Annotated in this window: 27 protein-coding genes and 1 pseudogene; 20 read left to right on the top strand and 8 right to left on the bottom strand. The window is 70.5% G+C overall.

Going from position 1 to position 43805, the window contains the following annotated elements; genetic code table 11:
* Together E4099_RS33950 and E4099_RS03325 are read left to right on the top strand one after the other, a co-directional pair.
* Nucleotides 1–2749: pseudogene (locus E4099_RS33950) on the top strand (hypothetical protein); the annotation flags it as partial.
* Between the two features lie 159 nt (nt 2750–2908).
* Nucleotides 2909–3892 carry a bifunctional riboflavin kinase/FAD synthetase gene (locus E4099_RS03325; protein ID WP_135337383.1) on the top strand — a complete coding sequence of 328 codons (984 nt, stop codon included), beginning with the start codon at nt 2909–2911 and terminating at the stop codon, nt 3890–3892.
* Between the two features lie 147 nt (nt 3893–4039).
* Here the strand turns inward: E4099_RS03325 and E4099_RS03320 are convergent, their stop codons facing one another.
* The 3 genes from E4099_RS03320 to eccE form a co-directional block, all read right to left on the bottom strand.
* Nucleotides 4040–7564 carry an SCO5717 family growth-regulating ATPase gene (locus tag E4099_RS03320; RefSeq protein WP_245244565.1) on the bottom strand — a complete coding sequence of 1175 codons (3525 nt, stop codon included), beginning with the start codon at nt 7562–7564 and terminating at the stop codon, nt 4040–4042.
* Between the two features lie 280 nt (nt 7565–7844).
* Nucleotides 7845–8714 (bottom strand): hypothetical protein, encoded by an 870-nt coding sequence (locus E4099_RS03315; RefSeq protein WP_245244564.1) that lies wholly within the window; start codon nt 8712–8714, stop codon nt 7845–7847.
* Entirely contained in the window at nt 8714–9976 is a 1263-nt protein-coding gene (gene eccE, locus E4099_RS03310; protein WP_135337382.1) for a type VII secretion protein EccE, read from the bottom strand. The genes E4099_RS03315 and eccE overlap by 1 nt, the downstream gene beginning before the upstream one ends.
* Nucleotides 9977–10285: 309 nt before the next feature.
* Between eccE and eccB the strand changes: the two genes are divergently transcribed.
* The 8 genes from eccB to E4099_RS03270 all read left to right on the top strand — a co-directional run bounded on the left by eccB (nt 10286) and on the right by E4099_RS03270 (nt 22190).
* Nucleotides 10286–11836, top strand: a complete 1551-nt coding sequence (gene eccB / locus E4099_RS03305) for a type VII secretion protein EccB (protein ID WP_135337381.1) — start codon at nt 10286–10288, stop codon at nt 11834–11836.
* A 111-nt stretch (nt 11837–11947) separates the two neighbouring features.
* Nucleotides 11948–13333, top strand: a complete 1386-nt coding sequence (mycP, locus tag E4099_RS03300) for a type VII secretion-associated serine protease mycosin (RefSeq protein ID WP_425348246.1) — start codon at nt 11948–11950, stop codon at nt 13331–13333.
* A 119-nt stretch (nt 13334–13452) separates the two neighbouring features.
* Nucleotides 13453–13929: a hypothetical protein gene (locus E4099_RS03295; protein WP_209446509.1), complete on the top strand. Its 477-nt coding sequence runs from the start codon at nt 13453–13455 to the stop codon at nt 13927–13929.
* A gap of 1842 nt (nt 13930–15771) precedes the next feature.
* On the top strand, nt 15772–17004 hold the full coding sequence (mycP, locus tag E4099_RS03290) for a type VII secretion-associated serine protease mycosin (RefSeq protein ID WP_135337379.1): 1233 nt from the start codon (nt 15772–15774) through the stop codon (nt 17002–17004).
* 439 nt (nt 17005–17443) lie between these two features.
* Nucleotides 17444–17929: a hypothetical protein gene (locus E4099_RS03285; RefSeq protein ID WP_135337378.1), complete on the top strand. Its 486-nt coding sequence runs from the start codon at nt 17444–17446 to the stop codon at nt 17927–17929.
* 2086 nt (nt 17930–20015) lie between these two features.
* Nucleotides 20016–21194, top strand: a complete 1179-nt coding sequence (locus E4099_RS03280; protein WP_245244562.1) for a S8 family serine peptidase — start codon at nt 20016–20018, stop codon at nt 21192–21194.
* A gap of 204 nt (nt 21195–21398) precedes the next feature.
* Nucleotides 21399–21794, top strand: coding sequence for a WXG100 family type VII secretion target (locus E4099_RS03275; RefSeq protein ID WP_135337376.1), 396 nt, complete (start codon nt 21399–21401; stop codon nt 21792–21794).
* A gap of 87 nt (nt 21795–21881) precedes the next feature.
* A complete protein-coding gene (locus tag E4099_RS03270) occupies nt 21882–22190 on the top strand; it encodes a WXG100 family type VII secretion target (RefSeq protein ID WP_135337375.1) in 309 nt (102 codons plus the stop codon).
* 720 nt (nt 22191–22910) lie between these two features.
* Here E4099_RS03270 and E4099_RS03265 read toward each other — a convergent pair.
* The 4 genes from E4099_RS03265 to eccCa form a co-directional block, all read right to left on the bottom strand.
* Nucleotides 22911–23135, bottom strand: coding sequence for a hypothetical protein (locus E4099_RS03265; protein WP_135337374.1), 225 nt, complete (start codon nt 23133–23135; stop codon nt 22911–22913).
* A 62-nt stretch (nt 23136–23197) separates the two neighbouring features.
* Nucleotides 23198–25366: a hypothetical protein gene (locus E4099_RS03260; RefSeq protein WP_135337373.1), complete on the bottom strand. Its 2169-nt coding sequence runs from the start codon at nt 25364–25366 to the stop codon at nt 23198–23200.
* A 9-nt stretch (nt 25367–25375) separates the two neighbouring features.
* Complete coding sequence (locus E4099_RS03255; protein WP_135337372.1) at nt 25376–25837, bottom strand: hypothetical protein; 462 nt, start codon at nt 25835–25837, stop codon at nt 25376–25378.
* A 245-nt stretch (nt 25838–26082) separates the two neighbouring features.
* Complete coding sequence (eccCa, locus tag E4099_RS03250) at nt 26083–30039, bottom strand: type VII secretion protein EccCa (protein ID WP_135337371.1); 3957 nt, start codon at nt 30037–30039, stop codon at nt 26083–26085.
* Nucleotides 30040–30215: 176 nt separating this feature from the next.
* On the opposite strand from eccCa, the gene eccD reads away from it, so the two are divergent.
* The 7 genes from eccD (at nt 30216) to E4099_RS03215 (ending at nt 38765) form a co-directional block, all read left to right on the top strand.
* Complete coding sequence (gene eccD / locus E4099_RS03245) at nt 30216–31673, top strand: type VII secretion integral membrane protein EccD (RefSeq protein ID WP_135337370.1); 1458 nt, start codon at nt 30216–30218, stop codon at nt 31671–31673.
* Between the two features lie 23 nt (nt 31674–31696).
* On the top strand, nt 31697–33031 hold the full coding sequence (locus E4099_RS03240; RefSeq protein WP_135337369.1) for an outer membrane protein assembly factor BamB family protein: 1335 nt from the start codon (nt 31697–31699) through the stop codon (nt 33029–33031).
* 226 nt (nt 33032–33257) lie between these two features.
* Nucleotides 33258–33545 carry a 30S ribosomal protein S15 gene (gene rpsO / locus E4099_RS03235; RefSeq protein ID WP_135337368.1) on the top strand — a complete coding sequence of 96 codons (288 nt, stop codon included), beginning with the start codon at nt 33258–33260 and terminating at the stop codon, nt 33543–33545.
* 386 nt (nt 33546–33931) lie between these two features.
* Nucleotides 33932–36148 carry a polyribonucleotide nucleotidyltransferase gene (locus E4099_RS03230; RefSeq protein WP_135337367.1) on the top strand — a complete coding sequence of 739 codons (2217 nt, stop codon included), beginning with the start codon at nt 33932–33934 and terminating at the stop codon, nt 36146–36148.
* Nucleotides 36145–37524, top strand: coding sequence for a M16 family metallopeptidase (locus E4099_RS03225; RefSeq protein WP_135337366.1), 1380 nt, complete (start codon nt 36145–36147; stop codon nt 37522–37524). Before E4099_RS03230 ends, E4099_RS03225 begins: the two co-directional genes overlap by 4 nt.
* An 18-nt stretch (nt 37525–37542) precedes the next feature.
* The gene (gene dapB / locus E4099_RS03220) at nt 37543–38295 is read left to right on the top strand and encodes a 4-hydroxy-tetrahydrodipicolinate reductase (protein ID WP_135337365.1); all 753 of its coding nucleotides are present in this window, start codon (nt 37543–37545) and stop codon (nt 38293–38295) included.
* A 5-nt stretch (nt 38296–38300) separates the two neighbouring features.
* The gene (locus E4099_RS03215) at nt 38301–38765 is read left to right on the top strand and encodes a tetratricopeptide repeat protein (RefSeq protein ID WP_135337364.1); all 465 of its coding nucleotides are present in this window, start codon (nt 38301–38303) and stop codon (nt 38763–38765) included.
* A gap of 35 nt (nt 38766–38800) precedes the next feature.
* Here the strand turns inward: E4099_RS03215 and E4099_RS03210 are convergent, their stop codons facing one another.
* Complete coding sequence (locus E4099_RS03210) at nt 38801–39376, bottom strand: hypothetical protein (RefSeq protein WP_135337363.1); 576 nt, start codon at nt 39374–39376, stop codon at nt 38801–38803.
* Between the two features lie 340 nt (nt 39377–39716).
* On the opposite strand from E4099_RS03210, the gene thyX reads away from it, so the two are divergent.
* The 3 genes from thyX to E4099_RS03195 all read left to right on the top strand — a co-directional run bounded on the left by thyX (nt 39717) and on the right by E4099_RS03195 (nt 43358).
* Entirely contained in the window at nt 39717–40460 is a 744-nt protein-coding gene (gene thyX / locus E4099_RS03205; protein WP_135337362.1) for an FAD-dependent thymidylate synthase, read from the top strand.
* 211 nt (nt 40461–40671) lie between these two features.
* Nucleotides 40672–41571 carry a 4-hydroxy-tetrahydrodipicolinate synthase gene (gene dapA / locus E4099_RS03200; protein ID WP_135337361.1) on the top strand — a complete coding sequence of 300 codons (900 nt, stop codon included), beginning with the start codon at nt 40672–40674 and terminating at the stop codon, nt 41569–41571.
* Nucleotides 41572–41672: 101 nt separating this feature from the next.
* Nucleotides 41673–43358, top strand: a complete 1686-nt coding sequence (locus E4099_RS03195; RefSeq protein WP_135337360.1) for a ribonuclease J — start codon at nt 41673–41675, stop codon at nt 43356–43358.
* Nucleotides 43359–43805: the final 447 nt, after the last annotated feature.

Genomic DNA, 43805 nt, shown 5'->3' with positions numbered 1-43805 from the left:
GGGCGGCCGGGCGCCGGAGGACGGGCCGGGTGGGGTTCCCGGAGCGCCCCCGGAGCCCCCGGACCGCTGGGAGATCTTCGCCGCCTATCTGGACCTGGCGTGTCTGCGCATCGCGATCCGGCTGTCCGCCGCCGAGAATCCGCCCCCGCGCCCCCGTGCCGTCCGCCGGCTGGCGGCCAGGGCGGCGGGGCGGGTGCACGAGGCGGCGCGGCGCTGCCTGGGGCCGGGCCAGGGTGAACTGGACCGCGAGTCCTTCGAGGAGGTCTTCCCCTGGCGCACCGGCTGGGCGTCGGCCGTCCTCACCGAGGGTCTGCTGGTGCCCGCGGGGTGCGGATACCGCTTCGCCCACGAGGAGTTGGCGGACTGGCTCCAGGGCCTCCACCTGGATCTGGACGCGGCGCTGTACGCCTTGGTCCACCGCCGGTTCCAGGAGGCGGGGGAGGGACCCGGGCGTGCGCCGGCGGACGAGCCGGGCGCGGTCCCCTCCTGGGCGGCACCGGCCGACCAGGATGGCGCGGTGGTCGAGTCCGTTCCCTCCGATGCCGCCGCCACCGGCGTGGGGCCCGCGGCCCGTCCTCGTTCGCTGCCGGTGCCCCGGCACCGGATCGGCCCGGTGCTCCAGGCGCTGCTGCTGCTCGGCAGGCGGCGGGGGCCGGACGAACTCGCCCGGTATCTGGCGGATCTGGTGGCGGTGGCGGACCGCTCGGCCGCCCCGGTCCGCACCGGCCCCCCACGGGAGCGCGGACAGCGCGCCGAGGCGGCCTGGTGGGCGGCCCATCTCCTCGGTGAGGTGCTGCTCCGGGTACCGGACGCCACCCCGTACCTTCCGGTGCTGACCGAGCTCGCCGAGCGGATCACGGCACGGGCCGTGGAGCGCGGGGGCTTCTGCTCCGGGGGCCGCCGTACCGACCCTCCGGCGGATCGCGCCATGGACGGGACGGTGCCGGGCTCCCCGTCCGACGGAGCCCCGTCTCCGGCCCCGTACGCGGCGCTCGACGCCGCGAGGGTGCCGTCCCCGCGCCGGGTGCCGACCCCCGACCGGGGGAAGGCGGCGGCGCCGGGCGGCTACGGTGCCGGCGGGGGACCGGACCGCCGTGACGAGCAGGCGGCGATGCCGGGCGACCCGGGTGCCGAACGCCCCGGGTGGGGGTCGGCCGGTGCCCGGTCCGGGGCCTCGGCCGGCCTGGGCACCCTCGGGCCGCTGGCCGCCCTGGGCGAGTTCGGCCCCTGGTTCTGGCTGCGGCTGCCCCTGGCCACCGCCGACCGCCTGGAGCTGCTGCGCTGCCTGATCTTCGCGGACCAGCCCCCTCCGCCGCGGCCGGCGACAACCCCCGCACCCGGCACCGGGTCTCCGCCCCGTCCGTCCGAGAGCGCCTGCCCGCCGGACCGCTTTCTGGCGGCCGTCGGTGCCCTGCTCAGCGCCGAGCCCGGCACCGTACAGCCCTTGCTGTGCGGCTGGTTCGACGATGAGCGCCCTCTTCCGCGGCCCGCCGCGGCACCCACCCCGCAGCCACGGGCCACGGTGGCCGCCGCCGCACAGGCCCTGCTCTACACGCACCGCCGTCGAGCGCTGGACGAGTTGACCGAGGCGCTGGCGGACACGGCCCACCCGCGGGCCGCCGAGTTGCTGGGGGCACTCGCCGAGGAGGAGCCCGCCGCCCTGTGCCGGGCGGTGGACCGCTGGGCGCACGGCGAGCGCCCCGAGCGGTGGACGGCGGCGGTGACCTACGGGCGGCTCGCGGCGGAGTCGGCGCGCACCGAGGACGACCACCGCCTGCTCCGCCGCGCCGCGCTGGCCCTGCTCGACCGGCCCACCGACGGTTCCCCGCACGGGGCCGCGCTCGGCCTGCTCGTCCGCGATCCGGTGACACGCGGCGCGTATCTGCCGCGCGCACTGGAGCACTTCGCGGCCGGTGATCCGCAACTGCCGCCGCAGGCCCTGGTCCCGGCCCTGGACACCCATGCCGACGCGGTCCTGGAGGCGTTCCGGGAGCGCGTGCGGGAGCCGGGCCCGGCGACCGGCGAGGTGCTGCGGGTGCTCGCGGAGCTGACCGATCCGGAACTGGCCACTCGCGCCGCCCGACTGGTGCGCGAGTTGGTCGAACGGCGGGCGCACGGGGCGCGGTACGCCGCCGGGTTCGTCGACCGCCGGCTCGAGCAGGGGCCCGCCGCCCGGGCCGTGCTCTTCCCGCTGGTCCTGGAGATGCTGCGGGCACACCCGCCCCAGGTGCGGCGGGCCTTGGCACCGGTGCTGGCCTCTCCCGGTACCCCCGCCTCCCGCCCGCTCCGCGCCGAACTCCTGGAGGTGCTGCTGGAGCGGGAGCGGTACGGCTCCGCCGGGCAGCCGGAGACCGGCTGCGGCAACGCCGCGGTCCTGGAGGCCCTGCTGCGCGCCGCGGCCGAGGGCGCGGCGGCCCGCGGCGAGGCACGCACCCGGGAACTGGTGCACCGCACCGCCATGCTCCTGGCGCGCACCCCGGAGGGCGCGGCCTGCTTCGACCGCCGGCTGGTGCGGCTGGCCCGCGAGGTGCCCGGCTTCGCCCGGCTGGTGCGCGGCTGGCTGGAGTCGGCGCCGGAGGAGTGGGCGACGGTGCCGGGCCCGGCCGCCCGGCGCGAGTGCGAGCTGCTGGCGCGCAACGGCTCCGTGGGACCGCGGGAGCGCGTGGTCGAGGCAGGCGTGCCGCTGTGCCGGCTCGACGGCCCGCGGATCGAGGAGTGGTCGGCCGACGCGCACCCGGCCCACGGCTGATCGGGGGCCGGTCTCGGGCAGGGAGCCGCGGCGGTGGTCGGCGAGTGAGACATGCGTCGCAGTGCCGCTGGGCTGGCCGATGCTGGGCATCACGCTCGGGCATGGCAGTCTTAGACCTGCGAAGTCGACAGACAAGAGTTCGGGCGAGGAGCGGGCACAGTGCAGCGCTGGCGTGGCTTGGAGGACATCCCCGAGGACTGGGGGCGCAGCGTCGTCACCATCGGCTCCTACGACGGGGTGCACCGTGGGCACCAGCTGATCATCGGCCGCACCGTGGCACGTGCGCGAGAGCTCGGCGTGCCCGCGGTGGTGGTCACCTTCGACCCCCACCCCAGTGAGGTGGTGCGCCCCGGCAGCCATCCGCCGCTGCTGTCCCCGCACCACCGGCGCGCGGAGCTGATGGCCGAGCTGGGCGTGGACGCGATGCTGATCCTGCCCTTCACCACCGAGTTCTCGCAGCTCACCCCCGGCGACTTCGTCGTCAAGGTGCTGGTCGACAAGCTGCGGGCACGGCTCGTGGTGGAGGGCCCCAACTTCCGTTTCGGGCACCGGGCCGCCGGAGACGTCGCCTTCCTGCGGGAGCTGGGCGCCACCTACGACTACGAGGTCGAGGTCATCGACCTGTGCGAGCGCGGGACGGCGGGCGGCGGCGAGCCGTTCTCCTCCACCCTGGCCCGCAGGCTGGTCGCGGCGGGCGACGTCGAGGGCGCGATGGAGGTGCTGGGCCGTCCGCACCGTGTCGAGGGCCTGGTGGTCCGGGGCGCCCAGCGCGGCCGGGAGCTCGGCTATCCGACCGCGAACGTCGAGACCGTGCCGCACACCGCGGTCCCCGTCGACGGCGTGTACGCGGGGTGGCTGACCGCGGCCGGCGAGCGGATGCCGGCGGCGATCTCGGTGGGCACCAACCCGCAGTTCGACGGCACCGAGCGGACGGTGGAGGCGTATGCCATCGACCGCGTCGGGCTCGACCTCTACGGCCTCCATGTGGAGGTGGACTTCCTGGCGTATCTGCGCGGCCAGGAGAAGTTCGACTCCATCGAGGCGCTGCTGGAGCGGATGGCGATCGATGTGAAGCGGGCTCGCGACCTGGTCGCGGAGCACACCGCGGGCGCCTCGGGCGCGGTCGGCGGCGCCGAGGACTGAGCGGCGCACCCGCCACCGGACGCGCCGCGCCATACGACAGGGAGAGGCCCCGGGCACCAAGCCCGGGGCCTCTCCCTGTCGCTGTGTCCCGCCGCGGCCCCCGCGCGCGATCGGCGCGGGGGCCGCGGCGGGCCGCAGGTCTGTCGCCTACTGCTGGGGCGCGGGCGGCTGCTGCCCGTCAGGCACGCCCGGCTGCCCGGGCTGCGGCTGAACCTGCCCCCCTTGCTGCGGCCAGACCTGGCCCGGCTGCGGGGCGTAGGGCTGTCCCGGGACCGGCGCCTGCCCCGCGGCCGGTGCCGCCGCTCCCGGCTGCTGCCAACCGCCCTGCGCAGCGGCCTGCTGGCCGGGCTGGACCCACGCCTGGCCCTGCTGGACGGGCGCGCCGGCCTGCGGCTGCCCGGGCTGCCCCGGGTACTGCTGCGGGTACTGCTGAGCCCCCGGTTGGGGCTGCGGTACGAACTGGCCCGGCTGCGGCTGCCCCGGCTGGGCCTGGGCCGGGTAGCCGCCCGGCTGCGGCTGCCCGGGGGCGTAACCGCCCGGCTGGGCCTGCCCCGGCAGCGGGCCGGCCGGTACGCCCTGGCCCGGGATCGGCGGGGCCAGGTGCGGCGGGGGCTGGGAGCTGCCGTCGCCCGTCCACAGCCCCTGCGCCTGCTGGGCCCGGGTGAAGTCCTCGGCCACCATCGCGGAGAGGTTGAAGTACGCCTCCCGGGTCTTCGGCCGCATCATCTCCAGGTCCACCTCGGCACCGGCGGACAGGTGCTCGTCGAACGGCACCACGACGACACCGCGGCAACGCGTCTCGAAGTGGGAGACGATGTCCTCCACCTTGATCATCTTCCCGGTCTCGCGGACTCCGGAGATCACGGTGATGCTCCGCGAGACGAGATCGGCGTAACCGTGCGCGGAGAGCCAGTCCAAGGTGGTGCTGGCACTGCTGGCCCCGTCCACCGAGGGGGTGGAGATGATGATCAGCTGGTCGGCGAGGTCGAGCACGCCCCGCATGGCGCTGTACAGCAGACCGGTGCCCGAGTCGGTGAGGATGATCGGGTACTGCTTGCCCAGCACGCCGATGACCCTGCGGTAGTCCTCGTCATTGAAGGTCGTCGAGACGGCCGGGTCCACGTCGTTGGCGAGGATCTCCAGGCCGGACGGCGCCTGCGAGGTGAACCGTCGGATGTCCATGTAGCTGTTGAGGTACGGGATGGCCGTCACCAGGTCGCGGATGGTCGCCCCGGTCTCGCGCCGCACCCGGCGGCCCAGGGTGCCCGCGTCCGGGTTGGCGTCGATCGCGATGACCTTGTCCTGGCGCTCGCTGGCGAGAGTGGCGCCCAGCGCGGTCGTGGTGGTGGTCTTGCCGACACCGCCCTTGAGGCTGATCACGGCGATCCGGTAGCAGGACAGCACCGGCGTGCGGATCAGCTCCAGCTTCCGCTGCCGCTCGGCCTCCTCCTTCTTGCCGCCGATCTTGAACCGGCCACCCGGACTGCCCTGCTTGCGGGGCTTGGGCTTGTTGCGCAGCAGCCGGTCCGAGGACAGCTCCACCGCTGCCGTGTAGCCCAACGGGGCGCCCGCTCCGTGCCCCGGTCGCTGGCGCTGCTCGGGCGAGATGGTGGGCCAGCCGCCGGTACGCGGGTCGGCGGGGCCGGCGTTCTGCGCCCCGGCGGCCCCCGAGTCCTGCGGGTAGCCGTAGCCGGCCTGGGCATCGGTACCCGGCGCTCCCTGCGGGCCGGGGGCGACCGGGCCGCCGTGCTGCGGATAGCCGTAACCGGCCTGCGCCTGGGCCGGACCTGTCTGGCCGGGCAGCTGGGCGCCCTGCGGGCGGGCATCCGCCGCCGGCTGCGGGAAGCCGTAACCGCCCGGTGCCGGGGCGGGGCCGGGCTGCGCGCCGCCCTGCCCGGGGGCCCCGTGCTGCGGGGCGCCCTGCTGACCGGGGATGTACCCGGCAGCCGGCTGCCCGCCGACCCCTGGCTGGGCCCCGACGCCCGGCTGGGCCCCGACGCCCGGCTGGGCCCCGGCTCCGGGCTGCCCCGTGGCCCCCGGCTGGGCCGCGACGCCCGGCTGTGCCCCGGCCGTGGGCTGCGGGAAGCCGTAACCGCCCACGCCGGCGGCGGCCGGAGCCGGACCGCTCGGGCCTGGCTGGACCGGAGCGTGCCCCATCACGGGCGGCGTCTGCTGTACGGGGGCGGACGGAGCCTGCGCGGCCGGCGCCGCATCGGCCGGGATGGCGTCGGTGGGCTCGGGCCGCGGGTACCCGTACCCACCGGGCACACCGTGGCCCGGCGGAACGGCGTCCGTCGGCTCGGGACGCGGATATCCGTAACCACCGGGCGCGGCACCGCCGGTGGGCGCGGCCGGGACGGCGGAGCCGGGGGCCTGGGCGGCAGGAGCGGGCTGCCCCTGCGTACCGGGAACCGGCGGCCGCCAGTCGGCGGACAGCCGCGCGAAGGTCTTTCCGTAGCCGGAGTCCGCTGTGGAGTCGGAACCCGGTACGGCGCCGGAGCCCGGCTCCGCGGCAGTCCCCGCGCCGGCGGCGGGCACCGCTCCGGCCTCCCCGCCACCGGTGGGCGCCGGCGGCGCGGCCGGCTCGAAGTCCGGGGGCAGCGGCGGGAGTCCGCCCTGCGGAACGGGTTGCGGCGCCCAGTCGCCGCCGGCGGCGGCCTGCGGCGCGGCGGACGGAGCGGCCTGCGCGGCGTCGCCCGCGACCTTGCGGCGCAGCGCCGCACCGGAGAACTGCATCGTGCCCTCGCTGCGCACCATGCCCTCGAAGGCATCGGGGTCGGAGACCGCGTCGGATTCGGACAGGAACTCCGGCTGGGCGTCGGCCTCTTGCCCGGTCTGGGCCGCGGCGCGCTCCGCCACCTCCCTGCGCAGTGCGGCGCTGGAGAAGCGCATGGTGGCCGGACTCCCCACGGCACCGCCGCCCGCCGCGGCGCCATCGGCCGGAGTGCCGCCTGCCGCGCCATCGTCCTTCAGGGCCGCGGGCGCCTCCTCGGCGGTGTCCGTTGGGGAGTCCGCGCCCGCGCCGGAGGAGCCCGACACACCCGACGGGGCCGCGTCAGCCGCTCCGCCGGTGCCGTCCGTGGTCTCTGAGTCCGTCCTGCCGGGCTCGCCGCCCGCCGACCGGTCATCCTCGGCACGGTCCTCAGCGGCAGCCGTGCCCGCCCCGTCATCGGTGGTGCCGGTGCCGGCACCGTCCGCGCCGTCCCGTTCGTCGCCCCGCTCGGCTTCCGCCGCGCCGGGGGTGGCCGCGGTCGCCTCCGGCCGGGCGCCGCTGGGTGCCAGGACGAAGTCGCCGTCGGTGTCGTCGGCGCCGCTCCCCGCACCGCCGGTGGACGGAGCCGCCGGGGAGGGGGGTTCAGCGGTCGGCGTGTCGGTGGTGGCACCGGATCCGTACCCCTCCGGCACCAGGACCGGACTGCCGGTCGGCGGCGGGGGCGGGATCAGCCCGGAGCCCGAAACCGGCGCCTGGCCGCCGTCCTTGCCGCCGGATTCGTCCGCGGCGGCGGGCGAACCGGTGGAGGAGGTACCCGAGGCCGGCGCGGCGTCCTGGGTGTACCAGGAGGGCGTGCTGTAGTCGATGGTGAACTCGCCGGTGTGCTCGGGATCCGCGTCGGTCCGATCATCGCCGGGTGAGGTTCCGCCCGTGCGGATCTCGTCCCGATCGCTGCTCACAATGCCTCCTGGTGTGGTCGAGCACCTTGCGTGTCCGGCGAGGCCGATCGCTACCGTCGCGCGTCCGACTGCTCGGCTTTCCCCTTGTGGGACGCGGCGACCCGGTGCCCGGGTTCGCCACCGCCCACACAAGACTAGTCATGCCGTGCGCCGTGGGGGCAGGCCCGCCGTGCCCCGGGCATCAGAAAACTGACGCACCGTGCATACGCCCGCGCACCGCGACAGGAGGTGCACCATCCCACTGTGCGGGCATATGCCGCAACTCGGGCATGAGGCAGTGTCAGTCGACGCGACGCGGGGTGCCCAGCAGCCCCGACTCGGCCTCCGTCGGCTGGGTCATGACGTACCGCCGAGAGGTCCTGTCGCACCACAGGGTGACCCCGTCGCCCAGCGTCGGCAGCGCCGCCACCTCCTCCTCGGGCAGCGCCATGATCCGGCCGACCTGCTGGGCCTCGTCCGGTGACACCCGCTGGACGCCCACCAGATCGGCGTTCTCCAGCAGCCTGGGCGCCACCGGGCTCAGGTACGGCAGCAGGGTCAGCACCGCCTGCCAGGGCAGCGCGGAGACCCGCCCGCGCGGCGGGCGCATTCCGCAGTCCCGCACCACCAGCACCGGGCTGTTGACCGAGGGACCCTGCGGAGGAACGCGCCCCACCTCGAACACCGTCATGCACTGCTGCCCGCCGCCCGCGGCCTGGACCACGTGCGACCACAGATGCGGGCGACCGGTCTCCACCGCGATCCGGGCGCCGGTGCCGGCGGTCCGCAGCGCCAGCGCCTGCGCCGTCCACAGCCCGCCGATGAGCACCGCGTCGAAGGGTTCCGGCCGACTGAAGCCCAGCACCGCGGGTGCCCCCTGGGGGTCCACGCCGATGGTCACCCCGTCATCGCCGACCGGCAGCCCCAGGTCGCCCAGTTGCTCCAGCGGCAGGGCGTGCCGGGCGCGGCGCGGACCTATGAGCCCGAAGCCGGGGCGCCGGACGCCTCCCGCGCCACCGGCGGGCGCGCCGTCGCCCCGTACGGAGCCGCCCCGGGCCCTGGACCCGGGCTGGCTCGGAACACCCGTCTGGTGCGGAAAACCGACCTGAACCGGTTCCCCCTGGGGGGCCGGGGTGGCGGCGGTCGGGCCACCGATGTCTGTCGTGCTCATCAGCGCGTGCCTCCCAAGGGCAGAGTCGCGAGCACCCCGGGCACCTGCTCGCGGTCCAGGCGCACCAGGGCCACCTTCATGCTCCGTGCGGCGCGTTCCATCGCCTTGCGTCCGTCCACCAACTCCGTGTCGCTGCGGCCGGTGAGCCGCAGATAGCCGCTGATCCGGGCGTCGGCACGGCCCGCCGGGCCCTGCCCCGGACTCAGCGTCAGGCTGAAGGTGGTGGCCAGCGCGGGCACCCCGGTGAGCAGCGCCACGACCTGCGAGAGCGGGGTGGTGCCCGGCCCCAACTGCGGCCAGCGGGACACCCAGTAGCTGGTGTGCCAGCGATCGTCGCAGCGCCAGGCGCGGGAGGACTCGACGGTCCGGCGAGTGGGCGCGTTCCCGCGCCCCGCCTGCGCCGTCGCCAGCGGATTGGCGCACGCCGAGGTGGCGATGGCCGCTGTCAACTCGCCCTCCTCCAGCGGCTTGGCCGCGAACCCGGCTCCGGTCAGCCGACTGGCCAACTGGTCGACGGCGCGCAGCAGACAGCGCTGCGCGCCCTCCAGTCCGCCACCGCGCGCCTCCACCGCCTCCGCGCACAGCTCCGGATGGAGCTTCAGCGCCACCCAGGTCATCCGCACCGCCGGCGCACCGCTCTGCTCCTGCAGGGGCGCGTAACTGCGGGCGGCCACCGACTGCGGGGGCAGATGAGGCGCCGGCGCCGGCTGGGTGTGCTGGACGACCTGCACGGACTCCAACCGGATGTCGTCCACCCGCAGGGCGTCGTGCAGCAGCCCCAGAGGCAGCGGCCGACCGACGCCCACCGGCCGCAGCGGCACATCCGTGCCCTGCACCTGGATCACCGCGGTCAGGAACGTACCGTCGCCCACCATGCCCACCTGCCGGCGGTCCCGCGCGGCGTAGGAGTACGTACGCAGTGCCGGGTCGCACTCCACCACCGGCGCCAGTGCCGGGTCGGTACCGGGCGCCACCGGCTCCTTGGCGTGCTTCTGACGGCGCCGCAGCGCCGCCGCCGTGGCCAGCCAGTCGGTCATCTGCTGCTGCCTGCGCCGCGGCAGGGCGAGCGCGATCAGCACGAGGGCGATGACGCCGGCGGGCGCGAGCAGCAGCGGCGAGATGATCCAGCCGACGCAGACCACCGCCGCCGCGACCTCCACCAACACCAACTGCTGGAGCCGCACCGGTCCGAATCCCCTGGTGAGCGACGGCTGCCGCGATACGGCACGCTCGGGACCGCGTGCGCGGGTGGCAGAGCCCATCGGTGACCACCTTGTCCTTTTCTCGCGACTGTCCGCGCTTCCGCGCGTCTCCCCGTCATCCGCGACGACCCGCCGCAACGGGTCAGCTGATCGCGCTGTCACGTTATCGGACGGCGGTGCGTCTCCGGTCGGTGCCCGAAAGTGGGCGAACTCGCCCTGAAGAGCCGGATTTACTCCCGCCCCGTCCCCGTACCCCCGCCACATGGACCACGCGGGTGAGAGGCATAGTAGATAATCAGGCCGACGTCGGCCCCAGGGCGGCGGTGCCCGAACGGTTGACGCTGAGTTACGGGGAGAAGCGGCTCACACATGGCATCTCGCAGGGACGAGCTCAACGCCTACACCTTCGCGAAGAGGCGTACGGTCACGGCCTTTCTGCAGCCCTCGGCCACCAACACGGAGGAGGGGCCGCCGCGCCCGATCCGCGCCGTACTGCCCGGTCTGATCGTGGGCGCGCTGGTGCTCGCCGGATTCGGCGCCTGGGGCATGATCGACCCGACCGCACCCAAGGGCTGGGACGAGCCCGGGGCCCATGTGATCGTGGGCAGCGCCTCCACCACCCGCTATGTCGTGCTCGTCACCGACGGCAAGAAGCAGCTGCACCCCGTCCTCAACCTGGCCTCCGCCAAGCTGCTCCTGGAACCGAGCAAGTCCAGCGTGGTCACCGTCAAGGAATCGGCGATCGACAACGGCGACATCCCCCGCGGACCGACCGTGGGCATCCCCTACGCCCCGGACCGCATGCCCTCCGCGGAGGAGGCCGGCAAGAAGAAGAAGTGGGCGGTCTGCGAACAGCCCGGCGGCAACAACAAGACCACCCAGAAGGCCGTCTTCCTCTTCGCCGACCGAGAGGTCGGCAAGGTCCAGGGCAAGGAGCGGCTCCGCGGCAGCCAGGTGCTGTACGTCCAGGGCAAGCACGACGACCGCTACCTCGTGGACCCGTACGGCTCCCGCTACCGCATCGGCGGCACCGGCCGGAACAAGCCGGACGGAGCCGAGTACAACCTCCTGCTGCGCACCCTCTTCGCCGACGGGGCCAAGCCGCAAAGCGTCACCGACGACTGGCTCAACACCCTCCGCGAAGGCACGGACGTCCAGTTCCCGCAGGTGCCCGGCACCATCGGAGCGGACGCCGGACTGCCCGCGCTCGGCAAGGCCAACAAGGTCGGCATGGTGCTGGTGGCGGCCGCCGGCACCAGCACCCAGCACTACGTCGTGCTCCCCCACAAGGTCGCCCGGGTCTCCGACTTCGTCGCGGAACTCTTGCTCAGCAGCCCCCAGTTGGCCGACCTCGGCCAGAACAACAGGCCCGAGCGGGTGCACAACGCGGACTTCACCCCGGACAGCAAGGACTTCTACGGCGACCGGAACTGGCCCACCCAGGCCCCGCGGCAGGCCAACTCCGTGGAGACCACCCAGGACAGCGCCGCCAAGGACACCGTCTGCAGCATCCTCGACGGGGTCAGCGGCGACGGCACGCCCAAACTGGGCACCTGGGCCGGCCGCGACTACCCGGCCACCATCGTGGACGGCGCCACCAGCGCGTACGTCACCCCCGGCAGCGGTCTGCTCTACCGCCAGATCACCGGCAGCTCGACCAAGACCGGTCTGGTGTTCCTGGTCACCGACACCGGCCTGCGCTACCAGGTCCAGGCCAACAACGACAGCAGCACCGACAAGTCGAAGATCGGTGGGGACGAGGACAAGAAGCAGCAGGGCGGACAGGAGGCCAACAAGGCCCAGAAGCGGCTGGGCTACGACGGTGTGCCCCTGGCGCCCATCCCGGCCAACTGGTCCCAGTTCCTGCCGATCGGACCGCGACTGGACACCAACAGCGCCCGGCAGCCGCAGGGCTCCTAGAGCCGGGACGAGACGACCATGACACGGGGGACGGTAGGGCCGCCGGCATTCGCGCCGGAACCGACGACGACGCAGCAACGGATCCAACGGACCACGAAGCGGGGGAAGGCAGTGCCGCGTACCAAGCTGGGCGGCGGGCTGGCGGCGGCCGCCCTCCTCGCCCTGACCGCGACAGCGGGTGCCGGCCAAGCCGCCCACGCCGCGCCCGCCGGCCCCGACCTCACGCACCCCGGCCCGCGACTCGACGGCGACGGCGAGATCGACGGCAACGGCGAGTGCACCTACCCGATGAAAAAGCAGATCAAGGGCACCCCGTGGGCGCTTCAACGCCTGGTGCTCGACCAGCTGTGGCGGGACACCAAGGGGCGCGACCCCCAGGGCCGCCCGGTGCGGGTCGCGGTCATCGACAGCGGGGTGGACAACGACAACCCGCAGCTCAAGTCGGCTGTCGACGCCTCCAGTGGAATGGACTACCTGCCCGCCGACAAGTCCGACCAGCCTCCGCCGCAGGACACCGGTGAGGCGGACGCCAAGGACGAGAAGGACCAGAAGGGCAAGAAGGAGAAGCAGCAGCCGCCCCCTCCGCCGCCCCCGCCCAGGGACGGTACGGACGACACCGTGGGCCACGGCACCAAGGTCGCCGGCATCATCGCCGCCCGCCCCAACCCTGGCACCGGGTTCGTCGGCCTGGCCCCCGAGGCGCAGATCATTCCGCTCAAGCAGAGCGACGACAAGGGCAACGGCACGCCCCAGACCATGGCCCAGGCCATCCACAAGGCCGTCGAGGAGGGTGCCAAGGTCATCAACATCTCCCAGGACACGGTGGGCGCCCGCCCCTCGGTCGTCCTGGAAGCCGCCGTCCGGTACGCCCTCGACCACGATGTCGTGGTGGTGGCCGCGGCCGGCAACGATGGGGCGGACGGCAAGTCCAAGCGCACCTACCCCGCCTCCATCCCCGGGGTCCTGGCCGTCGCCGCCTCCGACCGCAACAACGAACGCGCCTACTTCTCGCAGAGCGGTGACTTCGTCGGAGTGGCGGCGCCCGGTGTCGAAATGGTCTCCACGGTGCCCAAGTACGGCCAGTGCGTGGACAACGGGACCAGCTTCTCGACCCCCTACGTCGCCGGCCTCGCGGCCCTCATCCGGGCCAAGCACCCCGACTGGAAGCAGCACCAGGTCGTCGCCCAGATCGAGCAGACCGCCGAACGCGGTGTGAACGGCCGCGATCGCTACGTCGGATGGGGCGTGGTGGACCCGGTCCGCGCCATGACCGAGGACGACCACCCCATCGACAAGCCCACCGCCGGCACAGCACACCGCGACATCGCCGCTCCCGCGGCCCAGCCCCTGATCATCGGCGAGACTCCCCAGCAGCGCCGAGAGCGCTATGCGACCTACGCTCTGGGCGGGGTGATCGCCACCGCCGCCGTCATCACGGGCACGACCCTGGTGGCCCGAGACGGCCGCCGCAGACGCGCACGACGAGACGTTCCGTAGCGGCAGGTCTTGTTACAGACCTGTCAACAAGCCCTGGCCACTTTGTGGTTGGGGCGTGAAAGAGTGGTGGGTACAGTGACACCCGCAGGCGCGGGTGCGCTACACGGGGAGGGCTAAGAGTGGGGCAGCCGAAAGACGACGCAGGTTCTACGCCACCCACTTTCGGAAGCAGCCTGGTCAAGGAAGCCGAGACGCTGAGTAAGTTCAAGGGGCGTATCGATACGGTCCTGACGGCGCTTCAGGAGTCTGCGGCGTCAAAGAAGAACATCAGCCATCAGACGATTCCACAGCATGCGTACGGCAAGGACTTCGCCGCGGCAAAGAGCATGGCCGAGCACTACGACAAGGTGCGCCTGCGCCTGGAGGAATTGTCTCAGTTCCTGGGTGACCGGATCGAGGCCATGGGCATTGCCGCCAAGATCGCCGAGCGGGGCTACGACTCCATCGACGACGACCTGGCTGCGCGACTTCGCGAACTTGAGAAGCGCGCCCGGGAGCACTACCGCAAGCCCGAGGACGAGGGAAACAGTCACGGGCAGGATTCCCCTGAGCGAGGCAAGGGTAGCGGCAACAACTCCGGCGGCAGCCAACTCTGAGAGGGGAGGGAAAAATGGGAGACGGTCAGTTCGACCAGATGTCCCACGAAAAACTCTACGAGATGATTGCGGGGGCAGACCCAGGATCAATCGTTGCCGCCTGTGCCGCACTGACTCTAGCGGCCGGCGACATCCAGAGCATCAGCGAAGAAATGAAAGCCCATGCCGACAAAGCCCGTTGGGAAGGGCAAGGCGCTGAAGCATTTCGTGGGTGGGTCGGAGAGATGGCTAAGCAGACTCTGGTCCTAGCCGAATATACGACCGGTGTGTGCAATGCACTGGGTGTGGCCGGAGACGGGCTGGCAAAAGGTAAGTCTCAAATGCCACCAGCCCTGTGCATGGTCGACCCGGAAGAGGACGCGAAACGGACGAAGCCAGGAGGGAACCAGCAAGCAATCGCTGCTCTCGAGACGGTTAGTTCCTCCTATGCCACTGCACAGGGAGATATCGCCAAACTCAAGGAGCCGAACTTCCCTCCGCTGCCGGAAATCGGGAATTCAATCGCAGGCGGCGAGCAATCGTACGGTAGTTCTACATCTTCTGGTGGCGGCACCAACTCAGGTCTGGCAGCACCGACCATCGTTTCTCATGCCGTAACCCCCACTGCCGGTCCAAGTGGAAATCCTGCCCACGCAGGATCTGTCAGCCTTCCACAAATGGACGACATTCCCCCGTTCGACCCCGGCACGCCTGGTCATGTAGGCAGCGTTCCCTCTGCGCCCGAGCAGGCCAGGGGAACCGACCTCGACTCCACAGTCACGCTTCCGCCGGCACCACCCACAGAGACCAGGCCGATGCCTCCGGGGCTGCCTGATACCTCACGTGTGCCCCAGGCGCCAGTCCCAGTTGGTCCGGTTGGACCCTTGCCGACCGCGCCTGGCTCCGGTCCCGCCAAGCGTCCTGGTGAGCCTGGGCCGATGAGGCCCGGCACCCCTCTGCCCGGCATGCCGACCAACAGGCCCAGCGGGCCGAGTCAGGGGCCTGTCGTGGGAAGCCCTCAAGGCCCTGCGCTTCCGCCGCGAACAGGGATGAACCCTCCTCGGGTCAGCCCAAGCGATGGAATCTACGGGCCTCAGCGTGCCCGGCCGAACGGACAACCTGCCACACCGCGAATCCCGCAAGGGAGGGTGGTTGGTGAAGAGCGGCCTGTGGCTGGTCCGGGGCGAGGTCCTATGGGGCCCATGCAGCATGCTCCTGGTGTCCGTCCTCCCGGCCAGAGCCCCAATATGGCTGCCAGGCGGCTGGTATCGGAACCCCGCCGCACCATCGGGGCTCCGCGGGACACCGGGCCGGTATCCGATCAGCGTCTTCCTCAAGGGAGAGCGTTCGGCGAGGAACGGCCTGTGGCTGGTCCGGGGCGGGGTCCTGTGGGGCCCATGCAGCACACTCCTGGTGTCCGTCCTCCTGGTCAGGGTCCCCATGCGACTGCTGGGCGGCTGTCTTCAGAACCGCGCCATGTATTCGGTGCTCCATCCAGTGCTGCGCCGGTGTCCCAACCGCGCCTTCCTCAGGGAACCGTGGTGGGCGAAGAGCCAGCGACTTCGCCGCGCAGCGCGGCCACGCCTGGGGCGAACGTTATCGGTTCTGGTCCGAAGGCATCCCCTGACGCCACAGTGGGGAGACGCCTGAGCTCGGAACCTGGCGGGGTGACAGGTGGGCTTCGTACCCCGCGTGGCGGGAGGGCTGAATTCACACCGGGTGGTACAGGGCTCACGCGAGGGAACGACGCTCTTTCGCGTTGTCAGGCGTCGGAGGGCGAGGGGAAAGTGGGTGACGGCGGTGAGAGGAACACCATTCCGCCCACCATCCAATAACTAGGATATCTAAGGAGTCTGCTGTCTTATGCCTCGTGCGGGTCGTCTTGGGTGGGGAGTTGGGGCGGGTATTGCTGTTCTCGGCGCAACATCCCTGATCTTCGGTGGATTGGCCCCCGAGGCATCAGCAGAGGATATCCGATCACATCAGTGGTACCTCGAAACCATGCAAGCTCCCCAAATGTGGAAAGTAAGCAAAGGTCAAGGCGTCACTGTTGCGGTGGTGGATACCGGGGTTAGGGACTCGCTTCCCGAACTCCGAGGCAAGGTGTTGCCGGGTAAAGACTTTACGGAGGCACCAACGGGTGCACATCGGGACACTTCCGGCCATGGCACCAACATGGCAGCTCTTGTCGCTGGTTCAGGGGAGGGCGGGGGCATTCAGGGGCTGGCGCCCGAAGCCAGCATTCTGCCGATTAAGATTCCGGTAGATAAAGGCGTAGGGTTCGGAGATTCCAATATTTCTCGTGCCATTCGATACGCTGTCGATGGTGGGGCGAAGGTGATCAACATCTCTGTCGCTTCTGCTGGCACTCCGTCCTCTTTTCCCGCGACACAACGTGCCGTGGACTATGCGCTACGTAAAGGTGTGCTTATCTTCGCAGGTGTGGGAAATGACGGAGAGAAGGGGAACCCGATAGAATTTCCTGCCGCTCTCCCGGGAGTCGTTGGGGTTGCCTCAGTCGACCGTTCTGTGCAGGTTTCGAAGTTTTCTAATCACGGAGACCAGGTCGCACTGGCAGCTCCTGGACAAGACATCCCGGAATACTGCACGAAGACACAAGGGAACTGCATCGCCTGGGGGACCAGTCAAGCCACCGCTCTCGCATCCGCATCCGCGGCTCTCATCTGGGCCAAGCACCCGAAGTGGACCAACTACCAGGTGCTTCGGGTCATGATGCAGACGGCGGGCAGGCCGGACTGGGGCGACGTGCCGAGCGACTACGTCGGCTATGGCGCCGTCCGCCCGCGTTTGGCTCTCCTTGAGGGCAAGGGCGATCCCGGCCCCGCCGACGTCAACCCGCTCCTGGCCCGAGAGGGAGCGAACCACCCGGCGCCGTCGGCGAGTGCGTCGACTGGTGAAAGCGCTCAGCCCACTTCGAGCCCGCAGCCGAAGTCTCCCGCGCCCGCACCGAGTCACGCCGCCGCCAAAGACGATTCGGATGGTGACGGCAAGGCTGTCTGGATAGGGGTCGGTGTGGCTGCCGTGGTGTCGATCGGGGCGGTGGGCCTGATGCTCGCACGGCGGCGCCGCCATTGATTGGCGATCGAGCGACCTGGATCTGTCGGTGGTCCGCGCTACTGCACTTCTGAGGTGAGCATGCCCGTATGTCTCGGGAGTTTCACTGCCTTCAGCCGTGCGCGGGGAAGACTCTGCCAACTCCCGGTGCTGCGCACCGATCACGTACCCGCCCGCGACTCGACGGCAACGGCAAGGTCGACAGCGACGGCGAGTGCATCTACCCCGCTCCCATGCCCGAGGTCCTGGCCGTCGCCGCCTCCCACCGCAACAACGAGCGTGCCCACCCCCTGGTGGCCCAAGACGGCCGCCGCAGACGCGCACGGCGAGACGTTCCGTAGCGGCAGGTCTTGTTACAGACCTGTCAACAAGCCCTGGCAATCCTGTGGTTGGGGCGTGAAAGAGTGGTGGGTACAGTGACACCCGCAGGCGCGGGTGCGCTACACGGGGAGGGCCAAGAGTGGGGGACGGGAAGACACAGTTCGGGAAGGGCTTCGCCAAGGAGGTCAAGACCCTCAAGGGCTTCAAGAGTCGCATCGACGACGTGCTCTTGAAGTTCGCCGATTCACCGGGCGCCAAGAAGAATCTCGATAGTCACGGCGTTCCGACGACCGCCTTTGGTAGTAGTTCCTTCAATGCCGCCGGCATTCTGGCTGGTCATGTGGAGAAGGCGCACGCACGCCTATCCGAGCTCTCCCAGATCTTGGGCGATCAGATCGAAGCACTGGGCATCGCTGCCGTGATCGCTGAGAACAACTACGAGGGCGTGGACGCAGAGCAGTCCGCTCGGCTCAAAGCGATTCAGGAACGGGCCGAAAGATATTACCAGGGACATCGTGACAATCCTGCTGCCGTGACGCCCGACAACCCGATCTGCAGCCCGAGTGATCAGGGTAAGTCAGGCGAGAGCCCAGCGACGGGTAACGACACCGACGGCAAGGAATGAGCGGGAGGGGGGAGAGATATGGGAGAGGGCGTCAAGACACCGCCGGCCTGCGCGAGCGGAGGTCAAAACTTCGAAGGTCTGAACTACAAACAGCTCAACGCCATGATCGAGTCTGCGACACCGGAGAAGTTTGACGGCCTGCTGAAGGCACTCGAGGGGGCGCACACCGTCATTGGCGGCATCGGCGAGGAGCTCATTGAGCACGCTGACAACGTGCAGTGGGAGGGCGAGGGTGCCCAGTCCTTCAAGGACTGGGTCGAAGCGATGGGCAAGCAGACCGTCGCACTTGCCAAGTACGCCGAGATGGTGCATTCAGCGCTGGACCACGCCAAGTTCGGTCTTGCGGAAGGCAAGGGAGAAATGCCTGGGCCGGGCACTCCTCTGACGCAGGAGCAGATCGACAAGACGCAGACTCTGCGAGACAACGCGGCCCGCGCAGCCCTGCGTAAGATCGAGTCCTACTACAATGTGGCTCAGTCGACATGGCTCGACAAGCTCGAAGAACCGAGATTTCCCAAGGCTCCTGATGTCGTGACGCAGGCGTCCGACAGTTATGTGACGCCGACGGGGTCGGGTTCGAGTTCGGGAACTGTCACGCCCGGCGTGCGAAATTTCGCGGTTTCCGCTCCGGCGCCCCGTTCTACGCTCCCCAGCGCGCAGGTTCATTACACCGACGGGGTGAAGACCCCCCATGGCGACGTCGAGTCGCTTCCGCCTGTTCCTGCGCTGGATCCGCCCAGCAGCCACTCCGGCAGCCCGGCGAACCCGGGACAGGCCACGGGAACGAACATCGACTCGACAGCCACCCTTCCCCCTGCCCCGGAGACGCCGACGCGGCCGACTGGTCCCGGACTCCCTGATCCTGGGCGTCCATCGCCAGTGCCGGTCACGCCACCGGCACCCATTCCCCCTGTCAACAGATTGCCAAGCCCGATCAAGCCCAGTGGCGGGCCGCCCACCGGACCGGCCAGGCCAGGACCCATCGGGCCTAGCCCCGCCAAGTCGGGTCCCGGCCCGATGCCGCCAGGGCCCACTCGGTCGAATCCGGGGCTCCCTGGCCCGATGAGGCCGGGCGCGATGCCGCCGGGGCCGGCACGTTCGGGCCCTGGTCTGCCCGGGCCTTCGAGGCCGGGGCCGATGATGCCACCCCCTCGGTCGAATCCTGGTGTACCCGGGCCAATGCGGCCTGCCCCGTTCACCCCTGGGCCGGCGCGTTCGGGGCCTGGCTCGCCCGGGCCCGTCAATCCCGCTCCCAGGGTGCCGCCTGCACGGCCCGGCGCTCCGATTCCCGGCACGCCGCCGGCGACCTCTAACGGCCTGCCGCCACGCGCTCCGGCCGTTGGTGAACGAGTAGGTTCTCTTCCTCCGCCACGCGCCCAGTCGTTGGCTCAACCATCAACTGATGGGGTAAGCGGGGGTCAGCGCAACCCGAACCGGGCGTCGGGGCAGCTGAACCCCACCCGACTGCCCCAGGGCGCAGTCTTTGGAGAGGAGAACCACGCCGGCCGCGGACCTGTGGGCCCCGTGGGGACGACGGGCGGTCACCGTCCGGCCGATGGCTCGTCGAGGACTCCTACCGCGGGTCGGAGGCTGGCGTCGGAATCGGGGATGGTCATTGGCAACCCGCGCACGGCCGGTCCTGCCGCCGGCCAGCGTCTCCCCCGAGGAACGGTGATCGGCGAGGAAACGAAAGGCGTGACTCACGGGCCCGCGGGCGCCAATGGACGGACCGCTGCACCTGCAACGGTGCGCAGCACCTCCGGACGACGTCTGGCTGTTGAGCCGGGTGGGACGGTTGCCGGGTACCACCCTCCACGAGAAGGGCGGTCCGAGTTCACGACGGGCGGCTCCGGGCTGGTGCGCGGGAACGGAGCGCGCACGACGGCTGGACTCGGGGAACAGACGGCCGAGGGAAGCGCCCATGTGGGTGGGGGCAAGAACGCCACCCCGCCGGTCATCGGTTAGCCGGCACACCGAGCCGTAAGACAGTAGGGGAGATCACGGCCACATGCTTCGAGGGCATCTTCACTTCAGGCAACGAGGCGTGAGGAGAGCTGCAGCGGTTCTCGGTGGCACGCTCCTGATGATGAGTGGGGTCGCGCCCGAAGCCGGGGCCGATGATTTCCGCTCCCACCAGTGGTATCTCGACAGCCTGCGCATGCCTGAGATCTGGAAGGTAAGCAAGGGCCGAGGCGTCACCGTGGCAGTCCTCGACAGCGGCATAAGTGAGGTCCCGGAACTGCGGGGCAGGGTACTTCCGGGCAAGGAAGTGTCCAACGCCCCTACCGGTTCGATGCGAGACAAAGATAATCACGGCACCAACATGGCTGCTCTCATTGCCGGTACGGGAGCTGGGGGCGGGATCCAGGGAATCGCCCCTGAGGCGAAAATTCTTCCTGTAAAGGCGGTTACGCATCCGCCCGAGGACTCCGTCGACGGGGTCGTATCGCGTGGTATTCGCTACGCTGTCTCGCGCGGCGCCAAGATCATCAATATCTCGCTCGGTGCCGAAGGTGAGGAGTTCTATTACAGGAAGACGCAGAAGGCTGTGAATGAGGCATTGGCGAAAGGTAGCCTCGTTTTTGCCAGCGTGGGAAATGGTGGAAAGAAGGGTAATCCGGTTGTCTATCCTGCGGCGCTGCCGGGCGTTGTTGGGGTGTCTGCCGTGGATCGCTCTCTCAAGGTCGCCAGCTATTCCGGCAATGGAGAGCAGGTCGCATTGGCGGCCCCCGGTGACGACATTCCGTGGCGATGTCCCGAGCTCACGGGAAGGTGTAATTCCGGTGGTACGAGCCAAGCCACTGCCATTGCTTCCGGCTCTGCCGCCCTCATCTGGGCAAAGCATCCAAATTGGACGAACCATCAGGTTCTGCGTGTAATGATGCAGACCGCTGGTACGCCAGACGGTATCGTGCCGAGCCGATACATTGGCTACGGTAATGTCCGCCCGCGCTTGCCTCTCTTGGAAGGCAAAGGCAACCCTGGCCCCCCGGATGTGAATCCGCTTCTCGCTCGGGAGGGTGCGACGGAACCGAATCCTTCGGTCGGTGCGTCTCCGTCACCGAGTGCCGAGGCGAAGGAGAAGGCGTCGAAGTCGGCGAAGCCGGCCGAGGCGCCCAGCGGTGACAAGGCCGAAGCGAAGTCCGGTTCGGGCGGGGATGGTGAGGGTAGCGGCCTGTGGATCGGGGTCGGGGCAGGTGCCGCGACGCTGGCCGCGGTGGTGGGCGGTGTCCTCTTCGTTCGACGGCGAGGCAGGGCCCTATGACCTCCCTCTCAAGCCTCACCACCCTCGGTGCGGTGAGCCATGTACGGGGCGTACGAAGGCGGTTGCGGTCGCCCGGATCGATTGCCACAGTAGGCAATCCCAGAAGCGTGAGTCCGCAAGTCGGATTCGCGGTCAGTGACGGTGAGAGGCCGAGGGGAGAAACCTCGGTCCGGCCGGTCGAAATTTCAACGGGGAAGGTGGAACATGTCGGACACTCAGAAGATTAGCGATGCAGCATTCATCGCGTTCGAGGGCAGCATTCAGGAGACCAGCACCCAGCTGTCCACGAACCTGAAGAAGCTCGCGGACGCCATTGCCACGGTGCAGGGTGTCTGGACCGGTGGTGGTGCGAGCGCGTTCGTCACCGCGCAGCGGGCCCTGAACGATGACCACGACGCGCTGCGTCGGCTGATCGACGGCATCCACGACGCCGTGGCCCTCACCCGCAAGTCCAGCCGCGCGAACGACGACGACATCCTGTCGCAGTTCCGCAGCATCGACGTCAACGGTGCCGCCGCGGGCGGTCACCTCGCGCCCGGCAGCACGGGGACCGGGCTGCACTCGGGCCTCGAGGCCGGCAGCAAGATCAACTCGTACTGAGTCAATTCCGAGAGCCGCTTCCCGGCGCCGACCGGCCCGTGAGGCGACTGCCAACCACCAAACAGACTTACGAGGAGTGGGGGACACATGTCCGGAAACGGCGATGACATCAAGGTCACATACAGCTCGCTGGAGCAGACCGCCGGCGACATCCGGGGCGCCGCCGGTGTGGTCCAGAAGCAGCTGGACGACATCTGGGCCGCGGTGAAGAAGGTCACCGACGGCTGGGACGGTGAGGCCCACCAGATGATGCTCTCCGCCAAGGCGCAGTTCGACGCCCGCGGTACCCACATCCACAAGATCCTGCTCGAGATCGCGCAGAAGATCGAGACGGGTAGCGCGGACTACAAGCACACCGACCAGAAGGCCTCTCGACTCTTCGACATCGCCTACTGAGCCGGTTGCCGTCACCGGTCGCCAGATGTGATGGGGGTGGGTGGTCCCTGCGGGGACCGCACACCCCCATCGGCGTTCCCGGACGGAGCGGGAGCGGGGGAGGGGGGAGGCGGATCCCGTTGTCCCCAATGGACTGGCCGGACAGCGTGCGCCAGGTGATCGGCTCTGCCGCGGGGCCGGATGCGAGAGAAGGCGGCTGAGGCCGCAGGGGACCCGTCCGCCTTCGTGAGGACTACCGGGGTGGCGGCGCCGGCGCCGTCAGGGCGTCCGCAGGGTGCCGCATCCGTGCCGCCTCGCGCCGACTGCTCGGCAAACGCGTTCACGGCGGCACGCTCGAACTTCCGCACCTCGCCCGGGGCCTTCGGTTCCGCGTGCGGCACGGTGGTGATGGTGTGGAGCCCGCGCGGGGCGCCAGGGCATTCGGGCTCGCCAGGTGTCCCGGTCGTCCTGGCCCGCGTCCTCGGTCCCGCCCGGGAAGGTGTGTGAGCCGCGCCGCGCTTGTCCGGCGTAGCTTCCGTACAGGGCGGTGAGCCGCAAGACGGGGTCGCCCTTCGGGTCGCCGCCTTCGGGCTCGGCAAGGTAGCAGCCCTCGGCGATGGTGTCCGGGGCGGTGGGGCTTTCCGCGGCACAGAGATCCCGCTGCCGGATGGCATCCGGCTCGGGGGGCTTCGACGCCCAGTAAATGTCCGCCGTGAACGACGTCCTCGCCATGGCGGTCCTTCACCTCGCAGTGCGTGAGGTGACCCGCCTCGGCCGTGTTCGACGGGAGGAGAGGTCGTCACCGGCCTGGGCGCGGACGGCGGCACTGGACAGGGCCGAGCGCGGCGCCCGGTCGAGCAGCCCCTGGCAGGCGTCGCGGAAGGAGGCGGTGTCGCGCCAGAAGTCGTGGCCGCCGGTGAAGTGGAAGACTTCACCGGCGGCCACCGGCAAGCCCGCGGCAGCCACGGATCCGACGGCGAACCGGCGTCGGCGGGCATTGCCCACAGGGCGGGGTCGTGCCGGTGGGACTACTCGCGGCGCACGGCCACGAACACCTCGTCGCGGGCGTCTATGTGCTCCCCGTGGGCCGCTTGGAGCAGGTTCCGCAGGGCGTAGTCGTCGGACTCGCTGACACCGTTCTTCTTGGCCCACTCGGTGGCCATCAGGTCGACCTCCTTCTGCCCGCTGAGGAAGGTCTTGGCGTTGTCCTCGCCCCCCTCGTACTTCGCCTCGGCTATCTGGCCGTTGGCCCAGTCGTACATGGCGAAGTCGACCAGGCGGTTGAGCACGTCGGCGCCCACCTTGACGCCCTTGGGCATGTCCACTCCGGGCGCGACCTCGCCCGGGATGAAGTTGAGCAGGACGCCGGAGGAGGTGGTGACATGGTGGCGGACGTCGGTGGCCCACTGGACCGCCGCGTCGCGCTTGTCCAGGATCACATCGGCCCGGACGCCGTCGTAGAAGCCGAGAGCGGAGGATGCCTCCCCGATGACGGCGGCGCGCGCCTCCTTGTTGTTGAAGTCCGTGATGCCCATGACGTTGGCCGCGTACTGGCGCTCGGCGCCGTACATGGTGGCGAAGGCCGCGGGGTCGTCGGCCACCCCGCGCATGATCTTGGCGAGCTTGAACTTGTCCACCGCCATGTGGGTGCCGTTCTCGTCGGTCCACACCTGGCCGTTGGTGTTGTTCCACTTGTTGTAGTCGGTGAAGTCGCGGGCGAGGATGTGGTGCGTGTCCGCGGTGTAGTCGGCGAGCATGTTGCCCAGCGGGCCGCGGAGCTGGGCGTGCAGCTTGTCGGGGTGCTTCTGCTCGTTGAGCACGTTGATGGTGTCCCGCATGACCCGGGCCTGGGCCTCGGTGTGCCCGCCCACCTCGTGCTTGGTGCCCGGTATCTCGCCGGTGGCCGCCGCCTCCATGGCGGCCCCCAGCCCCGCCCTGCCGAAGAAGTCGTAGAGCGGTTTGCCGCTCTCGTACATCCCGTACGGGGTGGTGGTGAACTCCTTGGGCCACTTGCGGTCGTTGAGCAGGTACCGCAGGTGGTCGTTGGCCTTGCCGTCCGCGCCGGCGTCCAGGAAGTAGGTGGCGGCGTCGGGCTGCTTGCTCATGATGGCGAGCAGGCCGTCCACCGGGTCCTGGACGTAGTCGGGGTGGCCGTTGCCCCACTTGAGCCAGAGGTCGTCCTTCTTCTTCTCCGCCGCGATCATGTCGTCGCCGAGGTCGGAGAGGAACTGCTTGTTGTAGCCCTTGCCCTGACCCATCAGGTCGACCAGCAGCTGGTAGCCGCGCAGGGCGGTCTGATCGCCCTTGTCGGCGAAGTTCTTCACGCCCGCTTCGCGCAGGCCCTTGCGCCAGGTGTCGTAGAACGGCGACTTGGTGTCCTGGGTGGCGGTGGCCAGCGTGGTGGCCAGCGAGTCGCGGAGGTACTGGTAGGCGTCCTTGTTGTTCTTGTCGTCGCCCATCAGGTCGCGCAGGTGCTTGTTGAACTCCAGCGTGCCCTGGGGGCCGACACTGGTCAGGAAGGTCTGGGTGAACGCCTGGTCGCCCTTGTTGTCCCGGAACAGCCGCTGCATCTCGGCGAGTTCCTCGGGCGTGAGCTTGCCGTTGTCGAGCTTGGTCTTCAGATCGGAGGCGCGCTGGGCCTCGACCTTCTCGATGTCGTCGACCGCCTTGCCGTTGAAACCGTGGGGCAGCGTGGGGTCGGGGCTCTTCACGGCCGCCGTCAGGGCGAGCTTGACGCCCTGGTCGGCATCGTCGACGGCGCGTACGGCGTCGTCGATGTGCGCGGTCCACTTCGCCACGATGCCGGGGAGCTCAGGGTCGTTGCGGGCGCCGGGATCGCCGTTCCAACTGCACACGCCGTACTCGTTGACCTTCATGTTGGCGTCCTGGGCGTCGGCCACCGCGGCCTTCACCTTTTTCACCAACTCCGTGAGCTGCGTGTGCGCGTCCCGCAGCAGGGAGGCGATGGCCCGCGCCTCGTGCGCGGCGGCCTGGAGCTGCTGAGAGCTGACGTTGGTCTGGGGCTGGGCGAACAGGTTCGCCTCGCCGGTCCAGAAACCGTCCGTGGTGACGCTTTTGACCTGGGCGTCATAGGTGGTCTTGGCGCTGTCGAACTTCTTCGCCGCGTTGTCCCACTCCTTCGCCGCAGTGGTGAGCGCGGGGAGGTTGGCGTCCATGACCTGCTGGTAGGTGAGCACGGCTCTCCCTCAGTGAAGGTTGTAGTCCGACAGGCCGGGCCCGTACGGCACTGTGGTGTTCGGCGGGTTCAGCAGGGTGAACTGGTTCCACTGCTTGTTGTCATTGGTCGTGAACAGCTTCTTGGTGCCGTTGAACGACTCCGACTCGGCGCCCAGACGGGACTGCAGGACGGAGACGGACGTCTCCCACGCGGTGAGCATCTCCGTGATGGCCTTGCCGGTGGCCCAGTCCTTGAAGTCCGTGCCCGCCGCCGTGGTGGTCTCGTGCGGCGCCTTGCCGCCGTCCGAGACGTCCGGCCGCACATGCTCGGTCAGGGCCGTCACCGCGGCGGCCTTGCGGGCTGGAGAGGAAGACAGGTCGGTCGAGCCGCCGCCGGGCGGGTCGTCCGGAACGCGGTCCAGCTGGGTACCTCCGGCCAGGCGCTGCGCGGCATCGGAACGCAGCTTTCCCCACTCATCCTCGAATGTCACAGAAACCCCCGTGTTTGCCACCGAGTTGACTTCAGGAAACCTTTGATCCACCGGAAGGTACCAAGAAAGTGTCAAGGAGGCGCACTGCTGTGCGACCTTGCGAAGGGGCGATGACAGACCTGTTACGCGGGCCGGGACAAGCCGGGAGAGTGGCCCTGACCTGGGGCGTACGGGGATACGCCGGAGCCGTACGGTCCGTGGCGGGTTGATCGCGGACCGTACGGCTCCGGGGTTCCGGCGCGGCTCTACTGCTCCGGCAGCCACCCCAGCTGGACCAGCGGAGCGCCCCGCCTGCGGGAGACGAAGAAGCCGCGGCCCTGGGGCATCGGGCGGGGCCGGACGCCGCCGAGCAGATCGCCCTCGCTGGGGTCGCCGGAGAGCACCACACCCTGGGCGCCCAGCTCCTTGATGCGCTGCATGAAGGTCTCGAACATCGACCGCGAGGCACCGGCGGAGTTCCGGGCGATGATGAAACGCACGCCCACATCGCGGGCGAAGGGCAGGCTCTCGGTCAGCACCGCGAGCGGATTGCCGCTGCTGGTGGAGACCAGGTCGTAGTCGTCGATGATGACGAAGAACCGCGGACCGGACCACCAACTGCGGTCGCGCAGCTGCTGCGGTGTGATGTCCGGCTGCGGAGCGCGCCGCTCCATCAGGGCGTTGAGCGCCCCCGTGTGCACTGTCAGGGACTGCGCGATCGGCGCGTACTCCAGCAGGTGCGAGTCCGGGATGACGCCCAGCAGGGAGCGCCGGTAGTCGCCGACGACGATCTTCGCCTCCTCCGGCCCGTACCGCTCGGTGATCTGCTTGACCAGCAGCCGGATGAGGGAGGTCTTGCCCGATTCGCTCTCACCGAAGATCAGGAAGAACGGATCGGTCTCGAAGTCGACGAAGACCGGTTCCAGGTTGGTCTCGTCGATGCCGATGGCGACGCCCTGCTGGCGGAACTCCGAGCCCTTGGGCAGGTCCTCGGCGCGCAGCTTGCGCGGCAGCAGCCGGACCCGCGGCGCCGGCGGGCCGACCAGCGCCTCGTTGATCGCGCGAACCATCTCGGTGGTCGCCTCGGTCATCGTCTCCGGGTTGCTGCCCGAGTCGATGCGCGGCTGGGCGCCCATGAAGTGCAGCTTCTCCGGGAGCTGGCCGCGGCCCGGCACGCCGGCCGGCACGTTCGCGGCGACCTTGCGGTCGAACTCGGAGTCCATCGCGTCGGCGAGCCGCAGCTCCAGCCGGCCCAGCAGCTGGTCCTTGAGGGCCGGCCGGACCTCCATGTTGCGGGAGGCGGTGATGACGACATGGACGCCGTACCCCAGACCGCGCCCGGCGATGTCGGTGACGATGCCTTCCAGGATGTCGTAGTCCTGCCGGAAGTTGCCCCAGCCGTCGATCAGCAGGAAGACGTCGCCCCACTGCTGGTCGGCGTGCTCGCCGGCGGCCCGCTGCCGCCGGTAGGTGTCGATGGAGTCGATGTTGCGGGCGCGGAAGTACTCCTCGCGGCGCCCCAGTACGCCGGCGACCTCGGCCACCGTACGCCGCACCCGCTCCGGGTCCAGGCGGGACGCCACCCCGCCCACGTGCGGCAGGTCGGAGATCGCGCTCATACCGCCGCCACCGAAGTCCAGCCCGTAGAACTGCACCTCGGACGGGGTGTGGGTGAGCGCGAAGGAACTCACCAGGGTGCGCAGCAGTGTCGACTTGCCGGACCGCGGGCCACCCACGATCAGCATGTGGCCGGCGGCGCCGGAGAAGTCGCGGTAGAGGATGTCGCGGCGCTGCTCGAAGGGCTTGTCGATGATGCCGAGCGGCACCACCAGCGCCCCGCTGCGCGCATAGCCGGCCACATGCAGACCGCGTTCGGGGGAGACCGCCAGCGGGGAGAGGATCTGGTCCAGCGACGGGGCCTCGTTCAGCGGAGGCAGCCACACCTGGTGGGCCGGCTGCCCCTGCCCCTCCAACCGGCGGACGATGACGTCCAGCACGGTGTCGGCCAGCGCGTCGTCCTCCGGACGGACCGCCGCCAGCAGCGCCTCCGGGTCCGGCGCGGTGTAGGTCACCGGCACCGGGGCCGCCGTGAACAGCACCGGCCGGCGCTCGATCGGCAGCGGCCCGCTGCCCAGGTCGGTGGTGGTCCCGGTGCGGTAGGTCCCCGAGACGTACGCGGCCTTGAAGCGCACCATCTCGTCGGTGCCGAACTTCAGATAGCCCGAGCCCGGGACCGAGGGCAGGTGGTACGCGTCCGGCACGCCCAGCGCGGTGCGCGACTCGGCGGCGGAGAAGGTCCGCAGGCCGATGCGGTACGAGAGGTAGGTCTCCAGACCGCGCAGCCGGCCCTCTTCCAGCCGCTGCGAGGCCAGCAGCAGATGCACGCCCAGCGACCGGCCGATGCGGCCGATCTGGATGAACATGTCGATGAAGTCGGGCTTCGCGGTCAGCAACTCGCTGAACTCGTCGATCACCAGCACCAGCGAGGCGACCGGCTCCAGCGGGGCACCGGCCGCGCGCGCCTTCTCGTAGTCGTGGATGTTGGCGTAGTTGCCCGCCGACTTCAGCAGCTCCTGCCGCCGCTGGAGTTCACCGGTGATCGAGTCGCGCATGCGGTCGACCAGCGTGAGGTCGTCGGCGAGGTTGGTGATGACCGCCGCGACGTGCGGCAGCCCCGACATGCCGGCGAAGGTCGCGCCGCCCTTGAAGTCCGCGAGGACGAAGTTGAGCGTCTCCGAGGAGTGGGTGACCGCGAGCCCCAGCACCAGGGTGCGCAGCAGTTCCGACTTTCCGGAACCGGTGGCGCCCACGCACAGCCCGTGCGGGCCCATGCCGTCCTGCGCCGCCTCCTTGAGGTCCAGCATCACCGGGGCGCCGTTCTCCCCGACACCGATCGGCACCCGCAGGCGCTCCGGCAGCGACCGGGGCCGCCAGGTGCGCGCCACGTCCACCGAGCCGGCGTCGCCCAGGCCCAGCAGATCGGTGAACTCCAGGTTGGCCAGCAGCGGCTCGTCGTCATCGCCACCGCCGCCCAGCCGCAGCGGCGCCAGCCGCCGGGCGAGCGCCTCGGCCGCCTCCAGGGACAGCACGTCGGGCACCCCGTCGTAACCGGCCACCTGCGACAGCAGCTGCAGCCTGCCGGGTTCCACCAGGACGGACAGGCCGCCGCGCAGCTCGTCCAGCTCACCGGGGACGATCTCGACCAGGGTCACGCCCTGGAGGCCCTCGGGGGCGGCGAACATCGAGTCCGGCGGCACCAGCGCACCGTCCAGCACCACGACCACGTGCGGCTGGTCCAGCAGCGGCTGCGCGTCGCGGCTGAACCGCGTACGCCCGTCCACCAGCGGCCGGATCAGGTCCTCGATCTCGGTCAGGTCATCGCCGATCAGACGCCGGTAGCCGGCCCCGTCCACCGCCTCCGGACGCTGTACGTGCGGCAGCCACTTGGCCCACTCCCACTGCGCCGTCCCGCCGCGCGCGGTGACCACCGCGAGCACCAGGTCGTCCGGCGAGTGCAGGGTCGCCAACTGCGCCACCAGGGCGCGGGCCGAACCGCGCACCGTCTCCGGATCGCCCCCCATGGCCACGTGGTAGAAGGCGCGCAGCGACACCGCCACCGGCAGTCCGTCCAACGAGCCGTGGGTGTCCAGGAACCGCTGCATGGCCCCGGCGGTGAGCGGCTCCAGCTCGTCCACCGGAGCGGTCTCCGGAGCCACCAGGGGAGTGGCCAACTGCTGGAGTCCCAGCCCGATGCGCGCCTGTGCGAAGTCCCCGTCGGTGGTCCGCCGCTCCCACACCCGGCTGCCCTCGGCCACGATGGCCCACAGCTGGTCGGGGGCGGGGTTCAGATAGAACTGCGCGTCACGCTGCAACCGGGCGGTCTTGCGGACCGTACGGCGGGTCTGCGCCAGGTACTTGAGATAGTCGCGGCGGGTGTCCGCCATCTGCCCCTGCGAACCCTGGCGGTGCCGGATGAACATCGCGATGGTCATGCCCACCGTCGAGAACATCATCATGACGCCCATGATCTTCATCATCGGAGCGGCGCCCGGCATGAAGAAGTAGACCATCGAGGAGCCCATGCCCAGCGTGGGCAGCAGCTGCATCAGGACGCTCTCCTGACGCCCCCTCGGCAGCTCCGGTGGCGGCTGCAGGGCGAGTTCCTCGCTGGGCACCTCCGGCGGGAGCGCCCGCGGCGGGCGCTTGACGACGATCTGGCTCACCGGATGCTTCAACCCCTCCGCACGACAGGGATGTGTCCGCTCCGACGCCCCCGTGGCGACGGCCTCCCTCCGCGAGACGGCGATCCTACCGACGTACGGCGCCGCGGACCTGGGTAGGGTGGCCGCCACGTGCATGACGCACACCCAGCAGTACCGCGAAACAGGGGGCCTTGAAGGTGACTACGTCCGCTACGACCGGCTTTTGCAGGGTGACCATCGTCGCGCCTGACAGCCGTATCGATGTAGCCCTCCCGGAGGACATCGCCGTCGCCGACGTCTACCCCGAGATCCTCCGGCTGGCCGGCCAGACCCAGCCGGCGGGCGCACCCACCGGCTACCACCTGGTGCGCATGGACGGCACCGTGCTGGACGGCAACCGCTCGCTGATCGCGCAGCAGATCCACGACGGCGAGCTGCTCTCCCTGCGGCCCTTCGCCGCCTCGCTGCCGCCCGCCGTGCACGACGACGTCTCGGACGCCATCGCCTCCGCCGTGACCCGCGACCGCACCCTGTGGTCCGACCGGTTCCTGCGCGTCGGCGGCCTGATCGGCGGCGCGCTGCTGCTGGTGCTGCTGGGCCTGGTGCTGTGGTACGCGGACCCGGTCAGGCACGACATGCACGGTCTGCCGGGCATCGTCGCGGGCGTCCTGGGCCTGCTGCTGACCGCCCTGGCCGCCGCCCGGGCGCGGGTGTACGAGGACCGGGCCTCCGCCGCGGCGCTCGGCCTGGCCGCACTGCCGCATGTGATGATCGCCGGCTCCGGGGCGCTCCCGCTGGACGACGGCGAGGGCATCGGCCGGCTCCAGTTCATGCTCGGCTGCGCCGCCGTCCTGCTGGTCTCCATCGTGCTGGTGGCGCTGATGCCCACCGGTGACGCCCCGTTCGTCGCGGCCGCGTTCGCCTCCGCGGTCGGCGTCCTGGCCATGTACGGAGCCACCGTGAAGGAGGCCCGCCCCACCGAGACGGCGGCCGTGTGCCTGGTGGTGGCCATCGGCGTCATCGGCTTCCTGCCCGGACTCTCCACCCGGGTGGCCCGCCTGCCCATCGGCTACGCCGCGCCCAGCTCCACCGGCGACACCGACGCCCCCGCCGCTTCCCGCGCCCCCGGGCCCGACGAGGCCGAGCGCATCGCCGCACAGGCGCGGCGCGGCCACGAACTGCTGCTCGGCCTGCTGGCAGGCTGCGCCGCCGTGGTGGTGGCCTCGGCCATCGTGCTCGGCTTCTCCGGCTCCACCTGGGCCCAGGTGCTGGCGCTGACGGGCGGCCTGGCGGCGCTGCTGCGCGCCCGGCTGTTCCGCTACACCGCGCAGGTGGTCTGCCTGCTGGTGGCCGGCGTCCTGGCGCTCGGCATGCTGATCCTGGGCCTGGCCCTCAACCCGCCGATCGACCAGGTCATCGACATGCTGCAGGGCCACGGCAAGGACATGGACGTGCGCACCCTGTGGCTGTCGGCCGCCGTGGCCGGCGGCGGGGCGCTGTTCACCGCGATCGGGCTCATCGTGCCGAAGAAGGGGCTGACCCCCTTCTGGGGCCGGGTCTCGGACCTCGCCGAGGGCGCCCTGCTGCTGTCCCTGGTGCCGCTGTGCTTCGCGGTGCTGGACCTGTACACCTCGGTACGGAGCCTGACCAGCTGATCCGGCCCCCAAGGCGTACGCCGATGTCGTGGCCCCGGCCCGTGCGGTGGGCGGTGCTCGCCGCGGTGGCCGCGTTACTCGGAGCGGCCGCCCTGGTGGCCGGCGTGCTGGCCGCCGGCCGCCAGGGCGGCGCGCCGACCGCGTCTGGCGGCACCGTCCCGGACCCGCCGAGGCACCCGGACGTACCGCCCCGGAGCGGCGAGGCGCGGGTGCTCTACCGGATCCCCGCGCCCCAGGTGCCCCGCTCCGGCGTGGACATCCCCGGCTTCTGGGTCCGCGACGGCTATCTGGTCAAGGCCGTCCAGGCCGCCGTCATCGCCTATGCCGACGACGGCCGCGAACGGTGGCGCGTCCCGCTGCCGCACCGGGTCTGCGCGGCCCCCCGCACCGAGACCGGCGGCAAGGTCGTCATCGCCTACCAGAGCCGCGTCGAGGCCGACTGCGACCGGATCACCCTGATCGACATCGCCAGGGGCGTCCGGCTCTGGGACCGCCCCGTCCCCGGTCCCGGCGGTGCCCACCCGTCGCTGCGCCTGGCGCAGAGCGGCGGGCTGGTCGGCCTGGCCTGGCTGGGCGGCTCGGGCCTGGTCCGGCTCGGCGACGGCGCCTGGCTGCCGGCCGAGGACCCGGGCCCCGTCTGCTCGATCCAGGGCTTCGCCGGCGGCGCGGCCCTGCTGCGCGGCTACACCTGCGGGGACGGCACCGCGGGGCTCCAGCGGCTGGACACCGCCACCGGCGCCGTGGCGTGGACGTACCCGCTGCGCCAGGGCTTCACGGTCGACCAGGTCTACTCGACCCGCCCGGTGGTCATCGCCGTGCGGGACGAACGGACCCGACGGACCGAGGTGCTCTCCCTCACCGAGCGGGGCACCCGGCGCGCCACCCTCGACCTGGGCCGCACCGTGTACCTGCCGCGCTGCCCCATGGACCTCTTCGGCTCCGACATCGACGGCTGCCAGGGGGTGGCCGCCACCGCGGACACCTGCTTCCTGCCCACCGCCATGGACCGGCACGGCGACGGCCTGTCCAACCGGATCCACGCCTTCGACCTGCGGACCGGTCGCCGGCGGTGGACGCTGCGCGCCCCGGGCCGGCTGCTGTACCCGCTGCGCGCCGAGGGCCGCAGCCTGCTGGCGTACCAGGCCGCCGGGTACGACCACCCCGGCGCGGTGGTCCGTATCGGCCCCGAGGGCGGCCCGCCCCGCACCGTGCTGCGGCACCCGGCGCTCGCCCGACACATCGAGAGCGGTTTCTACTCGGCTCGGTACGCCTACCGGGACGGCCGCTTCTACCTTGCCTCCGACCGTCTGACGGGGGCCGGGGCGCAGGAGACCCTGCTGCTGGCCTTCGGGCCGTGACCGGCCTCCGGGCGGGGTGAACACGGCCCCGCCCCGAGCCCGAGCGCGAGCCTGGTACGCTGTGTGACGGCCGTTTGTGTACGCGCCCCCGGAGTCCTCCATCTGGAGACAGCAGAGAGCTCTGGAGACAGCGCCCAGCGTGCCCCGCCTCCCGAGTAACGGAAGCTCCCCTGAGACCAAGACCAGGGGCACTCGGTGGCTGAAACAAGTATTCAAGGAGTACCGCGTGTCGCTCGACGCCGCCACGAAGAAGCAGATCATGGCCGAGTTCGCCACCAAGGAGGGCGACACCGGCTCCCCCGAGGTTCAGGTCGCGCTGCTCACCCGCCGCATCTCGGACCTGACCGAGCACCTGAAGATGCACAAGCACGACCACCACTCCCGCCGTGGTCTGCTGCTGCTCGTCGGCCAGCGCCGTCGCCTGCTGCAGTACCTGGCGAAGAAGGACATCACGCGCTTCCGCGCGCTGGTCGAGCGCCTGGGCATCCGCCGCGGCGCGGCGGGCGCCAAGTAAGACGTCGTGAAGGGAGCGGTTCCCACCTCGGGGGCCGCTCCCTTTGCCGTACGTACGGACCCGCACGGGCCCGTACCAGGGTGCCGCCGACCCGAGGCGACACCCGGCCGCGGTGCCCGGCACCGCGTGGATCCGGAGGCTTCCGCCGTCGTGAGGTCGGCCGAAGCTTTGTAATCTGGACCCAGACAACGCCATAACGAACGAGGCTGAGCGCCTCATTCCCGCCGTCGGCGCCGCAGGCGCCGGTCCTCGGTAGTGGCTCCCGGAATCAATAGTTCCGGTGGCTTCGATCGAAGACCGGCCCGGTCGCCAGAACCGGGCAGGGGCGCTCCGCCGCCACCGTCCCCGTCACACGGACGAGGGACGCAGACGAGGAGAAACCCCTGGTGGAGAACGAGACCCACTACGCCGAGGCAGTCATCGACAACGGCGCCTTCGGCACCCGCACCATTCGCTTCGAGACGGGCCGCCTGGCCCGCCAGGCCGCCGGTTCCGCGGTGGCCTACCTGGACGACGACACCATGGTGCTGTCGGCCACCACCGCCTCCAAGAACCCCAAGGACCAGCTCGACTTCTTCCCGCTGACGGTGGACGTCGAGGAGCGGATGTACGCCGCCGGCCGCATCCCCGGCTCGTTCTTCCGCCGTGAGGGCCGTCCCTCCGAGGACGCCATCCTCACCTGCCGGCTGATCGACCGCCCGCTGCGCCCCTCCTTCAAGAAGGGTCTGCGCAACGAGATCCAGGTGGTCGCCACGATCATGGCGCTCAACCCGGACCACCTGTACGACGTGGTGGCGATCAACGCCGCCTCCGCCTCCACCCAGCTGGCCGGCCTGCCGTTCTCGGGCCCGATCGGCGGTGTGCGCGTCGCGCTGATCAAGGGCCAGTGGGTGGCCTTCCCCACCCACACCGAGCTCGCGGACGCCGTCTTCGACATGGTCGTCGCCGGTCGCGTCCTGGAGGACGGCGACGTCGCGATCATGATGGTCGAGGCCGAGGCCACCGAGAAGACCATCCAGCTGGTCAAGGACGGCGCCGAGGCGCCGACCGAGGAGATCGTGGCCGCCGGCCTGGACGCCTCCAAGCCCTTCATCAAGGTGCTGTGCAAGGCCCAGTCCGACCTCGCCGCCAAGGCCGCCAAGCCGACCGCCGAGTTCCCGATCTTCCTGGACTACCAGGACGACGTCCTGGAGGCGCTGACCGCCGCCATCCGCGACGAGCTGGCCCAGGCCCTCACCATCGCGGGCAAGCAGGAGCGCGAGTCCGAGCTGGACCGGATCAAGGGCGTCGCCGCCGAGAAGCTGCTGCCGCAGTTCGAGGGCCGCGAGAAGGAGATCTCCGCCGCCTACCGCTCGCTGACCAAGTCCCTGGTCCGCGAGCGCGTGATCAAGGAGAAGAAGCGGATCGACGGCCGCGGCGTCACGGACATCCGTACGCTGGCCGCCGAGGTCGAGGCCATCCCGCGGGTGCACGGCTCGGCGCTGTTCGAGCGCGGCGAGACCCAGATCCTGGGCATCACCACGCTGAACATGCTTCGCATGGAGCAGCAGCTGGACACGCTGTCGCCCGAGACGCGCAAGCGCTACATGCACAACTACAACTTCCCGCCGTACTCCACCGGCGAGACCGGCCGCGTCGGCTCCCCCAAGCGCCGCGAGATCGGCCACGGCGCGCTGGCCGAGCGGGCGCTGATCCCGGTGCTGCCGACCCGCGAGGAGTTCCCGTACGCCATCCGCCAGGTCTCCGAGGCGCTCGGCTCCAACGGCTCCACCTCCATGGGTTCGGTCTGCGCCTCGACGATGTCGCTGATGAACGCCGGTGTGCCGCTGAAGGCCCCGGTCGCCGGCATCGCCATGGGCCTGATCTCCCAGGAGATCGACGGTGAGACCCACTACGTCACCCTCACCGACATCCTCGGTGCGGAGGACGCCTTCGGCGACATGGACTTCAAGGTCGCCGGCACCCGGGCCTTCGTGACCGCCCTCCAGCTGGACACCAAGCTGGACGGCATCCCGGCGTCGGTGCTGGCCGCGGCCCTCAAGCAGGCCCGCGACGCGCGACTGCACATCCTCGACGTGATGAACGAGGCCATCGACGTTCCGGACGAGATGTCCCCGAACGCGCCGCGGATCATCACCGTCAAGATCCCGGTGGACAAGATCGGCGAGGTCATCGGCCCCAAGGGCAAGATGATCAACCAGATCCAGGAGGACACCGGCGCCGACATCACCATCGAGGACGACGGCACCATCTACATCGGTGCCGCCGACGGCCCGGCCGCCGAGGCCGCCCGCGCGACCATCAACAGCATCGCCAACCCGACGATGCCCGAGGTCGGCGAGCGCTACCTGGGCACCGTCGTGAAGACCACCACCTTCGGTGCCTTCGTCTCGCTGCTGCCCGGCAAGGACGGCCTGCTGCACATCTCGCAGATCCGCAAGCTGGCCGGCGGCAAGCGCGTGGAGAACGTCGACGACGTCCTCGCGGTCGGTTCCAAGGTGCAGGTCGAGATCGCCGAGATCGACCAGCGCGGCAAGCTCTCCCTCATCCCGGTGATCGAGGGCGAGGGCGCCGAAGACGAGAAGGACGAAGCCGCCAAGTGACGTCCCTCCGGCACCAGGCGACGGCCCGCCCCTCCACCAAGGGGCGGGCCGTCGCCCGTACCCAAACCCTTCTCCAGGGCGAGAACGGCATCGGCACGGTGCGTAAGACGACCCTGCCCGGCGGGCTCCGGGTGGTCACCGAGACCCTGCCCTCGGTCCGCTCCGCCACCTTCGGCATCTGGGCGCACGTCGGCTCCCGCGACGAGACCCCCGCGCTCGGCGGCGCCACCCACTACCTGGAGCACCTGCTCTTCAAGGGCACCGGGCGGCGCAGCGCGCTGGACATCTCCGCCGCCATCGACGCGGTCGGCGGCGAGATGAACGCCTTCACCGCCAAGGAGTACACCTGCTACTACGCACGGGTGCTCGACACCGATCTGCCGCTCGCCATCGACGTGGTCTGCGACATGCTGACCGGCTCGCTGATCGAACCGGCGGACGTGGACGCGGAGCGCGGGGTCATCCTCGAAGAGATCGCGATGACCGAGGACGACCCGGGCGACTGCGTGCACGACCTGTTCGCGCACACCATGTTCGGCGACACCCCCCTGGGACGACCGGTACTGGGCACCGAGGACACGGTCAACGCGCTCACCGCCGACCGGGTCCGCCGCTTCTACCGCAAGCACTACGACCCCACCCACCTGGTGGTCGCCGCCGCGGGCAACGTGGACCACGCCAAGGTGGTCCGGCTGGTGCGCCGCGCCTTCGACCGGGCCGGGGCCCTGGAGCGCACCGACGCCGTCCCGGTCGGCCCGCGCGACGGCACCCGCACCATCCGCACCGCGGGCCGCGTCGAACTGCTGGGCCGCAAGACCGAGCAGGCGCACGTGGTGCTCGGCATGCCGGGCATCGCGCGCACCGACGACCGGCGCTGGGCGCTGGGCGTACTCAACACCGCGCTCGGCGGCGGCATGAGCTCCCGCCTCTTCCAGGAGGTCCGGGAGAAGCGCGGACTGGCCTACAGCGTCTACTCGTACACCTCCTCCTTCGCCGACTGCGGCCTCTTCGGGGTCTACGCCGGCTGCCGCCCCAGCCAGGTCCACGACGTCCTGCGGATCTGCCGCGACGAGCTGGACCAGGTGGCGCAGCACGGGCTGTCCGACGAGGAGCTGCGGCGGGCCATCGGCCAGCTCTCCGGCTCCACCGTGCTGGGCCTGGAGGACACCGGCGCGCTGATGAACCGCATCGGCAAGAGCGAGCTGTGCTGGGGCGAGCAGATGTCGGTGGACGACATGCTGGCCCGGATAGCCGCCGTCACCCCGGACGAGGTGCGCGAGGTGGCCGCCGAGGTGCTGGGCCGGCGACCCTCGCTGTCCGTCATCGGCCCGCTCAAGGACAAGCAGGCAGCCCGCCTGCACGAAGCGGTTTCCTAACCGGAGAAGGATCGAGCAATGAGCAAGCTGCGTGTGGCCGTCATCGGCGCCAGGGGCCGGATCGGCTCCGAGGCGGTACGGGCGGTGTCCGAGGCCGAGGACCTGGAACTGGTCGCGGCCATCGGCCGGGGGGACAAGCTGGAGACGCTGGTCGAGGCGGGCGCCCAGGTGGCCGTCGAGCTGACCGACCCGGGCGCGGTCATGGGCAACCTCGACTTCCTGGTCCGGCACGGCATCCACGGCGTGGTCGGCACCACCGGCTGGACCGAGGAGCGGCTCGCCCAGCTGCGCACCTGGCTGGCGGCGGCTCCCGAGGTCGGTGTGCTGATCGCGCCGAACTTCTCCATCGGGGCCGTGCTGACCATGCGGTTCGCCCAGCAGGCGGCGCGTTTCTTCGAGTCCGTCGAGGTCATCGAGCTGCACCACCCGAACAAGGCGGACGCCCCGTCCGGCACCGCCACCCGCACCGCCCAGCTGATCGCGGCGGCCCGGGCCGAGGCCGGCTGCGCCCCGCAGCCCGACGCCACGGTCAGCGCCCTGGACGGCGCGCGCGGCGCGGACGTGGACGGGGTGCCGGTGCACTCGGTGCGCCTGCGCGGGCTGCTGGCCCACCAGGAGGTGCTGCTGGGGGACACCGGGGAGACCCTCACCATCCGGCACGACTCCACCCACCACAGCAGCTTCATGCCCGGCATCCTGCTCGCCGCCCGGCGGGTGCCCTCGGCCCCCGGCCTCACCTTCGGCCTGGAACACTTCCTGGATCTGGACTGAGGGCCATGCGCGCGAAGATCACATATTTCGTTCTCGCGGCCGTCCTGGTCGTCTACTTCGTCCTGGTCGGCAGCCGCGGCGTGCTGCTGATCCGGCAGGGCTCCGTGGTCACCGTCGCCTACGGGGTGGCGGTGCTGGTGATGCCGTTCATCGGGGCCTGGTTCCTCTGGCAGACCACACGGTTCGCCCGCGACGCCAACCGGCTCGCCCGCGAGCTGGAGGCGGAGGGCGGCCTGCCGGTGGACGAGCTGGTGCGCACCCCCGGCGGCCGGATCGACCGGGATTCCGCGGACGCGGTGTTCGCCAGGCGGCGCGCCGAGGCCGAGGCGGCGCCGGACGACTGGCGCTCCTGGTTCCGGCTCGCGGTCGCCTACCACGACGCCCGGGACACCCCGCGCGCCCGCAAGGCGATGCAGCGCGCCATCGCGCTGCACGACCAGCGAGCGGTCAGGAGCAGCCCGGGCCGGTAGCGGTCCGCGGGTTCACCAGGCGCGCCGCGCCGCTCCTAGGAGGGCTGGGCCGCGCCCCGGGCACGTCCCCGGGGCGCGGCCCAGCCCTCGATCGCGTCCGCGGCCATGTCGAAGGCCTCACCGCGACCGAGGAAGTCCGCGTTCCGGTCGGTGATGATCACTCGCAGCGGCTCGGTGCGGGTCAGCTCCACCACCACCGCCTGCCCCTGCACGGTGCGCGGCAGGCCGAGGAACCGCACCGGCTGCTGCACCGTGCGGACGGAAGCCACCCGGCTCCACAGGACGGTGGTGGTGCCGAAGAGCCCTATCTGCCGCAGCCCCTCCTCGCTCACCCACAGCCCCACCCGCACCAGCCGCACCGCGGCCACGATGATCAGGGTGGCGGCGGCCACGCACACCCCGGCGCCGGCCAGGGCGCCCGCCATCGCGATGATCAGCGAGGAGAACAGCACGTACGAGGCCAGTAGGAGCAGCAGCGCGGCGCCGCCGACCCGCCACGGACCCGGGCGGTAGGGACGGCGCCAGCGCTCCTGCTCCTCGTACGGCAGCGGCTCGGCATCGGCCGCCGAGTCGTCGGCGTAGCGGTCTGAGGTCAGGAACGGCAGGGGCAAGACTGGGTCCTCACTCACGCGCACGGACGGCGGGCTGTGCGCGTGAGGCTATCCCAGCCCCCTCAGCGGCCGTCCGACGCCTCCGAGCGCCGCACCTGGTGAGAGGACGATCGTCAGGAACACCGGACGGCACTCCTGAACGGCGGGGACGGGTTCTGCCGCCCGACAAGACGGAAGAAAGCCCCGCTTGATGCCGGGTTTCGGAGACTTCGGGGAAACTTGTCAGTGGGCACCCCTCTTCTCCCGACCGCACCCGGTTTCGCCGGGTGACCGGGGCGCTGTCGGTGGTGGCCCGTAAGCTGGGCGGCGCCCGTGCGATGCGATTGGAAGGACCCCGCCGGTGACCGAAACCCTGAGCGACAGCGTGCAGCAGGCCAGCTTCCGCAGTGATGTGACCGTGGAGCTGGTCAAGCACAGCGCCTCCGACACCGATGTGCTGTGGGCTGCCCGAGTCTCCACCGCGGGTGAGCAGTCCCTGGACGAGATCGGCAAGGACCCCGAGCGCTCCAAGGGCCTGATCAACTACCTGATGCGGGACCGGCACGGCAGCCCCTTCGAGCACAACTCGATGACCTTCTTCATCAGCGCCCCGATCTTCGTCTTCCGGGAGTTCATGCGGCACCGGGTCGGCTGGTCGTACAACGAGGAGTCCGGCCGCTACCGCGAGCTGCAGCCGGTCTTCTACGTGCCGGGGGAGGCCCGCAAGCTGGTCCAGCAGGGGCGCCCGGGCAAGTACGAGTTCGTGGAGGGCACCCAGGCGCAGCAGGAGCTCACCGGTCGGGTGATGGAGGATGCCTACCGCCACGCCTACGAGGCCTACCAGGAGATGCTGGCCGCGGGGGTGGCCCGGGAGGTGGCCCGCTCGGTGCTGCCGGTCGGCCTGTTCTCCTCCATGTACGCCACCTGCAACGCCCGCTCGCTGATGCACTTCCTGGGGCTGCGCACCCAGCACGAGCAGGCCAGGGTGCCGTCCTTCCCGCAGCGCGAGATCGAGATGGTGGGCGAACTGATGGAGGCCGAGTGGGCGAAGCTGATGCCCCTCACCTACGCGGCCTTCAACACCAACGGCCGCGTCGCGCCGTGACCGCGGCGGTGCGCCGGAGCGGCCGGGCCGGCGGGCATACGGGGCAACGGCAAAACCTGTCCGTATTGTTCGCATTGCGGCATTTCGTGGCATTCCTTTAGGCTGGCCACACGGGTCCGGCACTGCTTGAACCCCCGAGCAGGCAGTGCCGGGCTCCATCTCGGCGCCCCGAAGGAGCACCTCGGGGCCGGCTACGAGTAGCGTTGGACCCATGGCTCCGACATCCACTCCGCAAGCCCCCTTCGGGCGGGTGCTGACCGCCATGGTCACGCCATTCACCGCCGACGGCGCCCTCGACCTCGACGGCGCCCAGCGGCTCGCCGCTCATCTGGTGGACGCCGGCAACGACGGCCTGATCGTCAACGGCACCACCGGCGAGTCCCCCACCACCACTGACGCGGAGAAAGCACAGCTCGTACGAGCTGTGGTCGAGGCGGTCGGAGACCGCGCCCATGTGGTCGCCGGCGCGAGCACCAACGACACCCGGCACAGCATCGAGCTCGCCCGCTCCGCCGAGCAGGCCGGCGCCCACGGCCTCCTCGCGGTCACCCCGTACTACAGCAAGCCCCCGCAGGAGGGGCTCTTCCGGCACTTCACCGCTATCGCGGACGCCACCGGCCTGCCGGTCATGCTGTACGACATCCCGGGCCGCAGCGGCGTGCCGATCAGCACCGAGACCATCGTGCGGCTGGCCGAGCACCCGCGGATCATCGCCAACAAGGACGCCAAGGGCGACCTCGGCCGCGCCAGCTGGGCCATCGCCCGCTCGCGACTGGCCTGGTACTCCGGCGACGACATGCTCAACCTGCCGCTGCTCTCGGTCGGCGCCGTCGGCTTCGTCTCCGTTGTCGGCCATCTGGTCAGCGCCGATCTGCGCGCCCTGCTCGAAGCCCACCAGTCGGGCGACGTCGTCAAGGCCACCGAGATCCACCAGAAGCTGCTGCCCGTCTTCACCGGCATGTTCCGCACCCAGGGCGTGATCACCACCAAGGCGGCACTCGCCCTGCTGGGTCTGCCCGCCGGCCCGCTGCGGCTGCCGCTGGTCGAGCTGAGCCCGGAGGAGACCGAGCAGCTCAAGCGCGATCTTGCCGCGGGCGGGGTACAGCTGTAATCACGGACTTCACAACTGAATACCGAAGATCAAGCAAGTGCACGAATGTCACGCGCGCCATATGCCCCCGGGCATGTGGCGTGTGTGGTGAGGAGAGTCTTTTGAGTCATCCGCATCCCGAACTCGGCCCCCCGCCGAAGCTCCCCAAGGGCGGCCTGCGCGTCACCCCGCTCGGCGGCCTGGGCGAGATCGGCCGCAACATGACGGTCTTCGAGTACGACGGCCGGCTGCTGATCGTCGACTGCGGAGTGCTTTTCCCCGAGGAGGAGCAGCCCGGAGTCGACCTGATCCTGCCGGACTTCACCTCCATCCGGGACCGCCTCGACGACATCGAAGGCATCGTGCTCACCCATGGGCACGAGGACCACATCGGCGGCGTTCCGTTCCTGCTGCGCGAGAAGCCGGACATCCCGCTGATCGGCTCCAAGCTGACCCTCGCCCTGATCGAGGCCAAGCTGCAGGAGCACCGCATCCGCCCGTACACCCTCGAGGTGGTGGAGGGGCACCGCGAGCGCATCGGCCCCTTCGACTGCGAGTTCGTGGCGGTCAACCACTCCATCCCGGACGCCCTCGCGGTCGCCATCCGCACCCCCGCCGGCATGGCGGTGCACACCGGCGACTTCAAGATGGACCAGCTGCCGCTGGACGGCCGCCTCACCGACCTGCCGGCCTTCGCCCGGCTCGGCGAGGAGGGCATCGACCTGCTGCTGGTGGACTCCACCAACGCCGAGGTACCCGGCTTCGTCCCGCCGGAGCGGGATATCTCCAATGTGCTGCGGCAGGTCTTCGCGAGCGCGCAGAAGCGCATCATCGTGGCCAGCTTCGCCAGCCATGTGCACCGGATCCAGCAGATCCTGGACGCCGCCCACGAGTACGGCCGCCGGGTGGCCTTCGTCGGCCGCTCCATGGTGCGCAACATGGGCATCGCCCGGGACCTGGGCTATCTGAGGGTCCCGGCCGGTCTCGTGGTGGATGTGAAGACCCTCGACGACCTGCCCGACGACGAGATCGTGCTGGTGTGCACGGGCTCCCAGGGCGAGCCGATGGCCGCGCTGTCGAGGATGGCGAACCGGGACCACCAGATCCGGATCGTCCAGGGCGACACCGTGATCCTGGCGTCCTCCCTGATCCCGGGGAACGAGACCGCCGTCTACCGCGTGATCAACGGCCTCACCCGGTGGGGCGCCAACGTCGTCCACAAGGGCAACGCCAAGGTGCATGTCTCCGGACACGCCTCCGCGGGTGAGCTGCTGTACTTCTACAACATCTGCAAGCCGCGGAACCTGATGCCGGTGCACGGCGAATGGCGCCATCTGCGCGCCAACGCGGAACTGGGCGCGCTGACCGGCATCCCCAAGAACCGCTGCGTGATCGCCGAGGACGGCGTCGTGGTGGACCTGGTCGACGGCATCGCCAAGATCAGCGGCAAGGTGCAGGCCGGCTATGTCTACGTGGACGGGCTCTCGGTCGGCGATGTCACCGAGACCTCGCTCAAGGACCGGCGCATCCTCGGTGAGGAGGGCATCGTCTCGGTCTTCGTGGTGGTCGACAGCACCACCGGCAAGATCGTGGGTGGCCCGCACATCCAGGCACGGGGCTCCGGCATCGATGACGCCTCCTTCAACGAGGTGCTGCCGAAGATCGACGAGGCCCTGGCCAAGTCCGCTTCCGACGGCGTCGCCGACCCCCACCAGCTGCAGCAGCTGATGCGTCGCACGATCGGCAAGTGGGTCTCCGACACCTACCGCCGCCGGCCGATGATCCTCCCGGTCGTGGTCGAGGTCTGACCAAGGGTTCTGACAAGGACTCAGGAGCGGGGCGCTCGATTTGCATCGGGCGCCCCGCTCCAGTACGTTTACGGCTCCACCTGATGGGGAACACGCGGCGCTTCAGTGCCTCTGTGCGACCCGCGGATCGGGTGGTAAACCGGCTCAGAGAATTCTGATAAAGTCGGCAAAGCCGAAAGGCTAAGGCCCTCCAACGGCCACCGGAAATGAAATTTCGGACCGACCGCGACTTTCGAGAAGCGGAAAGAACGAAAATCGGATCTGGTAAGGTTGGAAACACCGAAGGGAAGCGCCCGGAGGAAAGCCCGAGAGGGTGAGTACGAAGGAAGCGTCCGTTCCTTGAGAACTCAACAGCGTGCCAAAAGTCAACGCCAGATTAGTTGATACCCCGTCTCCGGGCCTGATGGTCTGGGACGAGGTTCCTTTGAAGAAAAAACACAGCGAGGA

The sequence above is a fragment of the Streptomyces palmae genome (assembly GCF_004684805.1).
GTDB classification, from domain to species: Bacteria; Actinomycetota; Actinomycetes; order Streptomycetales; family Streptomycetaceae; genus Streptomyces; species Streptomyces palmae.
The sequence above is the reverse complement of the archived record's forward strand: the minus strand, read 5'-3'. Positions and strand labels throughout refer to the sequence as shown.

Excerpts from the sequence above, each read along its gene's own strand:
- E4099_RS03315 (WP_245244564.1), bottom strand. The coding sequence starts at position 8,714 with ATGAGCACGACAGACATCGGTGGCCCGACCGCCGCCACCCCGGCCCCC.
- eccE (WP_135337382.1), bottom strand. The coding sequence starts at position 9,976 with ATGGGCTCTGCCACCCGCGCACGCGGTCCCGAGCGTGCCGTATCGCGG.
- eccB (WP_135337381.1), top strand. The coding sequence starts at position 10,286 with ATGGCATCTCGCAGGGACGAGCTCAACGCCTACACCTTCGCGAAGAGG.
- mycP (WP_135337379.1), top strand. The coding sequence starts at position 15,772 with ATGCCTCGTGCGGGTCGTCTTGGGTGGGGAGTTGGGGCGGGTATTGCT.
- E4099_RS03280 (WP_245244562.1), top strand. The coding sequence starts at position 20,016 with ATGAGTGGGGTCGCGCCCGAAGCCGGGGCCGATGATTTCCGCTCCCAC.
- E4099_RS03275 (WP_135337376.1), top strand. The coding sequence starts at position 21,399 with ATGTCGGACACTCAGAAGATTAGCGATGCAGCATTCATCGCGTTCGAG.
- E4099_RS03270 (WP_135337375.1), top strand. The coding sequence starts at position 21,882 with ATGTCCGGAAACGGCGATGACATCAAGGTCACATACAGCTCGCTGGAG.
- E4099_RS03240 (WP_135337369.1), top strand. The coding sequence starts at position 31,697 with ATGTCGTGGCCCCGGCCCGTGCGGTGGGCGGTGCTCGCCGCGGTGGCC.
- dapB (WP_135337365.1), top strand. The coding sequence starts at position 37,543 with ATGAGCAAGCTGCGTGTGGCCGTCATCGGCGCCAGGGGCCGGATCGGC.
- E4099_RS03215 (WP_135337364.1), top strand. The coding sequence starts at position 38,301 with ATGCGCGCGAAGATCACATATTTCGTTCTCGCGGCCGTCCTGGTCGTC.
- dapA (WP_135337361.1), top strand. The coding sequence starts at position 40,672 with ATGGCTCCGACATCCACTCCGCAAGCCCCCTTCGGGCGGGTGCTGACC.